This is a genomic window from Hymenobacter daeguensis (assembly GCF_054780555.1).
Genome location: NZ_BAAGWC010000005.1, coordinates 1 through 57,512, shown reverse-complemented (window position 1 = coordinate 57,512; position 57,512 = coordinate 1). Strand labels below are relative to the sequence as shown.

Annotated in this window: 47 protein-coding genes and 1 other RNA gene; 28 read left to right on the top strand and 20 right to left on the bottom strand. The window is 63.4% G+C overall.

Features of this window, described 5'->3' with window-relative positions; translation table 11 throughout:
* Window positions 1-67: 67 nt before the first annotated feature.
* Complete coding sequence (gene guaA, locus ACYVHT_RS08355; protein ID WP_460549961.1) at window positions 68-1,603, bottom strand: glutamine-hydrolyzing GMP synthase; 1,536 nt, start codon at window positions 1,601-1,603, stop codon at window positions 68-70.
* 218 nt (window positions 1,604-1,821) lie between these two features.
* Here guaA and ffs point away from each other — a divergent pair.
* The 9 genes from ffs to ACYVHT_RS08310 all read left to right on the top strand — a co-directional run bounded on the left by ffs (window position 1,822) and on the right by ACYVHT_RS08310 (window position 9,435).
* An RNA gene (ffs, locus tag ACYVHT_RS08350) (signal recognition particle sRNA small type) lies at window positions 1,822-1,919 on the top strand.
* 93 nt (window positions 1,920-2,012) lie between these two features.
* The gene (gene fsa, locus ACYVHT_RS08345; RefSeq protein WP_460549959.1) at window positions 2,013-2,669 is read left to right on the top strand and encodes a transaldolase family protein; all 657 of its coding nucleotides are present in this window, start codon (window positions 2,013-2,015) and stop codon (window positions 2,667-2,669) included.
* Between the two features lie 86 nt (window positions 2,670-2,755).
* A complete protein-coding gene (locus ACYVHT_RS08340) occupies window positions 2,756-2,959 on the top strand; it encodes a fructose-6-phosphate aldolase (RefSeq protein ID WP_196288256.1) in 204 nt (67 codons plus the stop codon).
* 4 nt (window positions 2,960-2,963) lie between these two features.
* A complete protein-coding gene (locus ACYVHT_RS08335) occupies window positions 2,964-3,644 on the top strand; it encodes a cell division ATP-binding protein FtsE (RefSeq protein ID WP_460549957.1) in 681 nt (226 codons plus the stop codon).
* A gap of 38 nt (window positions 3,645-3,682) precedes the next feature.
* Window positions 3,683-4,582 (top strand): glycosyltransferase family protein, encoded by a 900-nt coding sequence (locus tag ACYVHT_RS08330; RefSeq protein ID WP_460549955.1) that lies wholly within the window; start codon window positions 3,683-3,685, stop codon window positions 4,580-4,582.
* A gap of 44 nt (window positions 4,583-4,626) precedes the next feature.
* Window positions 4,627-5,778, top strand: a complete 1,152-nt coding sequence (locus ACYVHT_RS08325; protein ID WP_460549953.1) for a DegT/DnrJ/EryC1/StrS family aminotransferase — start codon at window positions 4,627-4,629, stop codon at window positions 5,776-5,778.
* A gap of 9 nt (window positions 5,779-5,787) precedes the next feature.
* Window positions 5,788-6,825, top strand: coding sequence for a Gfo/Idh/MocA family protein (locus tag ACYVHT_RS08320; protein ID WP_460549951.1), 1,038 nt, complete (start codon window positions 5,788-5,790; stop codon window positions 6,823-6,825).
* Between the two features lie 23 nt (window positions 6,826-6,848).
* On the top strand, window positions 6,849-8,324 hold the full coding sequence (locus ACYVHT_RS08315; protein WP_460550234.1) for a hypothetical protein: 1,476 nt from the start codon (window positions 6,849-6,851) through the stop codon (window positions 8,322-8,324).
* Window positions 8,215-9,435: a hypothetical protein gene (locus ACYVHT_RS08310; RefSeq protein ID WP_460549950.1), complete on the top strand. Its 1,221-nt coding sequence runs from the start codon at window positions 8,215-8,217 to the stop codon at window positions 9,433-9,435. Before ACYVHT_RS08315 ends, ACYVHT_RS08310 begins: the two co-directional genes overlap by 110 nt.
* Window positions 9,436-9,492: 57 nt before the next feature.
* On the opposite strand, the gene ACYVHT_RS08305 is transcribed toward ACYVHT_RS08310, so the two are convergent.
* On the bottom strand, window positions 9,493-10,440 hold the full coding sequence (locus tag ACYVHT_RS08305; RefSeq protein WP_460549949.1) for a DUF3078 domain-containing protein: 948 nt from the start codon (window positions 10,438-10,440) through the stop codon (window positions 9,493-9,495).
* Window positions 10,441-10,707: 267 nt separating this feature from the next.
* On the opposite strand from ACYVHT_RS08305, the gene ACYVHT_RS08300 reads away from it, so the two are divergent.
* Genes ACYVHT_RS08300 through ACYVHT_RS08290 form a run of 3 tightly spaced genes read left to right on the top strand, consistent with a single transcriptional unit; the run spans window position 10,708 to window position 14,748 of the window.
* Window positions 10,708-11,163, top strand: coding sequence for a BLUF domain-containing protein (locus tag ACYVHT_RS08300; RefSeq protein ID WP_460549947.1), 456 nt, complete (start codon window positions 10,708-10,710; stop codon window positions 11,161-11,163).
* 38 nt (window positions 11,164-11,201) lie between these two features.
* Window positions 11,202-14,285: a PD-(D/E)XK nuclease family protein gene (locus ACYVHT_RS08295; RefSeq protein ID WP_460549946.1), complete on the top strand. Its 3,084-nt coding sequence runs from the start codon at window positions 11,202-11,204 to the stop codon at window positions 14,283-14,285.
* 10 nt (window positions 14,286-14,295) lie between these two features.
* Window positions 14,296-14,748 carry a nucleoside deaminase gene (locus tag ACYVHT_RS08290; RefSeq protein ID WP_460549944.1) on the top strand — a complete coding sequence of 151 codons (453 nt, stop codon included), beginning with the start codon at window positions 14,296-14,298 and terminating at the stop codon, window positions 14,746-14,748.
* A 160-nt stretch (window positions 14,749-14,908) separates the two neighbouring features.
* On the opposite strand, the gene ACYVHT_RS08285 is transcribed toward ACYVHT_RS08290, so the two are convergent.
* From ACYVHT_RS08285 to ACYVHT_RS08240, 10 genes are all read right to left on the bottom strand, one after another.
* Complete coding sequence (locus ACYVHT_RS08285; RefSeq protein ID WP_460549942.1) at window positions 14,909-15,670, bottom strand: enoyl-CoA hydratase/isomerase family protein; 762 nt, start codon at window positions 15,668-15,670, stop codon at window positions 14,909-14,911.
* Between the two features lie 147 nt (window positions 15,671-15,817).
* Window positions 15,818-17,881 (bottom strand): phenylacetic acid degradation bifunctional protein PaaZ, encoded by a 2,064-nt coding sequence (gene paaZ, locus ACYVHT_RS08280; protein ID WP_460549940.1) that lies wholly within the window; start codon window positions 17,879-17,881, stop codon window positions 15,818-15,820.
* A gap of 66 nt (window positions 17,882-17,947) precedes the next feature.
* Window positions 17,948-19,105 carry a 3-hydroxyacyl-CoA dehydrogenase NAD-binding domain-containing protein gene (locus ACYVHT_RS08275; protein WP_460549938.1) on the bottom strand — a complete coding sequence of 386 codons (1,158 nt, stop codon included), beginning with the start codon at window positions 19,103-19,105 and terminating at the stop codon, window positions 17,948-17,950.
* The gene (locus ACYVHT_RS08270; RefSeq protein ID WP_460549936.1) at window positions 19,102-19,887 is read right to left on the bottom strand and encodes a Clp protease/crotonase-like domain-containing protein; all 786 of its coding nucleotides are present in this window, start codon (window positions 19,885-19,887) and stop codon (window positions 19,102-19,104) included. The genes ACYVHT_RS08275 and ACYVHT_RS08270 overlap by 4 nt, the downstream gene beginning before the upstream one ends.
* Window positions 19,888-19,988: 101 nt before the next feature.
* Window positions 19,989-20,498, bottom strand: a complete 510-nt coding sequence (gene paaD, locus ACYVHT_RS08265; protein WP_460549934.1) for a PaaD family protein — start codon at window positions 20,496-20,498, stop codon at window positions 19,989-19,991.
* Complete coding sequence (gene paaC, locus ACYVHT_RS08260) at window positions 20,492-21,295, bottom strand: 1,2-phenylacetyl-CoA epoxidase subunit PaaC (RefSeq protein WP_460549932.1); 804 nt, start codon at window positions 21,293-21,295, stop codon at window positions 20,492-20,494. The genes paaD and paaC overlap by 7 nt, the downstream gene beginning before the upstream one ends.
* Before the next feature lie 11 nt (window positions 21,296-21,306).
* Complete coding sequence (gene paaB / locus ACYVHT_RS08255) at window positions 21,307-21,594, bottom strand: 1,2-phenylacetyl-CoA epoxidase subunit PaaB (protein WP_168675518.1); 288 nt, start codon at window positions 21,592-21,594, stop codon at window positions 21,307-21,309.
* Window positions 21,595-21,672: 78 nt separating this feature from the next.
* Window positions 21,673-22,623 carry a 1,2-phenylacetyl-CoA epoxidase subunit PaaA gene (gene paaA / locus ACYVHT_RS08250; protein ID WP_460549930.1) on the bottom strand — a complete coding sequence of 317 codons (951 nt, stop codon included), beginning with the start codon at window positions 22,621-22,623 and terminating at the stop codon, window positions 21,673-21,675.
* 89 nt (window positions 22,624-22,712) lie between these two features.
* Window positions 22,713-23,792 carry a 1,2-phenylacetyl-CoA epoxidase subunit PaaE gene (paaE, locus tag ACYVHT_RS08245; RefSeq protein WP_460549928.1) on the bottom strand — a complete coding sequence of 360 codons (1,080 nt, stop codon included), beginning with the start codon at window positions 23,790-23,792 and terminating at the stop codon, window positions 22,713-22,715.
* A gap of 2 nt (window positions 23,793-23,794) precedes the next feature.
* Complete coding sequence (locus ACYVHT_RS08240) at window positions 23,795-24,388, bottom strand: TetR/AcrR family transcriptional regulator (protein WP_460549926.1); 594 nt, start codon at window positions 24,386-24,388, stop codon at window positions 23,795-23,797.
* 678 nt (window positions 24,389-25,066) lie between these two features.
* Here ACYVHT_RS08240 and ACYVHT_RS08235 point away from each other — a divergent pair.
* Both ACYVHT_RS08235 and ACYVHT_RS08230 read left to right on the top strand, forming a co-directional pair.
* Window positions 25,067-25,609 carry a TetR/AcrR family transcriptional regulator gene (locus tag ACYVHT_RS08235; protein WP_460549924.1) on the top strand — a complete coding sequence of 181 codons (543 nt, stop codon included), beginning with the start codon at window positions 25,067-25,069 and terminating at the stop codon, window positions 25,607-25,609.
* 158 nt (window positions 25,610-25,767) lie between these two features.
* Window positions 25,768-27,555, top strand: a complete 1,788-nt coding sequence (locus ACYVHT_RS08230) for a chloride channel protein (RefSeq protein WP_460549922.1) — start codon at window positions 25,768-25,770, stop codon at window positions 27,553-27,555.
* On the opposite strand, the gene ACYVHT_RS08225 is transcribed toward ACYVHT_RS08230, so the two are convergent.
* Window positions 27,552-28,745 (bottom strand): cation:proton antiporter, encoded by a 1,194-nt coding sequence (locus ACYVHT_RS08225; protein WP_460549920.1) that lies wholly within the window; start codon window positions 28,743-28,745, stop codon window positions 27,552-27,554. The two genes, ACYVHT_RS08230 and ACYVHT_RS08225, sit on opposite strands and share 4 nt — an antisense overlap.
* 84 nt (window positions 28,746-28,829) lie before the next feature.
* Between ACYVHT_RS08225 and ACYVHT_RS08220 the strand changes: the two genes are divergently transcribed.
* The 3 genes from ACYVHT_RS08220 (at window position 28,830) to ACYVHT_RS08210 (ending at window position 32,510) form a co-directional block, all read left to right on the top strand.
* Window positions 28,830-30,095, top strand: coding sequence for a BaiN/RdsA family NAD(P)/FAD-dependent oxidoreductase (locus ACYVHT_RS08220; RefSeq protein ID WP_460549918.1), 1,266 nt, complete (start codon window positions 28,830-28,832; stop codon window positions 30,093-30,095).
* A 254-nt stretch (window positions 30,096-30,349) separates the two neighbouring features.
* Window positions 30,350-30,745 (top strand): hypothetical protein, encoded by a 396-nt coding sequence (locus tag ACYVHT_RS08215; RefSeq protein WP_460549916.1) that lies wholly within the window; start codon window positions 30,350-30,352, stop codon window positions 30,743-30,745.
* A 121-nt stretch (window positions 30,746-30,866) separates the two neighbouring features.
* Entirely contained in the window at window positions 30,867-32,510 is a 1,644-nt protein-coding gene (locus ACYVHT_RS08210; protein ID WP_460549914.1) for a S8/S53 family peptidase, read from the top strand.
* 201 nt (window positions 32,511-32,711) lie between these two features.
* Here ACYVHT_RS08210 and ACYVHT_RS08205 read toward each other — a convergent pair whose 3' ends face one another.
* Window positions 32,712-33,521, bottom strand: a complete 810-nt coding sequence (locus ACYVHT_RS08205; RefSeq protein WP_460549912.1) for an SDR family oxidoreductase — start codon at window positions 33,519-33,521, stop codon at window positions 32,712-32,714.
* A 270-nt stretch (window positions 33,522-33,791) separates the two neighbouring features.
* Between ACYVHT_RS08205 and ACYVHT_RS08200 the strand changes: the two genes are divergently transcribed.
* The 6 genes from ACYVHT_RS08200 (at window position 33,792) to ACYVHT_RS08175 (ending at window position 45,975) form a co-directional block, all read left to right on the top strand.
* Window positions 33,792-36,104, top strand: a complete 2,313-nt coding sequence (locus tag ACYVHT_RS08200; protein WP_460549910.1) for a GEVED domain-containing protein — start codon at window positions 33,792-33,794, stop codon at window positions 36,102-36,104.
* A gap of 126 nt (window positions 36,105-36,230) precedes the next feature.
* Window positions 36,231-42,758, top strand: coding sequence for a T9SS type B sorting domain-containing protein (locus ACYVHT_RS08195; protein ID WP_460549908.1), 6,528 nt, complete (start codon window positions 36,231-36,233; stop codon window positions 42,756-42,758).
* An 80-nt stretch (window positions 42,759-42,838) separates the two neighbouring features.
* The gene (locus ACYVHT_RS08190) at window positions 42,839-43,771 is read left to right on the top strand and encodes an SRPBCC family protein (protein ID WP_460549906.1); all 933 of its coding nucleotides are present in this window, start codon (window positions 42,839-42,841) and stop codon (window positions 43,769-43,771) included.
* A 46-nt stretch (window positions 43,772-43,817) separates the two neighbouring features.
* A complete protein-coding gene (gene rlmD / locus ACYVHT_RS08185) occupies window positions 43,818-45,245 on the top strand; it encodes a class I SAM-dependent RNA methyltransferase (protein ID WP_460549904.1) in 1,428 nt (475 codons plus the stop codon).
* A gap of 27 nt (window positions 45,246-45,272) precedes the next feature.
* A complete protein-coding gene (locus ACYVHT_RS08180; RefSeq protein WP_460549902.1) occupies window positions 45,273-45,599 on the top strand; it encodes a DUF2185 domain-containing protein in 327 nt (108 codons plus the stop codon).
* Window position 45,600: 1 nt separating this feature from the next.
* On the top strand, window positions 45,601-45,975 hold the full coding sequence (locus ACYVHT_RS08175; RefSeq protein ID WP_460549900.1) for a hypothetical protein: 375 nt from the start codon (window positions 45,601-45,603) through the stop codon (window positions 45,973-45,975).
* 183 nt (window positions 45,976-46,158) lie between these two features.
* Here the strand turns inward: ACYVHT_RS08175 and ACYVHT_RS08170 are convergent, their stop codons facing one another.
* From ACYVHT_RS08170 to ACYVHT_RS08155, 4 genes are all read right to left on the bottom strand, one after another.
* On the bottom strand, window positions 46,159-46,614 hold the full coding sequence (locus ACYVHT_RS08170; RefSeq protein ID WP_460549898.1) for a YybH family protein: 456 nt from the start codon (window positions 46,612-46,614) through the stop codon (window positions 46,159-46,161).
* 107 nt (window positions 46,615-46,721) lie between these two features.
* Window positions 46,722-47,222, bottom strand: a complete 501-nt coding sequence (locus ACYVHT_RS08165) for a hypothetical protein (RefSeq protein WP_460549896.1) — start codon at window positions 47,220-47,222, stop codon at window positions 46,722-46,724.
* 141 nt (window positions 47,223-47,363) lie between these two features.
* Window positions 47,364-48,392, bottom strand: coding sequence for a thiamine-phosphate kinase (thiL, locus tag ACYVHT_RS08160; RefSeq protein ID WP_460549894.1), 1,029 nt, complete (start codon window positions 48,390-48,392; stop codon window positions 47,364-47,366).
* A gap of 179 nt (window positions 48,393-48,571) precedes the next feature.
* Window positions 48,572-49,738, bottom strand: coding sequence for a T9SS type A sorting domain-containing protein (locus ACYVHT_RS08155; RefSeq protein WP_460549892.1), 1,167 nt, complete (start codon window positions 49,736-49,738; stop codon window positions 48,572-48,574).
* A gap of 324 nt (window positions 49,739-50,062) precedes the next feature.
* Here ACYVHT_RS08155 and ACYVHT_RS08150 point away from each other — a divergent pair, with 324 nt between their 5' ends.
* The 4 genes from ACYVHT_RS08150 (at window position 50,063) to ACYVHT_RS08135 (ending at window position 53,326) form a co-directional block, all read left to right on the top strand.
* Window positions 50,063-50,680, top strand: coding sequence for a hypothetical protein (locus tag ACYVHT_RS08150; RefSeq protein ID WP_460549890.1), 618 nt, complete (start codon window positions 50,063-50,065; stop codon window positions 50,678-50,680).
* A gap of 114 nt (window positions 50,681-50,794) precedes the next feature.
* Entirely contained in the window at window positions 50,795-50,956 is a 162-nt protein-coding gene (locus ACYVHT_RS08145) for a hypothetical protein (RefSeq protein ID WP_460549888.1), read from the top strand.
* Between the two features lie 283 nt (window positions 50,957-51,239).
* On the top strand, window positions 51,240-52,505 hold the full coding sequence (locus ACYVHT_RS08140) for a glycosyltransferase family 2 protein (RefSeq protein WP_460549886.1): 1,266 nt from the start codon (window positions 51,240-51,242) through the stop codon (window positions 52,503-52,505).
* Window positions 52,502-53,326 (top strand): polysaccharide deacetylase family protein, encoded by an 825-nt coding sequence (locus ACYVHT_RS08135; protein ID WP_460549885.1) that lies wholly within the window; start codon window positions 52,502-52,504, stop codon window positions 53,324-53,326. The genes ACYVHT_RS08140 and ACYVHT_RS08135 overlap by 4 nt, the downstream gene beginning before the upstream one ends.
* 69 nt (window positions 53,327-53,395) lie before the next feature.
* On the opposite strand, the gene ACYVHT_RS08130 is transcribed toward ACYVHT_RS08135, so the two are convergent.
* Window positions 53,396-55,138: a M3 family oligoendopeptidase gene (locus ACYVHT_RS08130; protein ID WP_460549883.1), complete on the bottom strand. Its 1,743-nt coding sequence runs from the start codon at window positions 55,136-55,138 to the stop codon at window positions 53,396-53,398.
* Between the two features lie 110 nt (window positions 55,139-55,248).
* Complete coding sequence (locus ACYVHT_RS08125) at window positions 55,249-56,352, bottom strand: 2Fe-2S iron-sulfur cluster-binding protein (protein ID WP_460549881.1); 1,104 nt, start codon at window positions 56,350-56,352, stop codon at window positions 55,249-55,251.
* A 244-nt stretch (window positions 56,353-56,596) separates the two neighbouring features.
* Here ACYVHT_RS08125 and ACYVHT_RS08120 point away from each other — a divergent pair, with 244 nt between their 5' ends.
* Window positions 56,597-57,289 carry an aminotransferase class III-fold pyridoxal phosphate-dependent enzyme gene (locus tag ACYVHT_RS08120; protein ID WP_460549879.1) on the top strand — a complete coding sequence of 231 codons (693 nt, stop codon included), beginning with the start codon at window positions 56,597-56,599 and terminating at the stop codon, window positions 57,287-57,289.
* Window positions 57,290-57,512 lie beyond the last annotated feature (223 nt).

The following is a 57,512-nucleotide window of genomic DNA, read 5'->3' as shown; positions in this document are numbered from 1 at the left end:
ATTACTACCACACGCGAGATGCTTCAACTGCGCTCAGCAGGACGTTCTACAGAAACTCAAAATCCGGCTATTCCCACTCAATCGTCGCCGGGGGCTTGCTCGAAATATCGTACACCACGCGGTTGATGCCCCGCACCTGGTTGATGATTTTATTCGAAACTTCAGCCAGAAACTCATAGGGCAGGTGCGCCCAGTCGGCGGTCATGCCGTCCACGCTGGTCACGGCGCGCAGGGCCACCACCCGCTCGTAGGTGCGCTCGTCGCCCATCACGCCCACGCTCTGAATGGGCAGCAGCATGGCGCCGGCCTGCCACACGTGCTCGTAGAGGTTGTGCTCTTTCAGCAGGTTGATGAATACGCCGTCGGCGCGCTGGAGCAGGTCTACTTTCTCGGGCGTGATGTCGCCGAGGATGCGGATGCCCAGGCCGGGGCCGGGGAACGGATGGCGGTTCAAAATCTCGGCTGGCAGTTCCAGGGCCGCGCCCACCTCGCGCACCTCATCCTTGAAGAGCATGCGCAGCGGCTCCACAATTTTAAGGTTCATTTTCTCGGGCAGGCCGCCCACGTTGTGGTGGCTTTTGATGGTCACGGCCGGGCCTTTCACCGATACCGACTCAATTACATCGGGGTAGATGGTGCCCTGGGCCAGCCAGCGGGCCCCCGTCACCTTCTGTGCCTCGCGGTCGAACACCTCAATAAACGTGCGGCCGATGGCTTTGCGCTTGGCTTCGGGGTCGGTGAGGCCTTCGAGGGCGGCGTAGAATTCGGGCGCGGCATTCACGCCGGTCACGTTCAGGCCGAGGCCCTCGTAGGCTTTGAGCACGGTGGCAAACTCGTCCTGCCGCAGCAGGCCGTTATCCACGAAAATGCCGTGCAGGCGCGGGCCGATGGCGCGGTGCAGCAGCAGGGCCGCCACGGAGCTATCCACGCCGCCGGAGAGGCCGAGAATCACCTGGTCGTCGGGGCCGATGGTGTGCTGCAGGGCCGTCACGGCCGAGTCCACGAAGTGGTCAGGCGTCCAGGTTTGGGCGCACTGGCAGATGTCCACCACGAAGTTGCGCAGCAGCTGCTTGCCTTCGGTGGAGTGCGTCACTTCGGGGTGAAACTGAATGCCGTAGGTGTCCTGGCCGTCGATTTTGAAGGCGGCCACTGCTACTTCCGGCGTGCTGGCAATGATGTCGTAGCCGGCCGGCAGGGTCTTGATGGTGTCGCCGTGCGACATCCAGACCTGCGAGCCGGTGTGCATGTCAGCCAGCAGCGCCGAGCCGGCGTCGAGCGAGGCCAGCCGGGCGCGGCCGTACTCGCGAATGGTGGCGGGCAGCACCTCGCCCCCGCCCTGCTGGGCCAGCAGCTGCGCGCCATAGCACACGCCCAGCACCGGCACCTGGCCCAAAATGTGGCTCAAATCCGGATTGGGAGCATCTTCGTCGCGCACCGAGCAGGGCGAGCCGGAAAGAATAACGCCCCGAATATCGTCGCTGATGACGAGGTTCGAGGCGTGGGTGAAGGGGTGAATTTCGCAGAACACATGCAATTCGCGAATGCGTCGGGCTATCAACTGCGTGTATTGCGAGCCGAAATCGAGGATGATAAGTCGTTCCATGGTGCAAAGTTAACCACGGATTCAGGCGGATTTTTCGGATTTCGCGGATTTTATGGTCGGCAGGGCCCAATTTGCCCATTTGGTATTCGCCTTGTTTTTGAAGGCATTTGCAAAATAGTCAGCCATTTACTTCAGCTGTTCCAGCCCTTACTACTCGATTGCTGCACAAAATCCCTGAAATCGATGCGAAATCCGATAAATCTGTGCGTACCTTTGCAGCGGCAAGTCAGAACGACCAGCTCCTGCTGAACTCCCCCAGGACCGGAAGGTAGCAAGGGTAGGTGGTTGTAGCGGTGCGATTTTGGCTTGCTTTTTTTTGTCTTTTCCAGTCGGCCCCGGCGCTGCTCACTTCCGCAACTTGGCGGGCCAATGAGTAGCTTTGGGGCCGACTTTTTTCCTCCTGAACTGCATGAAATTCTTCCTCGACACTGCCAACCTGAACGAAATCCGCGAAGCCGTGGAGCTGGGCGTCCTCGACGGCGTAACCACCAATCCTTCGCTGATGGCCAAAGAGGGCATTCGCGGCATCGACAACGTGATGGCGCACTACCGCCAGATTTGCGAGCTGGTGGACGGCGACGTGTCGGCCGAAGTCATTGCCACTGATTTCGACGGCATCGTTCGCGAAGGCGAGGAGCTGGCCGAGCTGCACCCCAACATCGTGGTGAAGGTGCCCATGATTAAGGACGGCGTGAAGGCCATCAAATACTTCGCCGACAAAGGCATCAAAACCAACTGCACCCTGATTTTCACCGCCGGCCAGGCCCTGCTGGCGGCCAAAGCCGGCGCTACCTACGTGTCGCCCTTCGTGGGCCGGCTCGACGACATCGGCCACGACGGCCTGCAGCTGGTGGAGCAGATTGTGCAGATTTTCAGCAACTACGGCTACCCCACGGAGGTGCTGGCGGCCTCGGTGCGCCACGTGCCGCACCTCATTCAGTGCGCCGAAATCGGGGCCGACGTAGTGACCTGCCCGCTCAACGTCATCACCGGTTTGCTGAGCCACCCGCTCACGGACAAGGGCCTGGCCACGTTTCTAGCCGACCATAAACGCGTTAATTCTTAACGCTTAATTAGGAATGAAGAATGAGGAATTAAGAATTTGACGTTCTGTAATTCCTCATTCTTCATTCTTCATTCCTAATTGCCACCATGTACATCATCAAAGTAAAAGGCAAGGCCAAGATTCCGGACTACATCCAGCTGCGGGACGAGGCCTTCGTGCTCATTGCCTATTTCCGCGCCGACCGGCCCCTGAAGGACCTGCACCGCTACGGCCTCGAAGGCAAGGAAACGGAGCTGGCGGCCGTGATTTCGGGGCTGGAGTTCGGGAAGCTGCAGCCGCTGAGTTTGTAAGGGTATGAGCGAGAATGTGATTGAGCTGCACGATGCCACGATAATGCAGGAGCAGCAGGCCGTGCTGCAGGGCGTGACGTTTGGGCTGGAAAAAGGCGAGTTCTGCTACCTCGTGGGCCGCACCGGCTCGGGCAAGTCGTCGCTGCTGAAAACGCTGTATGCCGACCTGCCGCTGCAAAGCGGCACGGGCACCGTGGCGGGCTACTCGCTGCCGAAGCTGCCGGCCGGCAAGGTGCCGTACCTGCGCCGCAAGCTGGGCATTGTGTTTCAGGATTTCCAGCTGCTAAGCGACCGCACGGTGGCTGAAAACCTGCTGTTTGTGCTCAACGCCACGGGCTGGAAGGGCAAGTCGCAGAAGCAGCAGCGCATTTCGGACGTGCTGGTGCGCGTGGGCCTGAGCGGGGCCGCCAACCGCATGCCGCACCGCCTCTCGGGCGGCGAGCAGCAGCGCGTGGTCATTGCCCGCGCCATGCTCAACGAGCCGGTGTTGCTGCTGGCCGACGAGCCCACCGGCAACCTCGACCCGGACGTATCGGCCAGCATCATGCAGCTGTTTGGCGAGATTAACAACGCGGGCACGGCCATTCTGATGGCCACGCACAATTTTCAATTGATAGAGCAGTACCCGCACCGCGTGCTGACGTGCAAAGACGGTGAGCTGCTGGATTCGGCGCGGGGCCACTAGCCCCTGGGCGGGAGCGTAGGAGCATTAACAAGCGCAAAATGGCCGACCGGGAAGGGCTTTCAATCCTGATTCCAGTTTTCAACTGCGACGTCACGAAGCTGGTGTGGCAGCTGGTGGAACAGGCCGTTGACTGGCCCGGCCCGGTTTCGATTGACCTGCTTGACGATGGCTCGGAGCGGGAGTTTCGCCTGCTCAACGCCCAGGTGGCCGACTGGCCGCTGGTGCGCTACCAGAAGCTGCCGCGCAACGTGGGCCGGGCCGCCGTTCGCAACCAGCTGGCCGCCAACGCCCGGCACGAATGGCTGCTGCTGCTCGACAACGACGGCTTGCTGCCCGATGCCCAGTTTGTGCGGCGCTACGCGGCGGCGCTGGGCCAGGCCCCCGTTCTCATTGGTGGCACCTGCTACCGCAGCGCGCCGCCGGCCGAGCCGGCGCTCTACCTGCGCTGGCACTACGGCCGGGTGCGCGAGGCCCGCGCGGCGGCCGTGCGGCAGGCGGCGCCCTACAGCCAGCTCACCATCAACAACGCGCTGGTTCGGGCCGCTATTTTCCGGCAATTCCCGCTTGACGAGCGCCTGACCGGCTACGGCCACGAAGACACCAAATTTGGCGTGGAGCTGGCAGCCGCGCGGGTGCCCGTGCGGCATCTGGACAACCCGGTACTGCACGAAGGGCTGGAACCGGCCGCCATTTTCCTGCAGAAGAGCGAGCAGGCCGTGCACAACCTGGCCCAGGTGTACCGGCAGGATGGCCTCGGCACCGACTCGCGCCTGCTGCAGGCGGTGCTGCGCCTGCAGCGCCTGGGGCTGGCGGGCGTGGCTGGGGCGATGCTGGCGGCAGCGGCCCCCCGGCTGCGGCGCCAGCTATTATCGGCCGCGCCGCGCCTGCGGGCGCTCGATTTGCTGAAGCTGCACTGGCTGCTGCGGGAGCTGGCCTGAGTTTACCCGGTATCTTTGGTCGGTCCCTTTTTCGCCGCTTTGCTTTGATTCTTCCCGCGCCCTCCGCCCCCATTCTGCTGCTCGATTTGGCGGCCGAGCACGCCGCCCTGCAGCCGGCGCTCAATAATGCCATGCAGGAGGTGCTGGATTCGGCGGCCTTCATTCAGGGGCCGGCCGTGGGGCAGTTTGCCGCCGAGCTGGGCGACTACCTGGGCGGCGCGCACGTCATCCCCTGCGCCAACGGCACTGATGCCCTCACGCTGGCCCTGATGAGCCTGAACCTGCCGGCCGGGGCTGAGGTCATCACGCCGGCGTTTACGTACGTGGCCACGCTGGAGGCGGCAGCGCTGCTGGGCCTGCGCCCAGTGCTGGTGGACGTGCGGCCCGATACGTTCAACATCGACCCGGCGGCGGCCGAAGCGGCCATCACCCCGCGCACGGGCGCTATCGTGGCCGTGCACTTGTTCGGGCAATGCGCCGATTTGGAGGCGCTGCGGGCCATTGCCGGGCGGCATGGCGTGGCCTTGATTGAGGACAACGCCCAGGCCATCGGGGCCAGGTTTCGGTTTGCCAATGGCGAAACGGCCTTTGCCGGCGCGGTGGGCGACGTGGGCACCACGTCGTTTTTCCCTTCCAAAAACCTCGGCGGCCTCGGCGATGGCGGCGCGCTCCTCACCCGCGATGCCGACCGCGCCGCGCTGCTCCACCAGCTCGCCAACCACGGCCAGAGCCGGAAATACCACCACCAGCGCATCGGCCTCAACTCCCGCCTCGACACGCTGCAAGCCGCCCTGCTGCGGGTGAAGCTGCAACAGCTGCCGCACAACACCGCCGCCCGCCAGGCCGTGGCCGCCCGCTACGATGCGGCCCTGGCGGCCGTGCCCGGCATCACCCCCCCCATGCGTGATGCGCGCAGCAGCCATGTTTTTCACCAGTACACCATTCAGGCAGAAGGCGCGGGCCGCCGCGATGCGCTGCAAAGCCACTTGCGCCGCTGCGGGGTGCCCACCATGATTTACTACCCGCTACCGGTGCACGCGCAGCCGGCGTATGCCTACCTGGGCTACCAGGCCGGGCAGTTTCCGGTGGCCGAGCGGCTGTGCGAAACGGTGGTATCATTGCCAATACACCCGCTGCTGACGGTGGAGCAGCAGGAATATATTGTCGGCTGCGTTGAGACGTTCTTTGGAAAATAATTCTGCTTCGTGACCGATTCTATTACTCTTTCCGTCCGGTTCGCCATCTGCGGCGTGGGCCATATCGGCCGCCGCCACGCTGCGCTGGTTTCGCGGCATCCAGGGGCTGAGGTAGTCGCGCTGATTGACAGCCGGACCGAGCTGCAACCCGGCCTTGCCGCCGAGTTTCCCGGCGTGCCCTTCTTCGCTTCCCTCGACGAATACCTGCAAACCGGCCCCGCCGCCGACGTGCTCACCGTGGCCACGCCCAACGGCCTGCACGCCCCGCAGGCGGTGGCCGGCCTGCGCCACGGCCTGCACGTTGTGATTGAGAAACCCATTGCGCTGCACAAGGCCGATGCCGAAACCATTGTGCACACGGCCCTGCAAACCGGCCGGCTGGTGTTTGGGGTGATGCAGAACCGCTACTCGCCCCCGGCCGCCTGGCTGAAGCAGGTGGTGGACGAAGGCCGGCTGGGCCAGGTGTTTCTGGTGCAGCTGAACTGCTTCTGGAACCGCGACGCGCGCTACTACCGCCCCGGCGGCTGGAAGGGCACGCAGGCGCTCGATGGCGGCACGCTCTTCACCCAGTTCAGCCATTTCGTCGATTTGCTGTACTGGGTGTTCGGCGACATTGCCAACATTTCGGCCCGCTTCCGCGACTTCACCCACGAAGGCCTGACCGAGTTTGAAGACAGCGGCCTCGTCACCTTCGACCTGGTGCGCGGCGGCAGCGGCACGCTCAGCTACAGCACCGCCGTGTGGGACCGCAACCTCGAAAGCTCCCTCACCGTGGTGGCCGAGCGCGGCAGCCTGCGCATTGCCGGCCAGTACATGGACAAGGTGGAGTACTGCCACATGGAAGGGTACGAAATGCCGGAATTAGCCCCCACCAACCCGGCCAACAACTACGGCGCCTTCCAGGGCTCGGCCGCCAACCACGTGCAGGTCATCGAAAACGTGGTGGATACCGTGCAGCGCCGCAGCTTTGCCACCACCAATGCGCTGGAAGGCCTGAAAGTGGTGGAAATTATTGAGCGCATCTACGCCTTGCGGCAGCCCCGCTAGCAATGCCGCAGCCCGTGTTGACGATGACCCGCAGGGAGTGGCTTTATTTCGGGCTGGCGGGCTTGCTCAAGCTGGGCCTGGTCGCGCTGATTTATTTCGGGCACGGCGGGAAGCAGGCGCCCGGCGCATGGCTGGCCGTGTGGAGCGGCGACACGTTTTCGTACCTCGACCCGGTCGAAAACCTGTTCCGCTACGGCACCTACGCCCAGGACCTGGCCCGCCTCGAAACCTATGCCGGGCGAATGCCGGGCTACGCCGTGGTATATGGCGGGCTGCGCCTGGCACTGGCCCCGGGCGCGGCCGCCGATGGCACGGTGGTGCTGCAGGTGCTCCTGAGCCTGGCCTCGCTCTATTGCCTGGGGCGGCTGGCCCAGGCGGCTACCCGCCGGGCCCCGGCGTTTCAATGGACGGTGCTGCTCTACGCCGCCAACACCTTCACCACGGTGTTCGACGTCCGGCTGCTCACCGAGAGCTTTGCCATCAGCGCCCTCATCATCGGCATCTACGCGTTCTACCTTGCCCAGCAGCGGCTTTCGGCGGCGTGGCTGCTGGCGGCGGGGGGCTGGCTGGCGTGGGCCATTTTTCTGCGGCCTTTTCTGGGGCCGGTGCTCGGCTTGCTGGCGGCCTGGTATTGGGGCCGTGCGTGGATGCCGGCCCACAACCAGCCGCAGCCCGCCCTGCGCCGCCACGTGCTGCAGGGCGCCTTGCTGCTGCTGCCGTTTCTGGTGGCCGATGGGGCCTGGGTGCTGCGCAACTGGCCGTGGTACCACCGCCTAGTGCCGTTGCAGAGCAATACGTGGGCCGGCTACAAAAACCCGCCCGCCCTGCTGGAGCTGAATGACTTCATGGGCGCCATTGGCGAAGAGCACGCCTGGTGGACGGCGGGCAGCGACATGGCGTGGTTCTACAAGCCCGCCGCGGAAGGCGCGCCCAACTTTCGGGGCCAGCCCGGCAAGCTGGCGCCGCCGGCCTACACCTACGACTCGCTGGTGCGGGTGCGCCACTACCTGGCCCTCGCCCGCGACAGCACCCAGCTGCCTGCCACCCGGCAGGCGGCCGAAACCAAAGCAAAACGGGCGCTGGTGGCCTACAAGCGCGCTTTCCAGCGGCTGCGGCCGGGCCGGGCTTATGGGGTTGCGCCCGTTAAGCTGGCCTACGGCCTGCTGCTGGCCCACCCCGGCGACTACCTGTTCCGGCGGCCGTTTGCGGAGCTGCCGCCCCTGCAGAAAGGGCTCAAAATACTCGTGCACCTCTGGTACCTGCTGCTGGTGGTGGCCGGCATGGTGGGCACGCTGCTGGCCGGGTGGCGGGCCGATTTCGCCGCCCTCATCGTGAAAGCGATACCGCTCTACTTAATCGGCTTGTTCTGCCTGGTCGTTCACCTGGTCGATGCGCGCTATTTTGCCCTGGGCTATCCGTTCGTCATCATCGGAGCGGTTAATCTTGCCCTGGCAGGGCTGGACTTTCTGCAACGAAAACGCAGCGGCGCAGCGTACTGATTGCGCGTTTCCCACTACCATCCCACTACCATCCCTTGTCATGCTGCCACTCCGCCAATGCTGGGTGCTCCTTGCCGGAGTCAGCTGTTTGCACTGCTCTTCGCCAAGCCAAAAAAACCCGGGGCCGGCCGAAGCAACCGTGCCCACCGAATGGATTGAAAAGGCGCAACGCTACCAATACCAGCAGAATAACCTGGCCTTGCTGAAGCAGCTGGAAGGCTTCGTCAAGCCCGATTCGCTGGCTGGCGAACGTGATTCCATTCACTTGGACCATAGCATCGAGTCGAAGCCGAATGGGTATTTCACGCCAATGTTCGTGAATCTGGACCAAGATGCCGCGCTGGAAATGCTTGGGATATTTGGCTACTATGGCCACGACCCTATGCTGGCCGTGTTTAAAAAAAGGGAAGATGCGTGGCACCTGATTTACCACGAGTCTTTTTTTCTTCATTCCGAAGACCCGGGCCTTCAGATTATCAATAGTCCGTCGGCCAGCAAGACCTTTTGCCTGCGCTCTATTCAGGAAACCGGCTCCGGTATCCGGCGCGACTCCTACCGGTTTTATAAGCTGATTAACAACCGGGTACGCTGTTGCCTGGAACTACCCAATCACACTTTCATCTACGGCTGGGGCCGGTATCTCAACCAGGAAGTCGGCTTAACGCTCCGGTTTACCAGCACCGACGAGGATGCCATTGTGGCTGATTATGCCTACTCTTTTTTTCCCGGGGCGGTGTACGACAAGGACGTGAGCTGGGCCGCGCATCCGGAAATTCCTTTTGTGAAGGGCGAGAATACGGCCTATTACAAATGGGATGCGGCCACATCAACCTATCGGCTCGAAACCTTTGACTCGGAGGGCCCGGCCGCGCTGACGCCGGCCAAAATAGCCACCTTCGGCAGCTTCGAAAACGACTCGCTGTTCGTCCGGGCCTTTGCCTACGAGCTTGGCGAAACGCTGCGCGAAGGCACGCCGACGGCCAAACGGCTGCTCAAGACCTACCTGGCCTCGGTGCAGCACCACCAAAAGCCAGCGGTACCGTCGGGTGAGCTGGAAGAAAAGCACCGTGAAGGCGGAACGAATTTTTACGGGCTGAAGCGGCCGCAGTAGCCGGGCCTCAGTGGCCGTTGTGCGCCCCTGGTGCCTCCTTAAGCGCCACAGACGGAGCTATTTTTTCGCATCCGTAAAGTTCTGCACCGAGTAGGCCACCCCGATGGTGAGGCCCTGCGAGAACTGCACGCTGCTGTCCTGGTCGTAGTCGTAGAGGGCGATGCCGTTGAGCGACACGTTGACGTATTTGCCCACTTTGGCGGTGAGGCCCACGTCGAGGCGGTGGTCAATTTCCTGCGGGTTGATGTTGCGGTAGTTGGCAAACAGCAGGTAGCGGGCCTTGAGGTTGACGTTGGGGCTGATGTTTTTGTCGAATTCGGCCAGGATTTGGGCGGCCAGCACCTCGAAGCGGGTGCTGTGGCCGGGGTTCACGCCGTAGGGCGTGTCGCCGAGGGCGGCCACGAAACGGTCGGCCCGGTTCACCACCGTGAGGCGCGGGGCAAAGGGCGCGAGGCGCAGGTGGAAATACGGCGCGGGGCGGTACTCAAAGCCGTAGGCGGCCGTGAGGAAGCCGGGGGCAAAGAAATCGGAGGTGAGCTGGGCACGGTCGAGGCCGGCGGCATCGGTGTCGTACTTGTAGCCGGGTGCGAACTGCGTGAGCAGGTTCAGCGACACGAACATGTCCCACTTCGGGCTCATGGTCCAGCCGTATTTGGTGTCGAGGTACAGGCGGTCCTGGTTTTTGCGGTAGCCCAGCCCCTTGGTTTGAGAAAAGGCGAACAGGAAATCGGCTTCGTTGTCGAAGCTGTGGGCCCCGCTCTTGCGGTTGGCTTTGGCATTGGCCAGGGCGTTGAAGCCGATGGTGTTGACGCCGCCGCCGCGCCAGTTGGTGCTCAGCAACGACTCGTTGAGCCCAAGCCCGGTTTTGAGGGATTTGCGCCAGAGCGGGTCGGGCGCGGGGGCGGTGGGCACCGGTTCCGGAATGACGGTGGGCGTGGTTTGGGCGTGGGCAGATGCGGCGGCCAGCAGCAGGGCGGCCACGGCGAGAGGGACGAGCTGTTTCATGTGGGAGCAGGGCTTGAAAGCGGCAAGTTGCGAAGCGCCGCTTCATGTTGGTTGCGAGGCCCCGCCCACCGAAGCCCAATTGCTGCACCGATGTGGCTGTTTTTGTGCGTAGTTACGTAAATATCATCGGCAACTATCATTTTCCAGGTCGGCCAGACAGCAGCCCAATATTTATAAAGCAAAATATTGAGCTAATATTACATCCGACGCGCCTTCCGGGCGGGCGGGGGCGATGGGTTTTTGCTTGTTCACATTTTCCAGGCTGCTATGGGCGCATATCAACTCATCTATCAAAGTCAGTCGATGGTGCCGTTCGAAACACCGGAATTGCTGACCATGCTGCGCAAAGCCCGGGCCTACAATGCCCGCCTGGGCATCACGGGCCTGCTGCTGCTCACCCCCGACGGCCGTTTTCTGCAGGTGCTGGAGGGCCGGCGCGACGACGTGCGGGCCCTCTACTACCAGCGCATTGCCGCCGACCCGCGCCACTACAACTGCCGCGTGTACGACGAAGGCCCGTGCTGGGAGCGCGCCTTTCCGCAGTGGCGCATGGGGTTTCGGCCCGCCACGGCGCAGGTGCTGCGCACCCTGCTCAGCTACGTACCGCCCGATGGGCCCGGCCTGCTGGTGCCGCGCCCCCACACCCGCGCCGAGCTGCTGGCGCTGCTGCAGGACTTCGTGACCACCGGCGAAGGCGTGCTGGAGCTGGAAGAGCTGGCCTGAATGGCGAAGCCTGTCCCGGGGCGGTATCTTTACCGCTAATGTCTGCCCGCCCCGCTTTCTCCGCTGCCCCCCGTCCGGCGCCCCCGCTTGGGGCGCCCGTTTCCTTCCTCGCCGCCACCGCCCGCGCGCTGCTGGACCGCTACGGCTCCGGCCCGCTCGATGAGCTGTCCGACATTGTGGTGATTGTGCCCACGCGCCGGGCCGTGGTGTACCTGAAAAACGAGCTGGCCCTGGCCCTGCCGATGGGCGCGCCGCTGTGGGCCCCGCGCGTGACGGCCATGGAAGACTACATGGTGGAGCTGGCCGGCGTGCAGGTGGAGGAGCCCATTGCCCTGCAGCTGCTGCTCTACGATATCCTGAAAGGCATCGACACCAAGCTCGATTTCGACCAGTTTGTGGGCTGGGCCGGGCTGCTGCTCAACGACTTCTCCAACCTCGACCAGAACCTGGCGCCCACCCACGAAGTGTTCGACTACCTGAGCGAGGCCAAGGCGCTGGAGCGCTGGGACATCAGCGAGTTGCCGCCCAAAAGCCAGGCCGCCGCGCACTCCTTCGGCTTCTGGAACCAGCTGGAGCGCGTGTACCACGAGCTGAAACGGCGCATGCTGGCCAACCACCTCGCCTACCCCGGCCTGGCCTACCGCCGCGCCGTGGAGCGGCTCGAAAAGAGCCTGAAAGACCCGGCCGCGCCCGCGCCGGCCGTGCACGTGTTTGCGGGCCTGGGCAATTTGTCGAAGTCGGAGGAGAAGCTGATTCGGCTGCTCATTGGGGTGGGCCGGGCCGAAGTGCGCTTCGACGCCGACCCCTTTTACCTCGAAAAAGACTCGCCCAACCGCGCCGGCCAGCACCTGCGCCGCTATTTCGAGAAGTGGAAGCTGCCGCTTGATAATTTCGGCGGCGGCGTGGAGTGGCTGCGCGGCACGCCCCACCACATCCGCTACCTGGGCGTGGCCAACCCCAGCATGCAGGGCAAGCTGGCCGGCCAGCTCCTGGCCGAAGCCCGCCAGCGCTACCCCGACGCCACCGTGGCCGTGGTGCTGCCCGACGAAACCCTGCTCCTGCCCGTGCTCCACGGCCTGCCGCCCGACGAGGTGCCCGACTACAACGTGACCATGGGCCTGAGCTTCCAGGCCACGCCGCTGTTCAACCTGGTCGATTTGCTGTTCGAAGTGCACCTCACCGGCATCCGCGAAGGCAGCGACGAAACCGGCTACGGTGTGCCGCGCTACCACCACCTGGCCGTGACCAAGCTGCTGAGCCACCCCTTCCTGCGCCGCTACCAGCAGTGGCAGGACCAGCAGGCCGACCAGCCCCAGTACCACGGCGTTCTGGACCAGATTTGCCGCGAAATCGTGCGCGTAAATGCCGTGCTGCTGCCCGCCGAAGAGCTGCTGAAGATGGGCGCCCACCATCCGCTCATCGAGGCGCTGTTCAAAACCTGGGACAACTGCGACGACATTATTGCGGCCTGCTACGCGGTAATTGATTTGCTGCGCCAGGTGTATTCGGCCGAAGTAGCCGATTCGGACCGCGAAACCAGCATCGGGGCCGAGTACCTGTACCTGTTCTACACCTTGGTTAAGCAGCTCGATTCGGCCTTCGACTGCCGGGAGCAGCGCCTGTCGGTGCGCTCGTTCCGCCGCTTTCTGTACGAGCAGATGGGCCGCACCCGCCTGCCTTTCAGCGGCGAGCCGCTGGCCGACGTGCAGGTGATGGGCCTGCTCGAAACCCGGGCGCTGGACTTCGACCACCTCATCATCCTGAGCTGCAACGAGGGCGTGCTGCCGGCTCCCAAGAAGCAGCAGTCGCTGTTTCCCTACGACGTGCTCACCGAGTTCAAGCTTCCCACCTACGCCGACGCCGAGGCCATCACGGCCTACAACTTCTGGCGCCTGCTCCAACGCGCGCAGCGTGTGGACCTTGTGCACGTGCTGCCCGGCGCCGAGGGCATGAAAAGCGGTGAGCGCAGCCGCTTTCTGCTGCAGCTGCAAAACGACTTGCTGCCCCAAAACCCGCAGCTCACGCTGGAAGACCTGACGGTCAGCGTTGCCTCCCTCAATGAGGAATCAGGAATGAGGAATGAAGAATTTGCAGATGGGAATTCGTCCGAAATTCTTCATTCCTCATTCCTCACTCCTCATTCTTATCAGGGCGACCTGATTCTGGAGAAGGACCCCGAAATGCTGGCCGCCCTGCGCGGCGTGCTGGAGCGCAACATCTCGCCTTCGCGCCTCAACGACTTTCTGGCCTGTTCGCTGCGGTTTTACTTCTCGAAAGTGGCCCGCTTCCACGAAAACGACGCCGTGGAAGAAACCCTGGAAGCCAGCAGCTTCGGCACCATGGTGCACGAGGCGCTGGAAAACCTGATGCTCCCCTTCGAGCAGGATGCCCGCCCCATTACGGCCGAGGACATTCCCGCGCTGATAAAGCAGGCCCCGGCCGAGGTGCAAAAGGCTCTGCGGCAGGAAGAAACCGAAAAGCATGCCCGCGCCGACGAGGGCCTGAACCATGTGTACGGCCAGGTGGCCACCCGCCTGGTGGTGCGCCTGCTCGAAAGCCTGCGGGAGCAGCCCGGCCTGCTGCCGCTCCGCCTGTTTGGGCTGGAAAAGGAGCTGGCCGCCACCATCTTCGTGGATGTGCCGGGCCAAGCCGAGCCGCTGGCGGTGCGCCTGTTCGGCTACGCCGACCGCGTGGACGAGCTGCCCGACGGCCGCCTGCGCGTGGTGGACTATAAATCGGGCAAAGTGGAGCGCCGCGACCTGCTGCTGCGCGGCTCCACCAACAAGCTCACCGCCGCCGAAGCCGTGGACCGCCTGCTGCACGAGGCCAGCAGCAGCGCCGACAAGGTGCGCCAGCTCTGGCTCTACCGCCTCATGCTGGCCCACACCGCCAAGCGCGAAACCGCCGAAACCGCCATTCTCTCGCTCCGCAACATCGACGAGGGCCTGCTCTCCGCCGACCTCAGCTTTCTCACCGAAGGCGGCGAAGACTTCGTAGCCGTTTCCGAAGAGCTGGTGCGTAAAATTGCCCTCCGCATCCTCGACCCCGCCGAGCCCATCCGCAAAACCGACGACTTCACCAAGTGCGAGTATTGCCCTTACAAGGGCATTTGCGCACGCTAATTTCCCACCCATGCAAGACCAAAACACCAAAGACGAATTCATGCAGGCCGCCATCGACGAAGCCCGCCTGGGCCGCTCACAGGGCGGTATTCCCATCGGCTCCGTGCTCGTGCGCGACGGCAAAATCATCGGCCAGGGCCACAACAAGCGCGTGCAGGAAGACAGCGCCATCAAGCACGGCGAGATGGATTGCCTCACCAACGCCGGCCGCCAGCGCAGCTACCGCGACACCGTCATCTACACCACGCTGATGCCCTGCTACATGTGCGCCGGCACCATCGTGCAGTTCAAAATTCCGAAGGTAATGGTGGGCGAGTCGCGCACCTTCGGCGAGTCGCGCGCCTTCCTCGAAAGCCACGGCGTGGAGGTGGTCGACCTCGACCTGCAGGAGTGCGTAGACATGATGAACGAGTTCATCGAAGCCGAGCCCACGCTCTGGAATGAGGATATTATGGAGCTGTAGGAACGGGGCACTTCTCGTTTAACCAGACCGTCATGCCGAGCGCAGCCGAGGCATCTCGCGTGCAATGGTAACTCAATCGTCTCACGGTTTTGGTTACTATCCCACGCGAGATGCCTCGGCTGCGCTCGGCATGACGGCCTGACTTACTTCTTACAAGCCGCTACTTCCGCAGCACCCGGCGCGTAAAATCCGACAGCACCAGCGTGCCGCTGATGCCGGCGCGCTCCGTGAGCAGCGTGTCCCAATGCTCGGTGCCCTGCCAGAACACTTGTTTCATGGCCCGCAACGCCTCAGGCGCGTAGGCCGCCAGCTTGGTGGCGAAAGCGGCCACGGCAGCATCTAAAGCGGCCACATCTTCTACCACTTCGGCGTACAAGCCCTTGTCCTTGGCCCAGGCAGCCGGGCGGAATTCGCCCGCGTCCAGCGCCAGCTGCTGGAAGGCGGCGGTGCCAATCTTGCGCTCCACGGCCGGGCCCACCACGAAGGGCCCGATGCCCACGGCCAGCTCGCTCAGCTTCACGGCCGCGTGCTGGGTGGCGAAGCAGTAATCCGTGGCGGCTGCCACGCCCACGCCGCCGCCCACGGCCTTGCCCTGCACCCGCCCGATAATGATTTTGGGGGCCGTGCGGCAGGCGTTAATCACCCGCGCGAAGCCGGAGAAAAATTCCAGCCCCTGCGCTTTGGTTTCGATGGTCAGCAGCTCATCGAAGCTGGCGCCGGCGCAGAAAGTGCGGTCGCCTTCGCTTTTGAGAACGATGACTCTGGTGGCCTCGTCCTGCCCGGCCCGCGTGATGGCCTGGGCCAAATCGTTCAGCACGCGGCTGGGCAGGGAGTTGTGCGAAGGATGAAAAAAGGTGAGGGTGGTGATGCCGCTGGCATCGGTTTCGGCCAGCACGTGGCCGGCGGTGAGGGTGCTACTCATGGAGTGGTTTTGCACTGAAAACGAACGTCATGCAGGGCGCAGCGAAGCATCTTTACTGCCGTAGTAAATCCTATCACGTGGCTTACTATCAGGGTAAAGACGCTTCGCTGCGCTCTGCATGACGTTCCTTATTGATTGACGTTCAAATTATTCCTGATTCTTCTTTTTCACCATGGTCAGAATGGTGGCCACGGCCACGGTTTCGCCGGTTTCGTCGGTCACCGTCACCAGCCAGCGCACAATGCCCTTGGCCACGTCGGTTTCGTCGCGCTTTTCCTGGCCCACTTTTTCCTTCACCGTCAGCGTCACGCCGATGGTCATGCCCGGGTACACGGGCTTGGTGAAGCGGCACTCGTCGAGGCCGTAGTTGAGCAGCACGGGGCCTTTGCGCGGGTCGACGAACATGCCGGCGGCCTTGCTCAGGATGTAGTAGCCGTGGGCCACCCGCCCGGTAAAGAGCGTGCCTTCCAGCGAAGTAGCATCGACATGCGCGTAAAAATTATCGCCCGACACCTGGGCGAAGGCGCTGATGTCGGCCTCCGTCACGGTGTGGCGGTGGGTGGTGTAGGTCTGGCCGATTTCCAACTCCTCGAAGTAGTGCTGGAAAGGGTGCTTGTCTTTCTCAATCTGCCGCGCCCCCGTCTGGTACACTTCGGTGATGGCCGTAATCATGCTCGGCGAGCCCTGCAGGGCCACGCGCTGCATAAAGTGCTCGACGCCCCGGATGCCGCCCATCTCCTGCCCGCCGCCGGCCCGGCCGGGGCCGCCGTGGATGAGTTGCGGCAGCGGCGAGCCGTGGCCGGTGCTTTCCTTGGCCATCTCCTGATTCAGCACCAGGATGCGGCCGTGGTGGGTGGCCGCGCCCAGCACAAATTCCTGGGCCACCTGCGGGTCGTTGGTGGCCAGCGAGCACACCAGCGAGCCCTTGCCCATATTGGCCAGCGTCACGGCCTCGGCCACGTCGTGGTAGGGCATGAGCGTGACCACCGGCCCGAAGGCTTCAATTTCGTGACTGTCGAGGTGCTGGAAAGGCTGGTCGTTGCGCAGCACGATGGGCGACGTGAACGCGCCTTTGGCGAAGTCGGCGCCCCGGTCTTTGCCCAGCAGCTCCAGCTCGTCGAGGTTGCCGTACACGATGGGCGTATTCTGCGCCAGGTGGCGTACCCGGTCACGGAAAATGTCGGCCTGGGCCCGGCCGGCCAGCGCGCCCATCCGCACGCCCTCGGCCTGCGGGTGGCCCACGGTGGTCTGGGCCAGCAGCTTACCCAGGGCAATCTGCACATCTTCCAGCAGGTTGGCGGGCACGATGGCGCGGCGGATGGCGGTGCATTTCTGCCCGCACTTGGCCGTCATCTCCTTGCGGATTTCCTTCACGAACAAGTCGAATTCCGGCGTACCGGGCTTTGCATCGGGCCCCAGCACGGCGGCATTCAGCGAGTCGGCCTCCATCGTAAACGGCACGGCCTCTTCAATAATGCGCGGGTGGGCGCGCAGCTTGCGGCCGGTGGCAGCCGAGCCGGTGAAGGTGACAACGTCTTGATAGGTAACATGGTCGAGCAGGCCGTGGCCCGAGCCCACCACCAGCTGCAGCGCGCCTTCTGGCAGGATGCCGGAGGCAATGATTTCGCGCACCACGGCCTCGGTGAGGTAGGCCGAGGGCACGGCGGGCTTCACCACGGCGGGCATGCCGGCCAGCAGGTTCACCGCAATTTTCTCCAGCATGCCCCAGATGGGGAAGTTGTAGGCGTTGATGTGCACGGCCACGCCCTCGCGCGGCACCAGCAGGTGCTGGGCCATAAAAGTGCCGCCCTTGCTCAGCCCCACCGGCTCGCCTTCCACGTAGAAGGGCTTGTCCGGAAACTTGCGCCGCAGCGAGGCGTTGGCAAACAGGTTGCCGATGCCGCCCTCAATGTCAATCCACGAATCGGCCCGCGTCGCGCCGCTGCGGTAGCTCAGCTCGTAAAAAAGCTCCTTCTTCTCCTGCAGATGGAAGGCCAGGGCCTTGAGCATGCGGCCCCGCTCGTGGAAGGTCATTTTGCGGAGCCTGGGGTTGCCCACGCGGCGGCCGTAGTCGAGAATGCTGGCGAAGTCGAAGCCTTCGGTATTCGCCAGGGCGATGACTTCGCCGGTGCTGGCATCAAGCAGTTCCTGGGGCGAGTTGCCGCCGGTGCTCCAGCGGCCGAGGGTGTAATTTTCGAGGGTGGGAGTCATGGCTTGGAGCGCACGCTTCCGCTTGCGCCGGTAAAGGATGTGAGAATGAACAAGCTAAAGCATGTTCTACAAAAACAGCTGACCTTGGCGCACCTTGCGGCGCAGCAGCGGGCTGGCGCGGTACCGGTCTTCGTGGTACTCGTCGTACAACGCATCCAGCGTGGCCAGCACGGCGGCGGGGCCCAGCTCGTCGGCCCAGGCCAGCAGGCCCTTGGGGTAGTTCACGCCCTTGGTCATGGCCAGCTCCAGGTCGGCGGCAGAGGCCACGTTCAGGGCCAGCGCGTCCACGGCTTCGTTGATGAGCATGGCCACGATGCGGTTCACAATCTGGCGGCCCAGGGTTTCGTCACGGGTTGGCTCGGGCTGAGCTGCATCAGCGGCGTAATTATAGAATCCTCGGCCCGATTTGCGACCATAGTAGCCGGCCTCAAACAGCCGCTTCTGCGAGAACGAGGGCTTGAAGCGCGGATCGAAGAAAAAGGCGGTGAACACGGATTCCGTCACGCGGTAGTTCACGTCGTGGCCGATGAAGTCCATCAGCGCAAACGGGCCCATGCGGAAGCCGCCCAGCTCGGTCATGGCCCAGTCGATGGTGGCCATGTCGGCGATGCCTTCTTCCAGAATGCGAATGGCCTCGCCGTAGAACGGCCGCGCCACGCGGTTCACGATGAAGCCCGGCGTGTCCTGCGTGAGCACCGGCAGCTTGTTCCAGCTGGCTACCAGCGCTTTCATTTCCTCGGCCAGCCCGGCGCGGGTCTGCACGGCCGGAATCACCTCCACCAGCTGCATGATTGGCGCGGGGTTGAAGAAGTGAATGCCTACAAACCGCTCCGGCCGCTCGCAGGCCGCCGCAATCGACGTCAGCGAGAGCGACGAAGTATTGCTGGACAGCACGCAATCGGCCGAAACCACGCCTTCGAGCTTGCGGAAAAGCTGCTGCTTCACGCCCAAATCCTCGACAATGGCTTCGATGATAAGGTCGCAGTCGGCAAAATCCTGCATATCGGACGTGGCGAGCAGGCGGCTGCCGGCAGCTTCTGCCGCTTCGCTGGTCATTTTGCCCTTCTCGGCCAGCTTGTGCAGGCTATGCTGAATGCCGGAAACGGCCTTTTCCAGCGCACCCGCGTGCTGGTCGAGCAGGCGCACCGGGTGGCCGGCGGTGGCCACCACCTGCGCAATGCCCGCGCCCATGGCCCCGCAGCCAATTATTCCAACGGTTTTCATTGGCCGGTGAAGGTGGGTTGGCGTTTTTCGAGAAAGGCGGCGACGCCCTCGCGGTAGTCGGTGGTGTTGCCGGCGCGCAGCTGGTAGTCGCCCTCGGCCCGCAGCTGCTGCGTCACGTCGTTCGAGAACGAGCTGTTGAGCAGCTGCTTGGTATAGGCCAGGCCTTTGGTGGGCATGGCGGCCAGCCGGCGCAGCAGCGCGGCCACGTCTTGGTCGAAGGTGTCGTCGGCGAAGGCTTTGTAAATCATGCCCATCTGCACGGCTTCAGCGGCGCTCACTTTGTCGCCGGTCATCATAAGGGCACTGGCCCGCTGCATGCCGATGAGGCGCGGCAGGAAATACGTGCCGCCACTGTCCGGAATCAGCCCAATCTTGCTGAATGCCTGGATGAAAGAGGCCGATTCTTTGGCCACCACAATGTCGCAGGCCAGGGCAATGTTAGCGCCCGCGCCGGCGGCCACGCCGTTCACGGCCGCCACCACCGGCTTTTCCAGCTCCCGAATGAGCAGGATGAGCGGGTTGTAATGCTTCTCAACAATCTCCGCTACTTCCGGGCTGTCCGGCCCCGTGATTTCGGCCAAATCCTGCCCGGCGCAAAAGGCCCGGCCGGTCCCCGTAATGAGTACTGCGCGGACCTCGGCATTGGTCTGGCATTCGCGCAGGTACTGCTGAAAGGCCAGCGCCAGCGGCTTATTCACGCTATTGAATACCTCGGGCCGGTTGAGGCGAATAGTGGCCACGCCGTTGTCCAGCGAAAAAATCAGGGAGTCGTTTTCGGGCATTGGTTGGGAGGGTGGGAAAAGCAGTAGCGCGAACTGTGTGGTTCGCGTTGTCGAACGATTTTAAACGTGCGGGGACGCGAACTACACAGTTCGCGCTACTATCAACTGTGGCATTTGAAATAATCGAACGGCTCGCGGCAGTTGTCGCACTGGTACAGCGCCTTGCACGCCGTAGAGCCGAACTGGCTGACCAGGTGCGTGTGGTCCGACTTGCACAGCGGGCAGCGCACGGCCGTGTCCTTCCCGAACAGGTTGAGGACGTGGCCGCTGGCCGTCCCGTCAATGGGCGGGGCAATGCCGTAGGCTTCCAGCTTCTCGCGGCCGGCCTGGGTCATCCAGTCCGTAGTCCAGGCCGGGCTGAGCTGGTTGTTGATGGTCAGCCTGGTATAGCCTTCGGCCAGCAGCCGCAGCCGGATGTCGGTGGCAATGGTGTTCATGGCTGGGCAGCCCGAATAGGTGGGCGTAATGGTCACCGTAATCTGCTCGCCCTCCACGCGTACGGCCCGCACAATGCCGAGGTCCAGGATGCTGAGCACCGGCACTTCGGGGTCGGTCACTTCTTCCAGCAGCTGCCAGATGTGGGCTTCGGTGGGAGGCGCGGGCGCTACCATGTCAGGCCGGGATAGGTGCGCTGCATATACTGCAGCTCGGTCAGAATGTAGCCCAGGTGCTCGGTGTGGCGGCCGTCTTTGCCGCCCGTCAGCATGAATACCTGCGCCGGCACGGCCAGCGTAGCTTCGGCTAGCACCCGCTCGGCATGGGCCGCCATATCGGCCTGAGTGTCGGCGTAATCCGGAATCAGCCCGGCAGCCTGCAGCTCCTTTTCCAGGGCCGTGGGCGTGGTCAGCTCGCCCGAAAAGCGCCACAGCTCCTGCAGCGACTTTTCCACCCGGCGGCGGCTTTCGTCGGTGCCATCCCCGAGGCGGATTATCCATTCTGAGCTCCACTTCAGGTGGTACGTGGCTTCCTTCAGCGACTTCTCGGCAATGGCGGCCAGCCGCTCGTCGGCGTTGGTCAGCAGCCGCTTGAGGAAGTGGTAGTGGAAGTTATCGAACAGAAACTGCCGCACCACGGTATCGGCGAAGTCGCCGTTGGGCTGCTCCACCAGCAGCGGGTTGCGGTATTCGGTGGCGCTGCGCAGGTAGGCGAGGTCGTCCTCGGTGCGCCCCTGCCCTTCCAGCTCGGCGGCGTATTGGTAGAGGCTGCGGGTTTCGCCCAGCAGGTCCAGCGCAATATTGGCCATGGCCAAATCCTGCTCCAGAATGGGGCCGTGCCCGCACCACTCGCTCAGCCGGTGGCCCAGAATCAGGCTGGTATCGGCCAGCTGCAGCACAAACTGGAACAGCTGCTGCCGCACCGCCGGCGCATAGGTGGCCAAAGCCGGGTTTTCAGACGAAGCAAACTCCATAGCGCCCTGCATTACATGTGTTTAATAGAATCCGGCACCTGGTAGAAAGTAGGATGCCGATACACTTTATCATTGGCCGGGTCGAAGAAAGCCTCCGCGTCGTCGGGGTTGGAAGCATGCACGTGCTTCGACTCCACCACCCAGATGCTGATGCCCTCCTGCCGGCGCGTGTACACGTCGCGGGCATTCTGGATAGCCATCGCGGCGTCGGCCGCGTGCAGGCTGCCGACGTGCTTGTGGTCAAGCCCCTGCTTGCTGCGGATAAAGACCTCCCACAGAGGCCATTCGGATTGGTTCATGTTTACGCTATTAGAAACCAGAACGTCATGCAGAGCGCAGCGAAGCATGACGTTCTGAATAATTGCTGCTTGAGTTGCTTACGCCGCCACCGCCTCGCGCTCCTTGCGCTTGGCCGCGTGGGCCAGGGCCGCCTCGCGCACCCAGGCGCCTTCCTCGTGCGCCTTCACGCGGGCACCGAGGCGGTCGCGGTTGCACAGGCCATTGCCCTTCACCACGGCCCAGAACTCATCCCAGTTCACCTCACCGAAGTCGTAGGCCTGGCGGGCTTCGTTCCATTTCACCTTTTCATCGGGCACGGTCAGGCCCAGGAATTCGGCCTGGGGCACCATCATGTCCACGAATTTCTGGCGCAGCTCGTCGTTGGTGAAGCGCTTGATGCGCCAGTTCATGCTCTGGGCAGTGTTGGGCGAGTCCTCGTCTTTGGGGCCGAACATCATCAGTGTGGGCCACCACCAGCGGTTCAGGGCTTCCTGGGCCATGGCTTTCTGCTCGGGCGCGCCTTCGCACAAGGTCTGCATAATCTCAAAACCCTGGCGCTGGTGGAAGCTCTCCTCCTTGCACACGCGCACCATGGCGCGGGCATACGGCCCGTAGCTGGTGCGGCACAGCGGCACCTGGTTCAGAATGGCCGCGCCATCCACCAGCCAGCCCACGCAGCCCATGTCGGCCCAGCTCAGCGTGGGGTAGTTGAAGATGCTGGAATACTTGGCTTTGCCTGAGTGCAGGTCGGCCAGCATCTGGTCGCGGGTGGTGCCCAGCGTCTCGGCCGCGCTGTAGAGGTACAGGCCGTGGCCCGCCTCGTCCTGCACCTTGGAGAGCAGAATGGACTTGCGCTTGAGCGAAGGGGCCCGCGTAATCCAGTTACCCTCCGGCAGCATTCCCACCAGCTCCGAGTGAGCGTGTTGCGAAATCTGCCGAATCAGCGTTTTGCGGTACGCATCGGGCATCCAGTCCTTGGGCTCGATGCGCATATCGGCATCAATGCGGGCCTGAAACTGCTCTTCCTGGGTCATTTCTAACGTTTCCATGCGCTGTCAACAAATACTAACTAACAATCGTTAGTTAAATGAAAGAAATTTATTGAGAAACTGGCTTCGCAGCCGATTTCGCTTCTCCTCTACTGGTCGAAGTCGACCGCTACGTTTTCGGTCGTCGGCCGGGCCTGACAGGTAAGTACGTAGCCTTTGCCTACTTCGGTATCTGAGAGCGAATAGTTTACGTCCATTTCCACCTGTCCGGCCGTCACGCGGGCGCGGCAGGTGCTGCACATGCCGTTTTTGCAGGAATACGGCGCATCCACGCCCGTTTCCAGCAGCGCATCCAGAATGGTGTTGCCGTAGTACGACATCTCCAATACGCGGGTGTTGCCGTCGAGCTGCACCGTCACGCGGCTGTGCTTATCGTCTTCGCCCACCGGCGGCAGCTTGGCCTTAGCCGCTCCGGCTGCACCGGCATTGGCCGAGCCAAACATCTCGAAGTGAATCTTTTCCGGCGCCACGCCTGCTTCGGTCAGGGCCGCGCGCACGCCGTTAATCATGTCCTCCGGCCCGCAGATGAAGCACTCGTCCACCTGGCTGGCCGGCACTATCTTCTGCAAAAACTGCGCGGCTTTGGCCTGGTCGATGCGGCCAAACAGCAGGTCGGATTCGCCCTGCTCGCGGCTCAGCACATGGTACACGCTGATGCGGTTCAGGAACCGGTTTTTCAGCCCTTCGATGCCTTCCTTAAAGATGATGGAGTTACGCCCCCGGTTGCCATACACCAGCGTAACCTGGCTGCCCGGCTCGGTCAGCAGCACGGTTTTGATGATGCTGAACACCGGGGTGATGCCGCTGCCGGCCGCAAAAAACAGGTAGTGCTTGGCCTGTTCCGGGTGCAGCGGCGTGTGGAAGTGCCCGGCGGGCGGCATCACGTCCAGCTCCTCGCCCACGCGCAGGGCATCCACGGCCAGCGACGAAAACCGGCCCTGCGGCACCTTCTTAATGGCCACCTGCCACTCCCCTTCCAGCGGGCTGCTGCAAATGGAGTAGGACCGCCGCAGCTCTTCGCCGCCGTGCTCGCGCCGGAACGTTAGGTACTGGCCCTGCGTGAAGGCGAAGGTTTCGCGCAGCTCGGCCGGCACGTCCAGCGACACCACCACGCTATCCGGCGTTTCCCGCTGAATGCGCTTGATTTTAACTTTATGAAAGCGGCTCATGGTTAATGCTTTGCCAGGCCATTCAGCAGAATGGTCATGATGTCCTGTTCCAGTTCCTGCGCCGTGATGCCCCGGCCCGGCCGGTACCACAGCTCCACCCACCGCACCGCCGACAGGATGGTAAACAGCGCCACCGAGGCATTCACGGGCTGAAACTCCCCGTCGGCAATGCCGTTTTCGATGAAGGCCGCGAAGCCCTTCTCGTACCGCTTGCGCGCTTCCTTGAACTGCTGCAGCTTGTCGCTGGTCAGGTATTTCCAGTCGTTGTTGGCCACCGATACGGCGGCTCCTTCCTCCAGCATGAGGTGAATGTGCAGGCGCAGCAGCTCTTTCAGCTTGTCGCCGTTCGAGCCGGGCATCTGCTCAACCTGGGCCAGCTGGGCAATGTAGGTATCGGAAACGTGAAAGCAGAGCTGTTCCAGAATCTCGTCTTTCGACTTGATGTGGTTGTACATGCTGGCGGCTTCCATGCCCACCTCGCCCGCCAGGTCGCGCATGGAGGTGCCGCCGAAGCCTTTCAGCTTGAACAGCTTGGCCGCCTCGTCCAGAATAAGCTGGCGCTTGTTTGGTTTTTTGCCCATGGGGTCAGCTAGCATATCGGTATGCTTCGGCTAAAGCCATTAACAGGGCCAGACAGAGGCAGAAATTGCGCAGTCTGCGAGTGAAAGAGCATGCAACAGGAAACGGAAGGTGGGAATAGGAGGCTCAAAGATACCGAATCCAGTTTAACTAACAAATGTTAGTTAATATTTTTCGCCGTCCGCTACCGCTACTTCCTTTTGCAGCACCTGCTTTAGGAAGCAGCTGGTAGCTTTGCAAAAGCCGACCCAGAGCTATTGCAACAAAATCTGAAAATTATTTTTCTGATTATCAACATGGTGAGTGTTTACTTATAGATAGTGAGCTAACACTCATTTAAGATGTAAAAAGCTTACCTACCTTTGTATCGCTGCTGAACAACATCTCACCCGTTTGCAAGGCAGCCAAATTCCCACGTTCTGTTTAACCAGATGAACTCCCACCCCGTCTGGCAACATTCGCTGGAAATGACGATGCCTTCGCGCTAGAAGGAGCCAACTTCGCATTTCTCAGCCTATTACAGCCGGCTAAGTCGAACCTCGTTCGATTTGGCCGGCTGTACCTTTTGGCGGTAAACGCAGCAATGCCTGTGCGAACCCGCCTGGGTGGCGTTACTTTGCCAATATTAAGCATGCATCATTTTTGTCCCGGCGGCTGGCCCGGCGGGCTTTCATCTTTATCCTTCGGTCTGGCCCATGACCAGTCATTCTAAAATTGAACAAACCGCCTTGCAGCTTTTTGGTGAGCGCGGCTACGATAATACCTCTACCCTGCTCATTGCCAAAAGTGCGGGCGTGTCGGAAGCCTTGCTCTTCAAATATTTCCTGAGCAAGGAAAAGCTATTCGAGTACCTTATCAAGCAGGGCTTTCAGCGCATTGTGGAAGCCAACCGGGGCATTCTTTCGGAGAAAGACCCGCAGATGCTGATTGAAAAAATCATCGACCTGCCCTATAAGCTGGTACACGATGAGCCGGACTTCTGGAAAGTACAGGACAAAGAATTCAGCAAACCCCTGGTGCAGAAGTATTTCCAGCGCTTCATGAGTCCCATCGACAGCTTGCTGAAGCAAGCGTTCACGGAGCTGCGCGTGGATGACCCCGAGATGATGACGCTCCGGCTGCTGCTGCTGATTCAAAGCCTGTGGCGCAACCTGCTGTATGAGCACGATGAGAAGCTGCTGCAAGTGGGCGCTCACCTGAAACGTACCTACGTGCGGGGGGTGGAATTGCCCAAGTAGTTGGAGGAGCCTTTGCCAGCCATCCAAGCATTTCAGAATCAGCGCAATGATGCTGTTTTTCGCAAGACCATTTTAGGTATGGTACTGGCCTGATGGTATGAGCTTACATCTAGTGGCCGCTATTTTGCGTTGGTAAGGTGTCGCCATTTTTATTGCCCATGCCCCACCACGCCGTTCATCGTTTGTTGCGCCCGCTGCTGGTTTGGCGGGCACGCCACATCAGCGAGCGGATGTACATGCTCATCCTGAGCATATTGGTAGGAGGAGCGGCAGGGCTGGCGGCGGTGCTGCTGAAAACGGCGGTGCATTGGGGGCAGGAAATGCTGCGCATGGGCATCTCGGAGCCCAACCGGGTGTTTGCACTGTCGGTATATCCGGTGATTGGCATTGCGCTGACGGTGCTGTTTACGAAGTTTTTTCTGGGCGGGCAGCTGGGGCGGGGCATTGCGCCCATTATTTACAACACGGCCCGCGAAGGCAGTGTGGTGCCGCGCTCCAAGCTGTATTCGCAGCTGATTACTGCTTTTTTCACGGTTACGTTCGGCGGCTCGGCGGGTACGGAGGCGCCGATTTCTGTCACGGGGTCGGCCATTGGCTCCAACGCGGGGCGGGTGCTGCACCTGGACCGGCGGCGGCGGCGCCTGCTCACGGGCTGTGGCGCAGCGGCGGGGGTAGCCGCCATTTTCAACTCGCCCATTGCGGGCGTGCTGTTTGCGGTCGAGACCATCTTGCTGGAGCTGCCGGCGCAGTATTTCATTCCGCTGTTGATTTCATCGGCCACGGCCACGGTGGTTTCGAAGGCCCTGTATGCCGGGCAGCCGTTTGTGCTGATTACGACCAGCTGGCCGGTGGATGCGGTGCCTTTTTATGTGCTGCTGGGGCTGTTTACGGCTTTTTTCTCGGTGTATATGATTCGGACCTATCATTGGTTCGACCATTTCTTTGAGCGCTGGCCGGGGCTGGACTGGCGGAAGGTGCTGGTGGCGGGCGTCTGCCTCGGCGGTCTGATTTTCCTGTTCCCCACGCTGTATGGGGAGGGCTACAACACGGTGGAGCTGCTGCTGCGCGGCCATGCCGAGCACATCACCGATGGCAGTATTTTCTCGGTTTATCAGGACAATAACCCCTGGCTGCTGCTGGTGTTGGTGCTCTTCAGCATGATGCTGAAGGTGGTGGCGACCAGCATCACGGTGGGTGGCGGCGGCAATGGCGGCATGTTTGGCTCGTCGCTGTTTGCGGGGGCGCTGGCTGGTTTTTTCTTTGCGCGCATCATCAACCTGAGCGGGCTGGTGCACATTCCGGAGGTGCATTTTGTGGTGCTGGGCATGGCGGGCACGCTGGCCGGCGTGATTCACGCACCGCTGACGGCCATCTTCCTCATTGCCGAAATCACGGGTGGGTATGCGCTGTTTGTGCCGCTGATGGTGGTAACCAGCAGCTCCTACCTCATCACCAAGTACTTCGAGCCGTATTCGGTGTACACGCGCAAGCTCACGGCCAAGGGCGTGGACGTGTACGCCAACCGCGACCGGGGCCTGCTGGCCCAGCTCGACCCGCGCAAGCTGCTCGAAACCGACTTTATTCCGGTGCGGCCCAGCACGACGCTGGGCGAACTGGTGGATATTTTCCGGCACGCTTCGCGCAATCTGTTTCCGGTGGTGGCGGCGGGCGGGCGGCTGCTGGGCGTGGTGAGCCTCGACTCGGTGCGCGACGCGCTGTTCGACGACGAGCATTATGCCACCACCAAAGTACGCGAGCTGATGAAGCCCGCCCCGGCCGTGGTAGGCCCCAACGACGACCTGGGCCACACCCTGAGCCTGCTCGACCGGCACGATGCCTGGGCCCTGCCCGTGTGCGAGGAAGACGGCCGCTACCTGGGCTTTATCCTGAAATCGGCCATTCTGGCGCGCTACCGCAAGCAGCTCATCCAGGAAAGCGAGGCCTAATACTCGCCCAGCTCCGGGGTTTTGCGGGCCAGCTGCAGGCCAAGCATCATCAGGATGCCGGTGAGCAGGATGACCATAAAGAGAATGTTTTCGCTGATTTCGCCGAGGTGCAGATGGTCGGGGAGGCTGTAGAACAGCAGCACGGTGATGAGGCCTTTGGGGGCAATGAACAGCTCGGGGATGAGGTCGGTGCGGGCCACGTATTTGAGGTAGAGGAAGCGGATGAGCGTGAGCACGGCCACGATGAGCAAGCCCTGCAGCAGCAGGTGGCCGCTGATGAGATTGGCCAGGGTGATGGAAAAGCCGAAAGCCAGGAAGAAGAACGTGCGCACCAGAAAGGCCGATTCGGCGGTGAGGCTTTTGAGCTGGCCCAGCTCCGAGGCCAGCTGGTTGGGGTGCAGCCAGCGCTGCAGGCGCGGGCCGCGCAGGAACAGGTCGGCGTTGTTGACGGCCAGGCCGAACACCAGCACCAGCACCAGCGAGGACAGGTGATACTTCTTGGCCAGGCTGTACATCAGCACCAGAAAGGCGAAAAGCAGAAAGAACTTGATGTGCCCGCGCAGCCGCCCCAGCAGAAAAGCCAGCGCCACGGTGCTCACCACGGCCACCGCCAGAATGGCCAGCACATCGCGCCCGAACGTGACGATGGAAATGCTCTGGGCAAAGTCGTCCTGCAGGGCAAAGTTGAAGAGCATGATGCCCATGATATCGGAAAACGTGCTTTCGTAGATGATGAACTCCTGCTTCTGGCCCGTGAGGCCGGCCACGCTGGGAATGGCCACGGCGCTGCTGATGACGGCCAGCGGCACGGCATTGGCCAGGCAGCTTTGCCAGCTGGCGCCGGCCACGTAGAGGTGCAGCAGGCCCGCAATGGCCCCGGCCTGCACCAGCAGCATGAGCGCCGCCGCCAGGGCGGCGCGCCGGATGATGGGAATTTTGTCGCGGGTCAGGCGCAGGTCGAGCGAGCCTTCGAGCACGATGAGGATGAGGCCCACGATGCCCAGAATCTGGAGCAGCACCGGCGGCAGCCGGAACGGAATGTTCCAGTACGCCACGGCCTGGTTGAAGCCGATGCCGGCCAGCAGCAGCAACAGCACCGAGGGCACCTTGGTGGCGCGCGCGGCCAGGTCGAACAGGTAGGAAAGGATGACGGCCAGGCTCAGGCCGATGAGGATAGTATAGGGACCCATGGCGCGAATTAACGGCCGGGCGGGGCCAGGGTTCGTGCGCAGGGGCGGGCCGGGGGTACTTTTGGGGCTTAACTCCTTCCGGCTTTGACGACGACCAGCGCTGCAAATTCTTCTTTCACGGCCATCATCGGGGGCGGGCCGGCGGGGCTGCTGGCGGCCCAGCGGCTGGCTGAGGCCGGGCAGCGCGTGCGCTTGTTTGAGGCGCAGGCCACCGTGGGCCGCAAGTTTCTGGTGGCCGGGCACGGCGGGTTCAACCTGAGCAATGCGGAGGAAGCCGCCGCCTTCGCCCGCCGCTACGGGACCGAGGCAAGCCGCTTTGCCACGCTGCTGGCCCACTTCTCCCCTGCTGATTTGCGGGCCTGGGCCGCCGATTTGGGCATCGACACCTTCGTGGGCACCAGCGGGCGCATCTTTCCGGTGGCCGCGCACAAGCCCGCCGAACTGCTGCGGGCCTGGCTGGGCCGGCTGCGGGCGCTGGGCGTAGAAATCCACACCCGGCACCGCTGGCTGGGCTTTGCGGGGGCCGCTGGAATCCGGCTGCGTGACGAGGCCAGCGGGTTGGCCTTTGTGCTTGAGCCCGCCGCTACGGTGCTGGCGCTGGGCGGGGCCAGCTGGGCCAAAACCGGCTCCGATGGGGCCTGGGTGCCGCTGCTTGAGGAAATCGGGGTGCCCGTCACGCCCTTCGCACCCGCCAACTGCGGAGCGGAAGTGGCGTGGTCGGCCTTTTTTCGGGAGAAAGTGGGCCGGGCGCCGCTCAAAAACATTGCCCTGCGCGTGAATGCCGGCCCCGCCGTGCGCGGCGAGCTCATGCTGACCGACTACGGCGTGGAAGGCACCCCGGCCTATGCCCTCACGCCCCAACTGCGGGCCGCGCTGGCCAGCGGCGGCGCCGTGCTGCACCTCAGCCTCAAGCCCGACCTCTCGCCCGCCGCGCTGCTCCAGAAGCTGCGGCAGCCGCGCGGCAAAGCCTCGTTTGCGGAGTTTTTGAAAAAGACGCTGCACCTCGGGCCGCCCGTGCCCACGCTGCTGCGCGAGAGGCGGCCCGATGCCGCTACGCTTGCGCCCGACGCTTTGGCCGAGCTGCTCACGGCCCTGCCGCTGCCCGTGACCGGCCTGCGCCCCCTCGATGAAGCCATTTCAACGGCGGGGGGCATCGCCTTTGGGGCCGTGGACGAGCACCTGATGCTGCGGGCCCGCCCCGGCACCTTCGTGGCCGGCGAGATGCTGGACTGGGAAGCCCCCACGGGTGGCTATCTGTTGCAGGGCTGCTTCAGCACGGGGGCGTGGGCGGCGCGGGGCGTACTGGCACATTTTCAGCAGGCAAAACCGGCAGGCGAAGGCAAGACTTAGCCCGCTGATGCACGGGTTTGGGCAGGTGTTTTGAAGGTTTGGCCCTCTGATGAATTAATTTATTCAGTTGTTCCGAAGGTTCAGTGCACTGATGAGAAAGTCCGGACATCTGTTGAAGCAAGCCAGCCTGCTGATGGGGTTATTTTGCCTTATGATGACCGGAATCAGCCAGCTGCACTTGCTAGCATGCCAGCTGATGGAGTAATTTGGCCGGTATATAGCCATAATTTGCCAACCTTTGCCAGCAGTTCGCCATGTCCGACGACTTATCCGTTGCCTTTGCCCGCCGCGTGTTTGAGCGCGACAACCCGCCGCCGCCGCCTCCCCTCAGCCAGGAGCCTGCCGCCGTGCAAGCCCGCATTGAAGCTTGGCTGCTGACCACGCACGGGGTGCGCAACAAGCGCGGGCGGCTGCGCCAGGGCCTTATGCTGCTGGCCCTGATGCGGCACGCTGAGCGCCACACGGCCCAGCTGGCCGAGGCCGCCGGCCTGCCGGCGCGGGCGGCAGCGCGGGTGGCCGTGCGGCTCGGCGAGTTTGGCCTGCTGGCCTGGGAGTATCGCGGCCTGTACCGCTACTGGCACCTGACCCGCGCCGCCGAAGATGCCCTGCTGCTGGTGGTGGCGGGGCCGCCGGCTATTGCGCCGGCATAGCCCTGCCCTGGGCGCAACGCCGGGCCGGCGCGGCCCGTCTTTGCCGTGGCCGAACTTCCTTTGTGCCCCGTTTGGTTTATTGCGTACTTCCGCCGCACCGTCGCGGCGCTTCATTTTGCTCATGACGATTTCCCCCTCCCGCCGCTGGCCCGTTGCGCTGGCATTTCTGGCGCTGCCTACCGTGGGCTTTGCCCAATCCGTTGCGCCTACCCCGCCGCCGGCGGGCGACCAGAGCGCCGCCCAGTGGTATTTGAAAGACCCGCAGCTCGACCAGGTGCCGGGCATCGGCGCCAATCGCGCCTATGCGGAGCTGCTGAAAAACCTGATTCCGACGCCCGTGGTGGTGGCCGTTATCGACTCGGGCATCGACACGGCGCACGTCGATTTGAAGCCTGTGCTGTGGCGGAACACGAAGGAGATTCCCGGCAACGGCATCGACGACGACAAGAATGGCTACGTGGACGACGTGCACGGCTGGAACTTCCTCGGCGGGGCCGATGGCCGCAACGTGGGCCCCGAAACCCTGGAGATGACGCGCATCGTGGCGGCCGGCCGCAAGCGCTTCTCGGGCAAAACCGCCGCCACCGTGAAGCCCGCCGACAAGGCCGATTTCGCCCTCTACCAGAAGGCCGAAAAAGCCTACACCGCCCGCGTGAAGGAGGAAACCGCCCGCAATAAGGAAGTGGAAGAAATGGCCGGCCCCCTCACCATGATGGTGCAGAGCATGAAGCAGGCCCTCGGCACCGACAAGCTGGACACCACGGCCCTGAAAAATGCCAACACTACCGACCCCAACATGAAGCGCGCCGTGGCCGGCATGCTGGACATGATGCGCCAGACCAATTCTTCGGATGCCGACGACCTGCTGAAGCAGCTGAACGACGGCGTGAAGCAGGAGCGCAGCATGCTGGACAACTCGCTCAACCTGAATTTTAACCCCCGCGCCGACATCATCAAGGACGACCCGAACGATGTGAACCAGCGCAACTACGGCAACAACGACCTCTACGGCACCGACCCGCTGCACGGCACCCACGTGGCCGGCATCATTGCCGCCGCGCGCGATAACAACCTCGGCATCCAGGGCATTGCCGGCGACCCGGTGCGCATCATGATGGTGCGGGCCGTGCCCGACGGCGACGAGCGCGACAAGGACATTGCCAACGCCATTCGCTACGCCGTGGACAATGGCGCGAGCATCATCAACATGAGCTTCGGCAAGGAGTTCTCGCCCCAGCGCCCGGCCGTGGAAGCCGCCTACAAGTACGCCGCCGCCAAAAACGTGCTGCTGGTGCACGCCGCCGGCAACGAAAACCACAACCTCGACGTGGAGGACAACTACCCGGCCTCGTTCTACCTCAACAAAGGCGTGGTGCCCAATCTGCTCACCGTGGGCGCTTCGGGCCCGAAGGATGGCCCGGGCCTCACCGCCGATTTCTCCAACTACAGCAAGAAGGGCGTGGACGTGTTTGCGCCCGGCGTGGGCATCTACAGCACCCTGCCCGGCAGCACCTACGGCAACGAAAGCGGCACCAGTATGGCCGCGCCCGTCACGGCCGGCGTGGCGGCGGTGCTCAAGTCCTACTTCCCCAAGCTCACGGCCACGGATTTGAAGCGCATCATCATGCAGTCGGCCCAGGTGCACCACACCAAAGTGAACGTGCCTGGCACCGAGAAAGAAGCCGATTTCTCGACCCTCTCCGTCACCGGCGGCGTGGTCGATTTGTACGAGGCCGTGAAGCTGGCCCAGAAAGCTTCGCTGTAAGGCGGAATGCAGGAGCGTAAAAAAGGCCCGTCTGAATCGTCAGACGGGCCTTTTTTTTACGCTGTCATCCGGAGCGCAGCGAAGGACCTTCTCACGGCTGAACTGCTTGCAGTAAATCAATAGATGCAAACGTGAGAAGGTCCTTCGCTGTGCTCCGGATGACAGACGTTTTTCTGACCATAATCCATCCCATGCTGCCTTTTACCCCACATCCACGCCTTTTTCTTCTTTGCGGAAGTGGTTCAGCACGAGCTTGTCGCTCAGGCCGGGCAGCAGCTTGTTGAGGAACACCACCAGCTTGCCCTGGCCCGTGAGCACGATGGTGCGCTTGCGCTGCTGCACGGCTTTCAGGATTTCATCGGCCACGGCTTCGCTGCTCATCATGGCGCCTTCGTCGCGCGGCGACTCGCCCTGCGCCGAGCCATCGGCGGCCAGCGCCGTCTGGCGGATGTTGGAGGCCGTGAAGCCCGGCGCGGCGGTGAGCACGTGCACGCCCTGGTCGAGCAGCTCGGTGCGGAGCGACTCCAGAAAGCCGTTCATGGCAAACTTGGAAGCCGAGTAGCCCGTGCGGCCCGGCAGGCCCCGGTAGCCCGCAATGCTGCTGATGCCCACAATGCTGCCCTTGCTTTTGAGCAGGTGCGGCAGGGCGAATTTGGTGGTGAAAACGGTGCCGAAGAAGTTGGTTTGCATGAGCTGCTTGATAACCTCCAGGTCGGCATCCTGAAAGCGGGCCCGCATGCTGATGCCGGCGTTATTCAGCAGCACATCGAGGCCGCCGAAACGGGCCACGGTTTGCTGCACGGCGCACTCGGCCGCGGCCTCATCGCCCACATCGGCCCGGATGGCCAGGTTGGCCACGCCGGCCGCCGTCAGGGCTTGGGCAGTGTCGGCAAGCTTGGCCTCGTCGCGGCCGGTGATGGCCACCTGGTAGCCGGCGCGGCCAAAGGCCAGGGCGCAGGCCCGGCCAATGCCCGAAGTACCGCCCGTAATGAGCACGGTGAGAGTTGGCATAACTGTAAATAATGGCCTGGCAGGCCGGTGAGAGGGTTTTTATAAATCCTTGAAACAAACTTACGGCCGGGTGGTGCGATTTTTGTGAGCACGCATTAAACTTTGCGGTGTTCGGTGAATCAGGCAAGGAAATAAGGTGGATTGAGCGAGTCGGTTTGGCACGTCGCCGACTGGATTCCGCAAACAGCCGATTGCGGCTGAGCAGTCCTCATTTTCTGCTTACATTTATCCACCAAAATCTTCATTTCTTTCTTTCCTTCTGAACACCGTATGAACCCACTCTTACGTTCTTGGTCCCGCGTTGCAACGGGTCTGGTGGCGGCTATTCTCTCGCTGGGGGCAGCCGCGCCGGCCCTGGCCCAGTGCCCCATAAACGCAGTATGCACCCCCGGCACGGCCAGCAGCGGGCAAGCCAGCTCTTTCGGCATGGCCATCCTCAACGTGACGCTGGGAACCACTGTGCTGGCCAACCGCTCGGGCTATACCGCCGGCTACCACGACTACAGCTGCTCGGTGGCGGCCGTGCCGCTGGTGGTGGGCCAGAGCTACCCCATCAGCATCCGCACCACGGCCGTTGCCACGCAAAACGTGCGCGTCTGGATTGACTACAACAACGATGGCGCCTTCACCGGCAACAACGAGCTGGTGTACGAAGACATCAACCCCGCCGGCAGCACCCCGGCCAACCCACACATCGGCACGGTTACCCCGCCGGCGGCAGCGGCTACGGCAGCTCCGCTGGGCACTCGCCTACGCATGCGCGTAGCGACCGATTACATCAACAGCGCCCTGCCCACCTCGTGCTCCACGCCGGTGTACTCGCAGGACGAGGACTACAGCGTGACGCTGTCGGCGAACGTGAGCCCGCCGGTGGCGGCCTTCACTACCGACGTGACGACCACCTGCTCCGGCTGCGTGCAGTTTACCGATGCCAGCCAGAACCTGCCGACCTCCTGGCTCTGGACCTTCGGCGATGGCCAGACCAGCACCCAGCAAAGCCCCAACCACTGCTACGCCACGGCCGGCACCTACGCCGTGACCCTGCGGGCCACCAACGCCGCCGGCAACAACACCACGGCCGCCACCAGCGTCACCTACAATACCACGGTGCCGGTGGCAGCCAGCTGCTCGCCCCAGACCACCAGCTACTTTGCCAACTACGGCATCACGCGCTTTGTGCTGAACACCATCGACAACCCCTCGGCCAACGGCAGCGCCGGCTACCAGGATTTTACCTGCACGCAGCGCACCGAGCTGATTGCCGGCGTGAACTACCCGATGACCATTACAACGGGCGGAGTAAACCCGCACGACATCCGGGTGTACCTCGATAAAAACAACGACGGCATCCTCACCACCGCCGAGCAGGTGTACGTGAGCCTGAACACGGCCACGCCCGGCGTCACGGCGACCTTCACCCTGCCCACCGGCACCACGCTCAACCAGCCGCTGCGCCTGCGCATCATTGCCGATGCCATTGGCAACACGGCGGGGCCCTGCGTGAGCCCCGCCAGCGGCCAGGCCGAGGACTACACCATTGTAGCCCGGCCCAACACCCTGCCGCCCAGCGTCAACTTCAGCACCAACTACGTGGCCGGCTCCTGCGTGAACCCCATTCAGTTTACCGACCTTACCACCAACCTGCCCACTTCCTGGCTGTGGAACTTTGGCGACGGCTACACCGGCCCGCAGCAAACCCAGCAAAACCCGCTGCACACCTACACCACGGCGGGCACCTACAACGTGTCGCTCTCGGCCACAAACGCCAACGGCACGGCCAACATCACGCGGCTGAATGTGGTGACCATCCAGATTCCCTGCTTCAACTACTGTGCTTCGAACGGCATAGGCACCACGGGGCCCACGGGCCAGCAGCCCAGCGCGCTCTGGACGACGAGCGTGGCCGTGAGCAACGCCGCACCGGCCTATACCAACGCCACCGGCAATGCCACCGGCGGCTACGCCAACTACACGGCCAACCCCATTGTGCTGAATGCCGGCAGCGCCGTCAACCTGGCGGTGTTGACCAACCTGTTCGTCATTCACCGCACGTCGGTGTGGGTGGATTTCAACATGAACGGCACCTTCGACACGAACGAGCTGCTGGCCACCGGGGTGAGCACCAACGGGGCGGCGGCCAACTCGTTTACGGCCACGTTCACCGTGCCCAACAGCAGCAGCACTTCCGGCCTGAATACCCGCATGCGCGTGCAAACGATGATAAACACGTCGTCGCCTATTGCCTGCCAGCAAAACATTCTGAACGCGGAGGTCGAGGATTATCAAATCCGCTTCCTGCCCCTGAGCACGCGCAGCGCGCTGGCCCTGCCGGCCCTGGGCCTCTACCCCAACCCCACGCTCGACGGCCATGTGCGCCTGAGCCTGCCCGATGCCACGGCGGCTGGCCGCTACGCCACCGAAGTACAGAACCTGCTGGGAGCCACCGTGCTGCGCACCTCCCTGCAGCTGGGTCCCGCTGCCGAGGCCGAGCTTGACCTGAGCGCCCTGCCCGCCGGCGTGTACGTGCTGCACCTGCGCGATGCAAAAGGCCAGACTGCCACGCGCCGCGTGGTTCGCGAGTAAGCGGATTGTTTGTGAGCCAGTTACTGACTGTCAGCCCAATGGCCTCCGGGCCCGATTGCGGCAGTCGGTAACTGGCTCGCTGGCCCCCGCCCCGTTCACCGAAATTCCTACCCTTCATTTTTTTGTATGTCCCCATTATTACTCCGGCGCTTCTACGGGTCGCTACTGCTGTTTGCGCTACTGGTGCTGGGCGCGCGCCCGGCGCAGGCTACCCACTTGCTCGGTGGCGAGATGAGCTACCGCTACCTCGATGCCAACGGCCCGGCCTCGGCCCCGTTTCGCTACGAGATAACGGCCAGTATTTACAGCAACGGGCTCTATCCCAGCACTCCCGGCATCACGGGCCCTCCGGGCTCGGTCACGGTTGACATTTACAACCGGACCAACGGAGCGCCGATTCCGGGCAACTTCACGGCCCAGGACAACCGGCCGCTGGGCAACCCCATTCGGCCGTATGTGCCGCCGGGCTGTACGGTTATCGGGCCCAACCAGCCGTTTTACCTGCGCAAGTACGTGCAGACGGTGAACCTGCCGCTGTCGTTCGACGGCTACTACGCGGTGTTCACGCTGTCGGCCCGCAACGCGGGCATTGCCAACCTCAGCAACTCCGGCAACCAGAGCCTCACGCTCTATGTGAGCATGGCGCCGCCGCTGCTGCCGAACCGCTCGCCGGTGTTTTCGGACACGGCGGTGGCCATTGTGTGCCAGAACGATACCACCATCTCGCTCAACAACGCGGTGGATGCCGACGGCGACCGGCTGGTGTACTCCTTCGGTACGCCCTACAACCAGCTGACCAACCCGACCACCAACCCGCCCACGTTTCAGACCACGCCCTACGCCAACGCTACATTCAGCGCCACCACGCCCTTCGGAACGGGTCCCGGCAACTTTGCCCTCATCAATGCCAACACCGGCGCGGCCAAATACGGCGCCACTACCAACGGGCTCTATGTAGTGGCGGTGGACGTATCGGAATACCGCAACATCAACGGCCGGGAGGTTCTTATCGGCACTACCCGACGAGATTTGCAGCTGGTGGTTTCGACCTGCCCGCCCACCGCGCCGCCCCTGCTGCCAACCACGGTGACGACTCCGCGCAACTACACCATTGAGGAAGGCCAGTCGCTCAGCATTCCGATTACGGCCACGCAGGCCAACTCCACCCACCCGCTGGTGCTCACCGTCAACAGCGTGCTGCTGGATGGCAGCGGCCCGTTCAACACGACCTTTAACGGCAGCACCGGCACCGTGACCTCGGGCAACCTGACGGGCACGGCCACGGCTTCGGGCACCGGCTCGGTATCGGGCACGTTCGTGTTTAACTCTACCTGCGGCAATGGCCGAAACACTGCCTACGACCTGGGCGTGACCGTGAAAGACAACGGCTGCGGCGGCCGCATTGCGTCCGACATCTTCCGCATTACCGTGAACCGCGCCGCAGGCCCCGATGCCATCGCCGGGCCCATTACGGTGTGCGACCCGGCCACGGCCCGTACGTATACCGCTTCCGGCCCCGTGCCGACTTCCTACCGCTGGCGCATTGTGGGCGGCACCATCAACAGCGGCCAGGGCACCAATACTGTGAACGTGACCTGGGCCAGCACCAACGGCACGGGCAGCCTGATTCTGAAAGGCGTGTCGGCCTACGGCTGCTTGTCCGACTCGGTGGTGAAAACCGTGGACATCCGGCCGCTGGCGGCTCTGGCCGTCACGCCGGCTTCGCCCAGCATCTGCCGGGGCACTTCGACCACGCTGAGCGTAACCGGCCCCACCGGCCTCACCTACTCGTGGACCGGCGGCAGCCAGACCGGCACGGGCAGCACCATTACCGTTTCGCCCACCGCCACCACCACCTATACCGTAGTCGGTACCGATGGCACCTGCAACGTGTCGTCGAGCGTGACGGTGACCGTGACGCCGCCGCCCACCGCCGATGCCGGCCCCGACCGGAGCGTGTGCTCGGGTGCAACCGCTCCCACGGTGGGCACGCCTCCCGTAGCGGGCGTGACCTACAGCTGGGCTCCGGCGGCGGGGTTGAGCAGCACCACGGTGGCCCAGCCCACTGTCACGCTGACCAACACCGGCACCACGCCCATCGTCCGCACCTACGGTGTCACGGCTACCTCGGGGGTCAACTGCTTTAGCATCGACTCGGTGCGGGTGACGATAAACCCGGCGGCGGTAGCCAACGCGGGCACGGCCGTTACGACCTGCTCGGGCGTGGCGTCGGCCCCGCTGGGCAGCCCGGCCCTGCCGGGCTACACCTACAGCTGGAGCCCCGCCACCGGCCTGAGCAGCGCCACCGCCGCCCAGCCCACCGTGACCCAGACCAACACCACCGGCGCGCCCGTCACCACCACTTATACCCTCACGGCCACCAACGCCCAGGGCTGCACGGCCACTGCTACGGTGGCCGTAACCATCAGCCCGGTGGCAGTGGCCGCCGTGGGCCCGGCCATCAGCTTCTGCTCGGGCACGACTTCGGCCCCGCTGGGCGGCACGGCTACGCCCGTGGCCGGCACCACGTATAGCTGGAGCCCCACCACCGGCCTGAGCAACCCCAACATCCTCAACCCCACCGTGACGGGCACCAACACCACCGGCGCGCCCATCACCACCACCTACACCCTCACGGCCACCACGGCTACCGGCTGCACGGCCACCGGCACCGTGGCCGTGACCATCAACCCCGCTGCCGTGGCCAACGCGGGCACCGCGCCCACCTTCTGCTCGGGGGCCAGCGCCACGCTGGGCGGCGGCACGGCCATTGCCGGCACCACGTATAGCTGGAGCCCCACCACCGGCCTGAACAACGCCAACACGCTCAACCCCACCGTGACGGGCACCAACACCACCGGCGCACCTACCACCACGACCTATACCCTCACCGCCACCACCGGCAACGGATGCACCGCTACCAGCACGGTGGTCGTGACCATTAATCCGGCGGCGGTGGCCGATGCGGGCCCGGCGAAGTCCACCTGCTCGAACGTGCCCGTGGCCATTGGCAGCGGCACGGCCGTGGCCGGCACCACCTACGCCTGGAGCCCCGCCACCGGCCTGAGCAGCACTTCGGTGCTGACCCCCACCGTGACGCTGCCCAACACCACCGGCGCGCCCATTACCCAGACCTACACGCTGACGGCTACCACCGCCAACGGCTGCACCGCCACCGGCACGGTCGTGGTAACCATTAACCCGGCGGCAGTGGCCGATGCGGGTCCGGCAAAGTCCACCTGCTCGAACGTGCCCGTGGCCATTGGCAGCGGCACGGCCGTGGCCGGCACCACCTACGCCTGGACGCCCACCACCGGCCTGAGCAACCCGGCCGTGCTGAACCCCACCGTGACGCTGCCCAACCTGGGCACGACGAACATCACCCAGGCTTATACCCTGACCGCTACCACGGCCAACGGCTGCACGACTTCGGCCAATGTGACCGTAACGGTTTTCCCGGCGGCGGTGGCCCAGGCTGGGCCGGCCGTGGCCTTCTGCTCGGGCGCCAGCGCCACGCTGGGCACGGGCACGGCGGTGGCCGGCACCACGTATAGCTGGAGCCCCACCACCGGCCTGAACGACCCCACCCTGCTGAATCCGACCATCACCCTGACCAACACCACTGGCGCGCCCATCACCACCACCTATACGCTGACGGCTACCACAGCCAACGGCTGCACCGCGACCAGCACGGTGGCGGTAACGGTGAACCAGGCAGCCGTGGCCGTAGCGGGCCCGGCCCGCAGCACTTGCTCCAATGTGGGTGTAACCATCGGCAGCGGCCCGGCCGTGACCGGCACCACCTACGCCTGGACGCCTACCACCGGCCTGAGCAGCGCCACCAGCCTCACCCCTACCCTCACGCTGCCCAACCTGACGGGTGCGCCCATTACGGTCAACTACACCCTCACGGCTACCACCGCGCAAGGCTGCACGGCTACCAGCACGGTAGCCGTGACGGTGAACCCCGCCGCCGTGGCGCAGGCCGGGGTTGATAAAACGACCTGCTCGAACGTACCGACGACCATCGGCACGGGCACGGCCATTGCCGGCACCACTTATGCCTGGACACCCGCCACGGGCCTGAGCAGCGCCTCGGTGCTGACCCCGACCGTGACCCTGCCCAACACCACCGGCGCGGCCATCACCCAGCAATACATTCTGCTGGCGACGACGGCCAACGGCTGCCTGCAGCGCGATACCGTGGTGGTGACCATCAACCCGGCCGCCGTGGCCGTGGCCGGCACCAACCGCTCGGTGTGCTCGGGCCTGCCCACCACCCTGGGCGCGGCTGCCGTAACGGGCTACACCTACAGCTGGAGCCCGGCCACCGGCCTGAGCAGCACCACCGTGGCCAACCCCACGTTCACGCTGACCAACACGGGCACCACGCCAAACCCCGTCGTCTTCACCCTGACGGCGACCACCGCCAACGGCTGCGTGGCCACCAGCACCGTGACCGTGACCGTGAACCCCGCCGCCGTGGCCAACGCCGGGCCGGCCGTGGCCGTCTGCGATGGCAAGCGCGTGACGCTGGGCACCACCGCCCTGGCCGGCTATACCTATAGCTGGAGCCCCGCCACCAGCCTGAGCAGCGCCACCGCCGCCCAGCCGGTGCTCACCGGCGTGAACACCGGCACGGCCCCCATCACCCAGACCTACACCCTCACGGCTACCACGGCCAACGGCTGCGTGAGCACGAGCACCGTGGTAGTCACCATCAACCCGCGTCCGGCGGCAGAGGCCATTACCGGTCCGGCGTCGGTGTGCCCCACGGTGACGGGCATTGCCTACTCGGTGGTGAACCCGGCCGCCACGGCCTACACCTGGCTGATTAACGGCGGCACCATTGCCAGCGGCCAGGGCACCCCGGCCATTACCGTGAACTGGGGCGTGGCCAGCACCGGCGGCTACGTGAAAGTGTTCCGCCTGAACGCCCAGGGCTGCTCTTCGGATACCACCACGCTGCCCATCATCATCAACCAGCGCCTGCAAACGGTGCGGCCCACCGGCCCCGGCGACATCGTGGCCGTAGCGCCGCTGCCACGCTCCGTGTGCCAGGCCGATGGCCCGTACACCTACATCAGCGGGGTGTTTGCCAACGGCTCCAGCTATTCGTGGCAGATTATCGGCGGCACGCAGGTGAGCACCGCGCAAAACACGGTGACTGTGAACTGGAACCCGGTGACGGTGCCCACCCTCGGTAAAATTGTGGTGACGGAAACCAGCAACCCCAGCGGCGGCATCTGCCGCGGTGTTTCCGATACCCTGAAGGTGCTCATCAATCCTTCGCCGCGTACCAACCTGGCTATCAACAGCCCCGTGCGCGTGTGCCAGACCAACGGCCCCGTAACGTTTGGCCTGCCCGGGGGCTTCACCGGCTCGACCTACGTGTTCCAGCTGGCCGGCACCACGCTGGCCGGCACCGGCAGCACCCGCGTGCTGAATACCCTGCCCGCCCCCGGCACCTACACCCTCACGGCCCAGGAAACCACCACGGCCGGCTGCGTGGGCCCGCTCTACACCACGCAGTTCACGGTGAGCCCCACGCCGGGCGCGCCCACCATTTCGGGCTCGGGCTTTGTGTGCAACGTGGCCACGCCGCAGCAGTACAGCATTGCCAATGCCACGGCCGGCTCTACCTTCCAGTGGACGGTAGTGGGCGGCACCGTGACCGCCGGCCAGGGCACCAGCCAGGCGACGGTGCAGTTCGGGGCCACCGGTCCCTACACCGTGAGCGCCGCCGAAACCAGCGGCACGCCGGCCTCGTGCGTGGGCGCTACGGCTACCCGCACCATTCTGCTCGACAACCCGACGGTGGTGCTGACCACGGCTTCGGTTGACCTGACCAGCAACGCCCGCGTTATCCTCACTCTGCGCGCCCCGGCCAGCACCAACACGCCGAACCAGATTCAGATTATGCGCCGCGTAGCCGGCACCGGCACGTTTGCTGCGGTGGGCACGGTAGCCGCCTCGGCCACCTCCTTCACCGACAACAACGCGGTGGATGCCTCGGGCAACTCCTACGAGTACCGCCTCGACCTCACCAACGGCTGCGGCACGCTGCTGTCGAGCCCGGTTTCGCGCACCATTCGCCTCACGGCGGTGGCCACCCCCGGCCCCGGCGGCCGCGACCAGGGCAGCACGGCCCTGAGCTGGAATGCCTACCAGGGCTTCACGGTGGATAAGTATGAAATCTACCGCCGCTCCGATGCCGGGGCTCCTGTACTCGTGGCCACGGTGCCCGGCAACAGCCCCACCCTGCAAGCCACCGTGCCCAACGCCGACCCCAACTCGGCCACCAGCGCCGGCTTCGACCAGAACTTCCGGGTGGTGGCCGTGAGCACCGATGCCACGCCGCTGCGCTCGAACTCGAACGAGGCCAACGTGAAGTTTGCCAACCAGACCAACACGTACAACGTCATCACGCCCAACCACGACGGCCTGAACGACGTGCTGGTGATTGACAATATCCTGCTCTACCCCGGCAACACCTTCACCGTGTTCAACCGCTGGGGCCGCGAGGTGTACAAAACCACCAACTACCAGAACACCTTCGGCCAGGACGACAGCATTGCCCCCGGCAATTACTTCTACATCCTGACCCTGCCCAACGGCAGCACCATCAAAAACTGGTTCGAAGTAGTGAAATAGCCAGCCGGCTCTTCAATCAAAAAAGCCTCCCGGTTCCGGGGGGCTTTTTTTGTGCCTGCCGCTGTCCGACCTTTAGCTCCATGAACCGGCTTTCCGCTTACTCCTGGCTTATTACCGCCCTGCTGCTGCTGGTCGGCTTTCTCTGTCTGGAGGTAAAAGCCGTGGGCTATGGGGTGGCCTTTTTCATGGCCTTTCCCTGGGCGGTCGGCTTTGCCATTGGCACCCTGGAGCAAAGCCGGCGCAACACCCTCTACCTGATTCTGGGCGTGGTCATTTTCATGGCCCTGCTGCTCACCTGGCACCTCGAGGGCCTGGTGTGCGTGTTCATGGCGCTGCCCATTTTTGCCGGGTGCGTGCTGCTGGGCAGCTGGGCGCAGCGGGCCTTCCGGCGCAGGCACGAAACGCCCAACGAAACCCCGCCGCGCCTGCTGGTGCTGCTCACGCCCCTGGCCGTGCTGCTGGTGACGGGCCAGGTGGAGAAGTTCGTGACGGCCCCGCCGGCTCTGGTCACCGTTACTACATCGGTAGCCCTGCCTTTCCCGGCGCAGCAGGTGTTCGAGGGCGTGCAGCAGATGGATACCCTGGCCGCGCCCAAGCCCTGGCTGCTGCGCCTGGGCCTGCCCACGCCCTACAAGTGCGTGCTCACGACCCCGCGCGTGGGCGGCCGCCGCACCTGCCTCTTCGACAACGGCCGCATCGTGGCCGAAATCACCGACTACCAGCCCGGCGAGCGCCTGACCATGGACGTCATCGAATACAGCCTCACCGGCCGGCACTGGTTTCACTTTCAGGATGCCCGCTACACCTTCCATCGCCAGGGCGGCCAGACCCTGATAACCCGCACCAGCAGCTACCGCTCGCAGCTGCGCCCCCGCTGGTACTGGCAGCCCCTCGAAACCTACGGCATCGCCCAGGAGCACGCCTTCGTGCTGGCCAGCCTGCGCCAGAACCTGCAACGCGGCCGCCAGGCGGCCCGCCCGCCAGCGCCCACAGAATCCGTGAAACCGGAATAATCCGAGCGAATCCGTGGTCTACCTTTGCAGACTTATCGCTCCCGCTATGTCCCGTAAAATCACGAAAGCTTCTAAAAATCTTCCGGCCGACGCCCTCCACCGCATTCTGATTCAGGACATGGTGGCCGAAGGCAAATGCCTGGTTCGCCTCGACAATCTCGTCATCTTCGTGTCGCAGGTGGCCCCCGGCGACGTGGTGGACCTGCGCATTACCCGCGCCAAAAAGAACTTCCTCGAAGCCGTCCCCACGCACTTTCACACCTATTCCGAGCTGCGCACCACGCCGTTTTGCCAGCACTTTGGCACCTGCGGCGGCTGCAAGTGGCAGCACCTGGGCTACGACTCGCAGCTGCACTTCAAGCAGCAGCAGGTGGTCGACCAGCTCACGCGCATCGGCAAGGTGGAACTGCCCGAGATTCCGTTCATCCTCTCCTCGCCCCAGCGCACCTACTACCGCAACAAGCTCGAATACACCTTCTCGGACAACGGCTGGCTGACCCAGGAGCAGATTGACGACGACACCCAGAGCTTCGACCGCAACGTGCTGGGCTTCCACACCCCCGCCCGCTTCGATAAGATTATCGACGTGCAGCACTGCCACCTCCAGGCCGAGCCCAGCAACGAAATCCGCCTCTTCGTGCGCGACTACGGCCGCGCGCACGGCCTCCAGTTCGGCAACATGGTGCGCCAGACCGGCAACCTGCGCAACCTCATCATCCGCACCGCCCAGAGTACCGGCGAAATCATGGTGATTCTGCAGTGCTACCGCCCCCACGAGTCCATCGAGCCCCTGCTCGACGCCCTCTACGCCAAGTTCCCCGGCATCACCTCCCTCAACTACGTCCTCAACAGCAAGGGCAACGAAACCTTCCACGACCTCGACGTCATCACCTACCGCGGCAAGCCCTACATCGAGGAAGAAATGGAAGGCCTGCGCTTCCGCATCGGCCCCAAGTCCTTCTACCAAACCAACTCCGAAGGCGCCCACCAGCTCTACAAAGTGGCCCGCGACTTCGCCGACCTCAAGGGCGATGAGCTCGTGTACGACCTCTACACCGGCGCCGGCACCATCGCCAGCTTCGTGGCCCACCAGGCCCGCAAAGTCATCGGCGTCGAGTACGTGGAACAGGCCGTGGCCGACGCCCACGTCAACGCCGAAATCAACCACATCACCAACACCGAGTTCTACGCCGGCGATATGAAGGACATCCTCACCGCCGACTTCACCAAGTACCACGGCCGCCCCGACGTCCTCATCACCGACCCGCCCCGCGCCGGCATGCACCCCGACGTAGTGGCCCGCCTCCTGGAGCTGCGCGCCCCCCGCATCGTCTACATCAGCTGCAACCCCGCTACCCAGGCCCGCGACTTAGAGCTGCTCGACGCCGCGTACCGCGTGACGCGCGTGCAGCCGGTGGATATGTTCCCGCACACCCACCACGTGGAGAATGTGGTGGCGCTGGAGTTGAAGTAGTTTTTATCGACGGTTTTATTTCTTGTAATGGCGAATTATAAAGTCAACTCGGAAGACTTCGAGCAAATCATTTCTCATACTTGCAATTGTGCTGCAACTGACAAAGTAGTCATCGAGCGCTTGCCAGTTGGATACATGCGTCGTGATGACCCAATTAATGATAATGACAGTGGTTGGCAATTCCTTTGGGGCTTTGAAACCCAAGAATATCTAGACGACCTTGATAATTCCGCCACTTACAAATTGAATACACTAGCAAACATTGACCGAGCAATAATTCCATACTTAGACTATCCAATTGGAACTGAACTTGAGCGCGTTGAAAACTCTGATGTATTCGTAGAAGTTAATTAAAATGGACTACTTCAACGACCCCGAACTCAACGGCAAATACCTCGGCACCATCACCAAGGATTTCGTGAAGGTGTGCGACACGCTTTCCGAAGCCTCTTCCCAGATTCGTAAGGGCGACTTCAGCCAATACCCCATTTTCGTCTTTGCCAAGCAGGAAGTGCCCCTCGGCGGCCTCCTCGTCAACGCCGACGAACTGAACCTGGAATGGCACGTCTTCGCCAGCTACCTGGAGCTCTTCGTGCAGCAAGGCATCATCGACGTTGATGGGGTCAAAGCCTTCAAAGCCACTTACAAGGATGCCGACGAGTTCTGCTGCCTCTTCGTGCTCGATGAGGAGTTCACGAATTTCGTGTTCGTGCCCTACCCGGAGGATTAGGACGACAGCCCCGGCGGGGCGGCATAGCGGTAGTAATACCGCCTTTAGAAACGGCAAAGCCCCGGCGGGGCGACATTCGTTGAACGAGTGTCGCCCCGCCGGGGCTTTTGAAACTTTAGCGCCTGCTGTTTCTACCGCCATGCCGCCCCGCTGGGGCTAACCGGCAAATCAGCGCGGGGCTATCTAATTCCGGCGTTGCACCGGCAAATCCTCCAGCTGCGCGTAGCTCAGCTTCCAGGTATTATCGGCCGCTTTTTTCCAGAGGAAAATGTAGTTGCCCTCGCCGAAGCCGGCCGGCTGGCCGGGGCCGGCGGGTGCCACGTCCACCGAGAACGTGCCGGCCTCGTAGGCGCTATTGGCATCGGTGCCGGTGCTGGTCACGCTGGTTTTCAGGTTGCTGATGGTGGCAATGGTGGCACTCACCCACTTCTGTCCTACTTCGTCTTTGCCTTTCCAGTGGGCATTGCCCTGCACGAAGGCCACGTCGTCGGCCATCATGCCCGTGACCTTGCCGGAGTCGCGGCTGTTCCAGGCGCCGATAAAGTCCTGGTCGAGTTTCTGAACATTGGCTTCTTCGCCACTTTTCGAGCACGAGCTCAGGGCGACGGCCACAAACAAACTGCAAAGGAGGGATTTCATAAATCCGGGGTATTGGTGAAGGAAATGGAGCGAGCAGCCTCACCCACTTAAGAACTGAACCCCGGGCGCAAACGCCCAGGGTTCAGAAATGTTACGCAATCCGGTGCTTACCAGCTCTTGCGGCGGTACTCCTCCGTCGAGTACGGCTTCGAAGCGTCGCCATAGTGCGGATTTGCCAGGAAAGCCGAGCTGGCCGGAGCGGGCATCGGCGCATCGTAGGCCGAGATGGCGCTGGCCGTCAGGGCATTGGCCGGCGTGGTTACGGTTTGGGTTTTCGTCACCACGGTAGCCTGCTGCTTACGGGCCTGGGCCAGCTCGCGGCGGTAGGCAGCCTCGCGGGCAGCGGCGGCGGCGGCAGCGGCGCGCTGCTTGCGCTTATTGTCGATGTGCTTGCCCACGCCGTACCCGATGGCCCCACCAGCCACGCCGCCCACCACGCCGCCCACGGCCCGGTTGCGCTTGTTGATGATGGCCCCGGCCGCCGCCCCGCCCAGGCCGCCAATCACGGCGCCCTTGGCCTGCGGGCTCCATTGGGCTTTCGCAGTGGAAGCACCAAACACGGTGCTCAGCAAGATGAGGAAAGCGAAGAAAAACGGAAGCTTATTCATGGCTAGTTAGCGAAAAGTGGAAGAGAAAAAATCCCTGCAATGCGGAACGGAAGACAATTAGCGTGCCATCCCGCCGGTTATTCTCGTTGGCTCTCCCTAACGGTAGCGCTTAAATAAGGTTTTCCCAGCCCCCCAAACGCCCTAAAAACTCGTCCAGCCCTGCGCCTGCAGCGGTACGGCCTGCCCGGCTTTGGTCACCAGGTTGGCCCCATCGTCTTTGGTAGTCAGGTGGCCGATGATGGTGATATCGGGGTGGTTTTTAATCTTCTCGTGGTCCGTAACGGGCACGGTAAACAGCAGCTCGTAGTCCTCGCCGCCATTCAGTGCGCAGGTAATGGGGTCGAGGTTGAACTCGGCCGCTGCTTCCAGCGAGGGATTGGCCAGGGGCAGAAACTCGGTGAAGACGCGGGCCCCCGTGCCGCTGGCCGTGCACAGGTGCAGCACCTCCGAGGCCAGCCCGTCGGAAATGTCAATCATGCTGGTGGGCTGCACGCCCAGCTCGCGCAGCTCGTGCACGATGTCGAGGCGGGCTTCGGGGCGCAGCTGGCGCTGCACCACGTATTCGTAGTTGGCCAGCTCGGGCTGGGTATCGGGGTCGGCCAGGAAGGCTTGCTTCTCGCGCTCCAGCACCTGCAGGCCCAGGAAGGCTCCGCCCAGGTCGCCGCTCACACAAAGTAGGTCGGTAGGCTGGCCGCCGCTGCGCCGGGCCAGGGTGCCAGCCGGTGCTTCGCCCAGCACCGTGATGGCCAGCGTGAGGCCGCCCCGGCTGGCGGTAGTGTCGCCGCCCACCAGGTCCACGTTGTAGGCCTCGCAGGCCAGGCGCATGCCGGCGTAAAGCTCCTCAATGGCCTCCACGGTGAAGCGCGAACCGGCCGAAATGCCCACCACCAGCTGCGTGGGCAGGGCATTCATGGCTGCCACGTCCGATACGTTTACGGCCACGGCCTTGTAGCCCAGGTGCCGCAGCGGGCAAAACGATAAATCGAAATGAATGCCCTCGACCAGCAGGTCAGTCGTCATCACCTGCTCGGTGCCGGGCGTGGGATGAATGATGGCCGCATCGTCGCCAATGCCCAGCACCGTGCCGGGCTGGCGCGTGCGGATGCCCGCCTGCAGGCGGCGAATGAGGGCGAATTCGCCTATGGCGGTGAGGGGCGTCAGGTCAGCCATTTATTAGTGCTTGATGGTCAGTGGTTAATGATTAATGGCTCTGCAGTAGCCGGAAGCAGAAAGGCCGGACGGGCAGGTCGGGCGGTGCTTCCGGCTGGCAGCCATTCGGCGCAAAAATACGCCCATAAAAAAAGGAGGGAATTGCTTCCCTCCTTACTATAGACTCAGCTGATGGCCGATTATTGCACCATCAGGGTTTTGTAGATTTTGGTCTGGCCGTCGGCGCTGTAAATCTCTACGAAGTACAGGCCGGGCTTCAGGGTCGATACGTCCAGCGTGAGCTTTTCCTGGCCCTGGCCTTTGGCCTGGGCGCTGATGTTCTGACCGAGGCTGTTGCGCACACTCACAAAACCAACTTTGGCATCTTTAATCTCCACCGTGGCGGTGCCGTGGGCGGGGTTGGGATATACGCTGATGTTCGCATCGAACTTGCCCAGCGTAGCCGTGATGGTGGTTTGGTAAGTGCCGTGGGGGCCGGTGTAGTCGTTGTGGTTGCCCAGCTGGTCGTAGAGCTGCGCTCCTACCGAGCCGCTGCCCGTGGTGCCGGGAGGGAAAGCGTAGCTATACACCGACCACTCATCGGCAATGTTGTATGCGTTGGCAGCCGTGCTGCGCACCGGGGGGTTGGTGTTGGGCACGTTCTGGGGGCCGGGGTTGGTGCGGATGCCGCCCGAAACGTTGGGCCGGCGCACCAGGCTCTGGTTAGCCGACGAAACGTACACGTGCACCACGGGCGTGCCCGTGTCATCGGCTGGGTTGAAGCCGCTCCAGTTGCCGCCCGTGCCGCCCGAGGCCAGCAAAGGCTGCTCGCCAATAGAACCAACCAGGTCCACAATCACGCCCGGGCCCTGGCCGGCCGTGCCGCTGGGGTAGCGGATGAGGGCCACCGCGTCGTCGCCGTTGAAATAGCTTACGTTGCCGGTAGGCGCGCCGCCGCCGCTGATGTAGTTGGGGCCCAGCGTGCCGTAGGACGTAACGCCAAACTGGCTGGCCGCCGAGCGGATGGACGGCAGCGTAGCTTCGCCGTTGGCATACACAAACACGCCGCGCGCGTTCAGGGTATTGGCCCCGGTGGTGCGCATCAAACGCTCTTCGTCGACCGGCGTGGTGCTGCCGTTGGAATAGCGGCGCACCGAGTATGGCGCGAGGTTGACCACGTTGTTGGTCGGGTTATAGATTTCCAGGGCCCGCTCGTTACCGGTCGAATTCGTGGTGCCGCCGTAGTTTACGCCCGACTGGTGGGCTCCTTCGTCGTATTCGGAAAAGAAGAGCTCCGTGCCCTGCTGGGCCCGGGCAGCTCCCGTCAGCAGCAGCGCGGCGGAGAGCAGAAAGTATTGTTTGTTCATAAAAATTGGGCGTACAAAATGGCTATGCAATAGCAAAGATACGCGAAAAGAACGTTTCGGTTTGTTACTGATAGATTATCCTGCCCGTCCTTCCGGCTTCTAACCGGGTGGCAGTCAGTCCCTCGCCCCATAGTATTCCGCTATATACATATCCGCAGGCCGGCGGCCCGGAAAGCGGCCGGGAGCGGCGGCTGGCTGAATTCACCCTTCCTTGCGCTCCCGCAAGAATAGCGGGGCTCATGCGTTAGCGGCAAGCAGCGTGCCGGGCATTTTAGTTCGTGGCCGCGCCCGTAGCTTTGTTTATTCACACATTTTTTCTGCCTTATGCGCTCCAACGTGATGATTTCGCTTAAATCCTTCCTTGCCGTGCTGCTGGTGCTGGCCGGCAGCGCCGCCTCCTGCAAGCGCGACGGGGCCAAAACGGCCGCTCTCAACCCCGCTTCGGCCTCGGCCGTGAAAGCCCAGCTCGACGTGCTGCGCGACTCGGTTGACAGCAAATGGCGCAACATGATTGCCAGCGACGACCAGAAAATCGGCATCGTGCGCCTGCTGCTGCGCGAGCTCAAGGCCCAGCCCGGCACCGACCAAACCCAGCTGCCCGGCCTGGAGCGCGCCAACGCCCGCCTCAAGCCCCTGCGCTACAACCAGGAAACGATGGCCAGCTCGCCGCTCATCGACCGGTACGACGCGGCCCAGGACTCGCTGCTGCGCGCCCTCTACCCCGTGGCCGCCCCCAACGGCAATGCCCCCACCGAAAACGCCCGCAACTTCGTGGAAGGCATCCAGCAGATTGATGCCGGCGTGGTGGGCTACCGGGTGCAGTACGACCGCGCCGCCAAGCAATACAACGAGTACCTCAAGCTGCACCAGGCCGAGTTGCAAACCCTGGGCGGCAAATACGCCGGGCAGAAGCCCCTGCCGCTGTTTGAGCTGCAGAACTAAGCCTTGTCAGCCAGGCAGGGCGGCAGAGCCATTTGGCTGGCAAGCATGGGGTTCGGGCATTTTTGTGTACATTTCAGGAGTGTTTCTCGTCTCCATCACTTAATGCCCAAGCCCATGCGTTCAACTCCTACTTTTTTTCGTCGGCTCGTGCCGGCGCTGCTGCTGGCCGGCCTCACGCTGGCCTCCTGCCAATGCCGCAAAGACCACGACCCCAAGCCCAAAGGCCAGTGCGGCACTCCCACGACCGGCACTACAAAACCCGGCGGAAATTCCTGATTTTTTTCTGACTAATACCTGACCAAAAAGCGGCCGGCATTATTGCCGGCCGCTTTTTTTATGCTCGCCGGGCTGGTGATTGAACGAGTGCCAGCCATTGTTTACCGAATAAAAGCAGTCAGGCGTAATAATAGATTTATATTTATTTTATTTATCATTTTTAATACCAGAAATTAATTTATTGCCTGCAGCCTTCGGCGCGGAGCAATCGGGTCCTGCGCCAACCAGCCCGCCAGTGTGCGTTGACATAACTATTAACACATTGCTTCATCTACCTGCTGATTTGCAAAGCGTTATTACGCACATTCTTCTAGCCTGCTGGTACGTGGCTCAGGCATACGCGCTGGCGGCCTGCCTCTACATCGCGACGTCACTGGCGGCATTCCTGCTTTTTTATCCGCGCATCAGGCGCCTGTTTCAGCCCCGGCCTGCGGAAAGCCGGCCGGCCGCTGCCACGCATTTTACCCTGCTGGTGCCGGCCCACAACGAGGAGCGGCTGCTGCCGCAGCTGCTGGCCAGCATTCGGCGGCTGCACTACCCGCCGGCGCTGGTTGAGGTGGTGGTAATAGCCGATAACTGCACCGATAAAACGGCCACCATCGTGGCCGCCGAAGGCTTTGCCTGCCTGGAGCGCTTCACCCACGAGCCGTCGGACAAGATGCAGGCCCTGCGCTTTGGGGCCCGGCAGGTGCTGAGCCACAGCACGGTGGCCGATACGGTGGTGTGCATCATTGATGCCGACTGCGTGCTGGCCCCAGGATTTCTGGCCGCGCTGGACGGCGTGTATGCCCGGCGCAGGGCCGCCCCGGTGGTACAGGCCTTTCGCAGCGTGAGCAATGCGTTTGCTTCCAACATCACCGTGCTCGATGCCGCTGCCGAAGCCCTGCGGCAATGGGTGCTGGCCGGCCCGCGCAAGCTACTGGGGCTCGACAATCTTATTTTTGGCCTGGGCTGCTCCATGCGGCGGGCTGTTTTTCTGGAGTTGATGGCGCTGCCCATTGTGTCGCTGGCCGAAGACAAGGAGTGGAAGGTTTTTCTCACCCAGCGCAACGTCCGGATTGACTACTGCCCCACGGCCCGCCTGGGCTATGAGGTGGTGGCCGAAACCCCGGACTTTGGCCAGCAGCGCGCCCGGTGGCTGGCCGGCTACTACCACCTGCTGCGCACCCACGGCCTGCCCGTGCTGCTGCAGGGCCTGCGGCAAGCCAGCCCGGCCAGGCTGGACCTGGCCTGCGACCTGTTGCAGCCGCCCCGGTCCGTGCTGTTTCTGGCTGCCGTGGCCTATGCGGTACTGGCGTATTGTTTCCCGCGGCAGAGCTTGGTGAGCGCCGGGGTGTGGCTGGCCATCGTGGGCATGTTTGCGATGTACGGGGCCATCGGCCTGCGCCTCATTGGAGCACCCGCTCGGTCGTACCTGCTGCTTTTTTCCAGCCTGCGGCTGATTATCCTGGTTACCAAATCGACCCTGGCGGTGGTGCTGGGCCGGGGCGTACACGCGTGGGCCCCCACCCGCAAAGCCGCTCCCCAGCCCACGGCCAAAGCCCCATGAGCCAGCCCGCCATACCGGTCCTGATGTACCACGCCCTGGCCGAAGCACCCGCGCCCGGCCTGCACCCGCTGCACCTGCACTGCTCCCTGTTTGAGCAGCAGCTGGCCTGGCTCCGGGCGCAAGGGTATGCAGGCATAACGGCCACCGAGCTTTGCCACCGCCTGGACTTGCAGCGGCCAGCGCCTAAAACCGTGGCTTTCACGTTCGATGACGGCTATTTGTCGCTGCTCACCCGGGCAGCTCCGCTGCTGCATCGGTATGGCTTTTCGGCTACGCTTTTCCTGACTACGGGCTTTGTGGATGCCCCCGATTTTTCGGGCGCGCCGGACGTTGCCCGCTCCGCTCCTGCCACCGACCGGCCCCTGACCTGGGCCGAAGTGGCCGCGCTGCAAGCCATGGGCTGGGATATTCAGGCCCACAGCCACCGGCACCAGCCCCACGCCGGTTTGTCGGCCCGGGAGCTGCTGGCCGAAATGCAGGAGAGCCGCCGCTGCATTGCCGAGCGGCTGGGCCGGGCGCCGCACCTCTACGCCTTTCCCTACGGCAGCTATAGCCGCCACGCACTGGCCCGGCTGCCACAGCTGGGCTACGCGGCTGGCTTTTCGGTGCACAGCGGCCGGGCCACGCCCGGCGACGACCGGCGGCGGCTGCCGCGCCTCGAAGTGAACAGTGCCTGCACCCTGCCCCGCTTCGCACGCCTGGTCGAAACCGGCTACGCATCGAAACCCGCCGAATACCGGGCCCGTCTGCGCGACGCGCTGTTTCATTTCCCCCTGCTGAAAGACGGCTTACGCAAAACCCTCGGCAGCGGCATCAATTAGCATTCGCCTCTACGCAAAACGGCGGCCGGCAATGCTGCCAGCCGCCGTTTCGGGTATCACGGGCAAAGCCTACAACGCATTCATCTCCCCGCGCACGAAGTCGGCCAGGGTGCGCAGGTACTCGGTGCTGAAATCGAAGCGGATGCCGGCGGCGGCGTAAATCTGGCCGATGGGCGCAGTGTAGCCCAGCGCCAGCGCCCGCTTATAGGCGGCCAGGCCCTCGGCCGGGTTCTGGCGGAAGTTGCGCCACACGGCAATGGCCCCGAGCTGGGCCATGGCGTACTCGATGTAGTAGAACGGCACCTCGTAGAGGTGCAGCTGCTTTTGCCAGAGGTAGGGCTTGTAGGCTTCCAGCCCGGTCCAGTCCACGGTGCGCTGGTTGAACTCGTCGAATATTTCCACCCAGCGCGCATGGCGCTCGGCTTCGGTGTGCGTGGGGTGCTCGTACACCCAGTGCTGAAATTTGTCGATGGTGGCCACCCACGGAAAGGTTTCGAGCACGCTTTCGAGGTGGGTTTTCTTGGCCCGGCGCAGGTCCTCCGCATCGGGGAAGAAGACGTGCCACTGGTCCATGCTCATCAGCTCCATGCTCATCGAGGCCAGCTCGGCCACTTCGGACGGCGGGTGCTTGTCGGCGCCCAGCGGCAGGCCCCGCGTGAGGAAGCTGTGCACGGCGTGGCCGCCTTCGTGCAGCATGGTCACCACGTCGCGCAGGCTGCTCGTGGCATTCATAAAGATGAACGGCACGCCGGTTTCGTCCAGCGGGTAGTTGTAGCCGCCGGGAGCCTTGCCCTTGCGGCTTTCCAGGTCGAGGTGGCCCATCTGGCGCATGGTCCGCAGGCAGTCGCCGAGGTAGGAATCGAGGTTCTGGAAGACGGTGATGGTTTTTTCCAGCAGCTCCGCGCCGGTGCCGAAGGGGCGCAGCGGCGGCTGGCCGCTGGGGTCCACATCGAGGTCCCAGGGGCGCAGGGCGGGCAGGTTCAGGTCCTGGCGGCGCTCCAGGTCGAAGTCGTCAATCAGCGGCACCACCGTTTCGCGGATGGCGGCGTGGAAGTTGAAGCAGTCCTGCGGCGTGTAGTCGAACCGGCCCAGGGCGGCAAACATGTAATCGCGGAAGTTCTCGAAGCCGGCGTTCAGCGCCACTTGGTGGCGCAGGCCCACCAGCTCGGTGAAGAGCTGGTCGAGCGGCTGGGCATCCTGCAGGCGGCGGGCCTGAATGGCGCGGTAGGCAGCTTCGCGCACGGCGCGGTCGGGGTTCTTGAGGCGGTCGGCGGCCTGGGGCAGGGTCAGCTCCTGGCCGTCGATGCTCACGTTCATGGCGCCCACCGTGGCGGCGTATTGCTGCTGCTTGGTGCTGATGTCGGTTTTGAGCGGAATGTTCTCGGCCCGGTAGATTTCCGAGGCCCGGCGCACCGAGCGCAGGAACACGCCGTAGCGGCGCTCATCGAGGCCGGTGAGGTACTCCGAAGCCAGCATTTTCTCGTTGAGGGCGTGGTCGTAGGGCGCTACCTGCGGCTCCACTTCGTTCACGAAATACTGGAAGGCCTCCGAGCGGGCCGGGTCCTGCGTGTCGCAGGTCATGTGAATGTAGCGCCAGGCCAAATCCTCGCTCAGCACCGATTCCAGCTCGGAGCGGTCGAGCAGCCAGCGCTCCAGCTCCGCCGCCGAGCTGAGCGGGCGGGCTTGCAGCTCCTGAAAAAACGGCTCAATGGCGGCCCAGTCGGACACCAGGAAATCTTCGGGCAGATAGTGGCGCGGCGGGCGGCTGGTATCGGTAGCCGACTCGGCGGTAGGTTCAGCAATGTGCATCATGGTACAAGGATAGTCGAAAGTGGATGGCGCGGCTTCTGTGCTACGCAACAACAATCGAAGGGGCTGAAAAATAAGTTCGGGCGGGCGGCCCTGCCGCCCGCCCGGGGCGCTTAGCCAATCTCAATCACCACGTCGTCGGTCATCGGGTGGGCCACGCAGGTGAGGATGTAGCCCTGCTTCAGCTCCGAGTCGGACAGGCCTTCGCGCTCATCGAGGTGCACCTTGCCGCTGAGGCACTTGCCCCGGCAAGCCGTGCAAAGGCCGGCCTGGCAGGAATACGGCAGGTCGATGTCCTGGTCGAGCGCCGTTTCGAGAATGGTTTCCTTGGCGGGCACTTCGATGATGTACTCGCTGCCTTCGTATTGAATGGTGACGGTGCGGGTGTCTTTCACGTTGTCGTCGGGGCTGGTGGATACGTCGCCGTGGCCCATGGGCTGGGCGGCCGTGAGCTCGGCATTTTCGGAGGTGGCCACGAAGCTTTCGCGGCGCACCCGGGCCTCGGGCACGCCCAGCAGCTCCAGGGCGGCCTTGGCTTCGGTCATCAGGCCTTCGGGGCCGCACATGAAGTATTCGGCCTGCTCGGCCGGAAACTGGTGGCGCTGCTCCAGAATGCGCAGCAGCATGGTGCGGTTTACGCGGCCGGTGTGGCGGTGCGCGCCGCCGGGGCGCAGCGGCTGGCTGTACACGTGCTCCACTTGCAGGTGGCCGTTGGAGCTGGCTTCCAGGTCATTGAGCTGCTTCTGAAAGATAACCGAGTCCTCGTTGCGGTTGCCGTAAATCAGCAAGACGTGGCTTTGCGGCTCGGTGCTGAGCACGGCCTTGAGCATGGACATGAGCGGCGTGATGCCCGAGCCGGCCCCGATGAGCACCAGCGAGCGGGCGGCTTTGGGGCTGGGGCTGAGGGTGAAGTTGCCGAGCGGCTCCATCACCTCCATCTGCTGGCCCACCTTCACAGTGTCAAGCAAATAGTTGCTCACCAGGCCGCCGGGCACGCGCTTCACGGTCACGGACAGGCGCGGGGCTTCCTGCGGAATGCTGCTGAGCGAGTAGGCCCGGCGCTCTTTCTTACCGTTGGGGCCGCAGGGAATGATGAGCGTGAGAAACTGGCCGGGGCGGCTGGCAATGGGTGCCCGGTCGGGCCGCTCCAGGTGAATGGTCACGGAATCATCGGTTTCCTGGGTCAGCTCAACTACGGTAAGGGTGTGGTAACTCATGCGTGGGGTACGGAAATGGAATTTGGGGAGCCTACGGATTTCCGACCAGCGGCGGGCTCCCAAACGGGCAAATGACAAAAAAATGAACCGGCGACCTCCCGGCCGCCGCCGTTACATCGGCCACAAAGGTAACTTGCCGCCGCGGCTGCCCGGGTCGCGCCGCCGGCACATTCTGCTGCCGGGCCAATATCTTTTACCGGAATGGGTTCAGCCCGGCCCGGCTTCATTTTTCGTCCATTCCGCTTTGCTCCTCTCCAACCTCCTGCAACAACACCAGGCCGAATTTGGCCCCGTGCTGCCCGTCGACCTCAACGGGCCGAATGTGGCCCGCCTCGATTTCTCGGCCGCCAACCCCGTAGTGGCCACCGCCGACCTGCGCGACACGGCCGCGTTCGAGCAGCTGGTCAATGAACTGCTGGCCAGTCAAAACGCCGGCATCGGCGTGGGCGGCTACCTCGAAAACCGGGTCATCTACCGCCGCAGCGCCCATTTCGGGCTTGTTGAAGCCGAAGAAGCCCGCTCCCTGCACCTCGGCGTGGATGTGTGGCTGCCGGCCGGCACGCCGGTGCTGGCCCCGCTCCCGGCCACCGTGCACAGCCTGGCCGACAACGACAATTTCGGCGACTACGGCCCCACCGTCATTCTGCAGCACGAGCTAGAGGGCACCATTTTCTACAGCCTCTACGGCCACCTCAGCCGCCGCGAATGGCGCAACCTGTGCGTGGGCCAGCGGCTGGCGAAAGGCGAGGCCTTCGCCACCGTGGGCCCCTATCCGGAAAACGGCGACTGGCCGGCGCACCTGCACTTTCAGCTCATCGCCGATATGCAGGGCCGCGAGGGCGACTTCCCCGGCGTGGCCCGGCCCAGCGAGCGCGAAACCTGGGCAGCCCTGTGTCCCAATCCGAATCTGGTGCTGCAAAGCCACTGGCTTGGCTGAACCGCCGGTTTTCGCCGATTTGGACGGATAAGAGCGCATTCTTTCGCCCTCAATCGTCGGCGGCGGTGCATGCGAAGCAAAGCAGAAGGCCCGTACTCGGCGAGTACGGGCCTTCTGCTTTTCGAGCACTGCTCTGCCGAATCCGACTAGAGCGTGAGGACAATTATCAGCGGAGCCAATCGAGGGCGGCGGCCACATGCCAAAAAGCGAGAAAGGACACGAC

Bases quoted from the DNA above. Each gene is read 5' to 3' on its own strand.
- ACYVHT_RS08275 (WP_460549938.1), bottom strand. From the start codon at position 19,105: ATGAAAACCGTTGGAATAATTGGCTGCGGGGCCATGGGCGCGGGCATT.
- ACYVHT_RS08330 (WP_460549955.1), top strand. From the start codon at position 3,683: ATGGCCGACCGGGAAGGGCTTTCAATCCTGATTCCAGTTTTCAACTGC.
- ACYVHT_RS08230 (WP_460549922.1), top strand. From the start codon at position 25,768: ATGCCCCACCACGCCGTTCATCGTTTGTTGCGCCCGCTGCTGGTTTGG.
- ACYVHT_RS08310 (WP_460549950.1), top strand. From the start codon at position 8,215: ATGCGCGCTATTTTGCCCTGGGCTATCCGTTCGTCATCATCGGAGCGG.
- ACYVHT_RS08215 (WP_460549916.1), top strand. From the start codon at position 30,350: ATGTCCGACGACTTATCCGTTGCCTTTGCCCGCCGCGTGTTTGAGCGC.
- ACYVHT_RS08270 (WP_460549936.1), bottom strand. From the start codon at position 19,887: ATGCCCGAAAACGACTCCCTGATTTTTTCGCTGGACAACGGCGTGGCC.
- ACYVHT_RS08305 (WP_460549949.1), bottom strand. From the start codon at position 10,440: ATGAAACAGCTCGTCCCTCTCGCCGTGGCCGCCCTGCTGCTGGCCGCC.
- ACYVHT_RS08210 (WP_460549914.1), top strand. From the start codon at position 30,867: ATGACGATTTCCCCCTCCCGCCGCTGGCCCGTTGCGCTGGCATTTCTG.
- thiL (WP_460549894.1), bottom strand. From the start codon at position 48,392: ATGGCTGACCTGACGCCCCTCACCGCCATAGGCGAATTCGCCCTCATT.
- ACYVHT_RS08205 (WP_460549912.1), bottom strand. From the start codon at position 33,521: ATGCCAACTCTCACCGTGCTCATTACGGGCGGTACTTCGGGCATTGGC.
- ACYVHT_RS08150 (WP_460549890.1), top strand. From the start codon at position 50,063: ATGCGCTCCAACGTGATGATTTCGCTTAAATCCTTCCTTGCCGTGCTG.
- ACYVHT_RS08315 (WP_460550234.1), top strand. From the start codon at position 6,849: ATGACCCGCAGGGAGTGGCTTTATTTCGGGCTGGCGGGCTTGCTCAAG.
- ACYVHT_RS08240 (WP_460549926.1), bottom strand. From the start codon at position 24,388: ATGCTAGCTGACCCCATGGGCAAAAAACCAAACAAGCGCCAGCTTATT.
- ACYVHT_RS08125 (WP_460549881.1), bottom strand. From the start codon at position 56,352: ATGAGTTACCACACCCTTACCGTAGTTGAGCTGACCCAGGAAACCGAT.
- paaD (WP_460549934.1), bottom strand. From the start codon at position 20,498: ATGGTAGCGCCCGCGCCTCCCACCGAAGCCCACATCTGGCAGCTGCTG.
- ACYVHT_RS08290 (WP_460549944.1), top strand. From the start codon at position 14,296: ATGCAAGACCAAAACACCAAAGACGAATTCATGCAGGCCGCCATCGAC.
- ACYVHT_RS08130 (WP_460549883.1), bottom strand. From the start codon at position 55,138: ATGATGCACATTGCTGAACCTACCGCCGAGTCGGCTACCGATACCAGC.
- ACYVHT_RS08190 (WP_460549906.1), top strand. From the start codon at position 42,839: ATGAACCGGCTTTCCGCTTACTCCTGGCTTATTACCGCCCTGCTGCTG.
- paaC (WP_460549932.1), bottom strand. From the start codon at position 21,295: ATGGAGTTTGCTTCGTCTGAAAACCCGGCTTTGGCCACCTATGCGCCG.
- ACYVHT_RS08175 (WP_460549900.1), top strand. From the start codon at position 45,601: ATGGACTACTTCAACGACCCCGAACTCAACGGCAAATACCTCGGCACC.
- ACYVHT_RS08180 (WP_460549902.1), top strand. From the start codon at position 45,273: ATGGCGAATTATAAAGTCAACTCGGAAGACTTCGAGCAAATCATTTCT.
- paaA (WP_460549930.1), bottom strand. From the start codon at position 22,623: ATGGAAACGTTAGAAATGACCCAGGAAGAGCAGTTTCAGGCCCGCATT.
- ACYVHT_RS08340 (WP_196288256.1), top strand. From the start codon at position 2,756: ATGTACATCATCAAAGTAAAAGGCAAGGCCAAGATTCCGGACTACATC.
- ACYVHT_RS08135 (WP_460549885.1), top strand. From the start codon at position 52,502: ATGAGCCAGCCCGCCATACCGGTCCTGATGTACCACGCCCTGGCCGAA.
- ACYVHT_RS08285 (WP_460549942.1), bottom strand. From the start codon at position 15,670: ATGAGTAGCACCCTCACCGCCGGCCACGTGCTGGCCGAAACCGATGCC.
- ACYVHT_RS08165 (WP_460549896.1), bottom strand. From the start codon at position 47,222: ATGAATAAGCTTCCGTTTTTCTTCGCTTTCCTCATCTTGCTGAGCACC.
- ACYVHT_RS08295 (WP_460549946.1), top strand. From the start codon at position 11,202: ATGTCTGCCCGCCCCGCTTTCTCCGCTGCCCCCCGTCCGGCGCCCCCG.
- paaE (WP_460549928.1), bottom strand. From the start codon at position 23,792: ATGAGCCGCTTTCATAAAGTTAAAATCAAGCGCATTCAGCGGGAAACG.
- ACYVHT_RS08145 (WP_460549888.1), top strand. From the start codon at position 50,795: ATGCGTTCAACTCCTACTTTTTTTCGTCGGCTCGTGCCGGCGCTGCTG.
- ACYVHT_RS08300 (WP_460549947.1), top strand. From the start codon at position 10,708: ATGGGCGCATATCAACTCATCTATCAAAGTCAGTCGATGGTGCCGTTC.
- rlmD (WP_460549904.1), top strand. From the start codon at position 43,818: ATGTCCCGTAAAATCACGAAAGCTTCTAAAAATCTTCCGGCCGACGCC.
- ACYVHT_RS08155 (WP_460549892.1), bottom strand. From the start codon at position 49,738: ATGAACAAACAATACTTTCTGCTCTCCGCCGCGCTGCTGCTGACGGGA.
- paaB (WP_168675518.1), bottom strand. From the start codon at position 21,594: ATGAACCAATCCGAATGGCCTCTGTGGGAGGTCTTTATCCGCAGCAAG.
- ACYVHT_RS08235 (WP_460549924.1), top strand. From the start codon at position 25,067: ATGACCAGTCATTCTAAAATTGAACAAACCGCCTTGCAGCTTTTTGGT.
- fsa (WP_460549959.1), top strand. From the start codon at position 2,013: ATGAAATTCTTCCTCGACACTGCCAACCTGAACGAAATCCGCGAAGCC.
- ACYVHT_RS08195 (WP_460549908.1), top strand. From the start codon at position 36,231: ATGTCCCCATTATTACTCCGGCGCTTCTACGGGTCGCTACTGCTGTTT.
- paaZ (WP_460549940.1), bottom strand. From the start codon at position 17,881: ATGACTCCCACCCTCGAAAATTACACCCTCGGCCGCTGGAGCACCGGC.
- ACYVHT_RS08170 (WP_460549898.1), bottom strand. From the start codon at position 46,614: ATGAAATCCCTCCTTTGCAGTTTGTTTGTGGCCGTCGCCCTGAGCTCG.
- ACYVHT_RS08335 (WP_460549957.1), top strand. From the start codon at position 2,964: ATGAGCGAGAATGTGATTGAGCTGCACGATGCCACGATAATGCAGGAG.
- ACYVHT_RS08225 (WP_460549920.1), bottom strand. From the start codon at position 28,745: ATGGGTCCCTATACTATCCTCATCGGCCTGAGCCTGGCCGTCATCCTT.
- guaA (WP_460549961.1), bottom strand. From the start codon at position 1,603: ATGGAACGACTTATCATCCTCGATTTCGGCTCGCAATACACGCAGTTG.
- ACYVHT_RS08200 (WP_460549910.1), top strand. From the start codon at position 33,792: ATGAACCCACTCTTACGTTCTTGGTCCCGCGTTGCAACGGGTCTGGTG.